The 57,671-nt window shown below is 63.4% G+C and carries 49 protein-coding genes (2 of these 49 running past the window's edge); 19 read left to right on the top strand and 30 right to left on the bottom strand.

Annotated elements, in window-relative coordinates; genetic code table 11:
- Positions 1-31: the 5' end (the start) of a glycosyltransferase gene (locus NO877_RS13585; protein WP_256396891.1), read on the bottom strand. 1,142 nt of this gene lie to the left of the window's left edge; the window shows 31 of its 1,173 coding nt (coding positions 1-31); the start codon lies at positions 29-31; its stop codon lies beyond the left edge, outside the window.
- Between the two features lie 228 nt (positions 32-259).
- Here NO877_RS13585 and NO877_RS13580 point away from each other — a divergent pair, with 228 nt between their 5' ends.
- Both NO877_RS13580 and NO877_RS13575 read left to right on the top strand, forming a co-directional pair.
- Positions 260-2,119 (top strand): hypothetical protein, encoded by a 1,860-nt coding sequence (locus NO877_RS13580; protein WP_256396890.1) that lies wholly within the window; start codon positions 260-262, stop codon positions 2,117-2,119.
- A gap of 186 nt (positions 2,120-2,305) precedes the next feature.
- Positions 2,306-3,301 carry an ATP-grasp domain-containing protein gene (locus NO877_RS13575; RefSeq protein WP_256396889.1) on the top strand — a complete coding sequence of 332 codons (996 nt, stop codon included), beginning with the start codon at positions 2,306-2,308 and terminating at the stop codon, positions 3,299-3,301.
- 53 nt (positions 3,302-3,354) lie between these two features.
- Here the strand turns inward: NO877_RS13575 and NO877_RS13570 are convergent, their stop codons facing one another.
- Positions 3,355-5,043: a carbohydrate-binding protein gene (locus tag NO877_RS13570; RefSeq protein WP_256396888.1), complete on the bottom strand. Its 1,689-nt coding sequence runs from the start codon at positions 5,041-5,043 to the stop codon at positions 3,355-3,357.
- Between the two features lie 523 nt (positions 5,044-5,566).
- Between NO877_RS13570 and NO877_RS13565 the strand changes: the two genes are divergently transcribed.
- Complete coding sequence (locus tag NO877_RS13565) at positions 5,567-6,505, top strand: NAD-dependent epimerase/dehydratase family protein (RefSeq protein WP_256396887.1); 939 nt, start codon at positions 5,567-5,569, stop codon at positions 6,503-6,505.
- Positions 6,506-6,527: 22 nt separating this feature from the next.
- On the opposite strand, the gene aglM is transcribed toward NO877_RS13565, so the two are convergent.
- From aglM to NO877_RS13535, 6 genes are all read right to left on the bottom strand, one after another.
- Positions 6,528-7,808, bottom strand: a complete 1,281-nt coding sequence (gene aglM / locus NO877_RS13560) for a UDP-glucose 6-dehydrogenase AglM (protein WP_256396886.1) — start codon at positions 7,806-7,808, stop codon at positions 6,528-6,530.
- Between the two features lie 170 nt (positions 7,809-7,978).
- Positions 7,979-8,608 carry an RNA 2'-phosphotransferase gene (locus tag NO877_RS13555; protein WP_256396885.1) on the bottom strand — a complete coding sequence of 210 codons (630 nt, stop codon included), beginning with the start codon at positions 8,606-8,608 and terminating at the stop codon, positions 7,979-7,981.
- A gap of 25 nt (positions 8,609-8,633) precedes the next feature.
- Positions 8,634-9,224 (bottom strand): DNA-3-methyladenine glycosylase family protein, encoded by a 591-nt coding sequence (locus tag NO877_RS13550; protein ID WP_256396884.1) that lies wholly within the window; start codon positions 9,222-9,224, stop codon positions 8,634-8,636.
- Positions 9,225-9,289: 65 nt separating this feature from the next.
- Entirely contained in the window at positions 9,290-12,340 is a 3,051-nt protein-coding gene (locus NO877_RS13545; protein WP_256396883.1) for an FAD-binding and (Fe-S)-binding domain-containing protein, read from the bottom strand.
- A 45-nt stretch (positions 12,341-12,385) separates the two neighbouring features.
- A complete protein-coding gene (locus tag NO877_RS13540) occupies positions 12,386-14,134 on the bottom strand; it encodes an L-lactate permease (RefSeq protein ID WP_256396882.1) in 1,749 nt (582 codons plus the stop codon).
- Positions 14,135-14,487: 353 nt separating this feature from the next.
- Positions 14,488-15,186 (bottom strand): SDR family NAD(P)-dependent oxidoreductase, encoded by a 699-nt coding sequence (locus NO877_RS13535; protein ID WP_256396881.1) that lies wholly within the window; start codon positions 15,184-15,186, stop codon positions 14,488-14,490.
- Between the two features lie 126 nt (positions 15,187-15,312).
- On the opposite strand from NO877_RS13535, the gene NO877_RS13530 reads away from it, so the two are divergent.
- Positions 15,313-16,449 (top strand): serine hydrolase domain-containing protein, encoded by a 1,137-nt coding sequence (locus NO877_RS13530; RefSeq protein WP_256396880.1) that lies wholly within the window; start codon positions 15,313-15,315, stop codon positions 16,447-16,449.
- Positions 16,450-16,480: 31 nt separating this feature from the next.
- Here the strand turns inward: NO877_RS13530 and NO877_RS13525 are convergent, their stop codons facing one another.
- Complete coding sequence (locus NO877_RS13525; RefSeq protein ID WP_256396879.1) at positions 16,481-17,224, bottom strand: SDR family oxidoreductase; 744 nt, start codon at positions 17,222-17,224, stop codon at positions 16,481-16,483.
- A 112-nt stretch (positions 17,225-17,336) separates the two neighbouring features.
- Between NO877_RS13525 and NO877_RS13520 the strand changes: the two genes are divergently transcribed.
- Positions 17,337-18,212, top strand: a complete 876-nt coding sequence (locus tag NO877_RS13520) for a DUF726 domain-containing protein (protein WP_256396878.1) — start codon at positions 17,337-17,339, stop codon at positions 18,210-18,212.
- An 80-nt stretch (positions 18,213-18,292) separates the two neighbouring features.
- Complete coding sequence (locus NO877_RS13515; protein WP_256396877.1) at positions 18,293-19,297, top strand: AI-2E family transporter; 1,005 nt, start codon at positions 18,293-18,295, stop codon at positions 19,295-19,297.
- Here the strand turns inward: NO877_RS13515 and NO877_RS13510 are convergent.
- Complete coding sequence (locus tag NO877_RS13510; RefSeq protein ID WP_256396876.1) at positions 19,294-20,037, bottom strand: DUF2797 domain-containing protein; 744 nt, start codon at positions 20,035-20,037, stop codon at positions 19,294-19,296. The two genes, NO877_RS13515 and NO877_RS13510, sit on opposite strands and share 4 nt — an antisense overlap.
- 160 nt (positions 20,038-20,197) lie before the next feature.
- On the opposite strand from NO877_RS13510, the gene NO877_RS13505 reads away from it, so the two are divergent.
- On the top strand, positions 20,198-21,739 hold the full coding sequence (locus NO877_RS13505) for a glutamate-cysteine ligase family protein (RefSeq protein WP_256396875.1): 1,542 nt from the start codon (positions 20,198-20,200) through the stop codon (positions 21,737-21,739).
- A gap of 48 nt (positions 21,740-21,787) precedes the next feature.
- On the opposite strand, the gene cmk is transcribed toward NO877_RS13505, so the two are convergent.
- Positions 21,788-22,423, bottom strand: a complete 636-nt coding sequence (gene cmk, locus NO877_RS13500) for a (d)CMP kinase (RefSeq protein ID WP_256396874.1) — start codon at positions 22,421-22,423, stop codon at positions 21,788-21,790.
- Positions 22,424-22,637: 214 nt separating this feature from the next.
- On the opposite strand from cmk, the gene trkA reads away from it, so the two are divergent.
- Positions 22,638-23,975: a Trk system potassium transporter TrkA gene (gene trkA / locus NO877_RS13495; protein WP_256396941.1), complete on the top strand. Its 1,338-nt coding sequence runs from the start codon at positions 22,638-22,640 to the stop codon at positions 23,973-23,975.
- A gap of 21 nt (positions 23,976-23,996) precedes the next feature.
- On the opposite strand, the gene NO877_RS13490 is transcribed toward trkA, so the two are convergent.
- The 5 genes from NO877_RS13490 to gatC all read right to left on the bottom strand — a co-directional run bounded on the left by NO877_RS13490 (position 23,997) and on the right by gatC (position 29,795).
- Positions 23,997-24,989: a ribonucleotide-diphosphate reductase subunit beta gene (locus tag NO877_RS13490; RefSeq protein WP_256396873.1), complete on the bottom strand. Its 993-nt coding sequence runs from the start codon at positions 24,987-24,989 to the stop codon at positions 23,997-23,999.
- Positions 24,990-25,038: 49 nt separating this feature from the next.
- A complete protein-coding gene (locus NO877_RS13485; RefSeq protein ID WP_256396872.1) occupies positions 25,039-27,471 on the bottom strand; it encodes a ribonucleoside-diphosphate reductase subunit alpha in 2,433 nt (810 codons plus the stop codon).
- On the bottom strand, positions 27,468-27,959 hold the full coding sequence (gene nrdR, locus NO877_RS13480; RefSeq protein WP_256396871.1) for a transcriptional regulator NrdR: 492 nt from the start codon (positions 27,957-27,959) through the stop codon (positions 27,468-27,470). Before nrdR ends, NO877_RS13485 begins: the two co-directional genes overlap by 4 nt.
- Before the next feature lie 235 nt (positions 27,960-28,194).
- On the bottom strand, positions 28,195-29,520 hold the full coding sequence (gene gatA, locus NO877_RS13475) for an Asp-tRNA(Asn)/Glu-tRNA(Gln) amidotransferase subunit GatA (protein ID WP_256396870.1): 1,326 nt from the start codon (positions 29,518-29,520) through the stop codon (positions 28,195-28,197).
- Positions 29,517-29,795, bottom strand: coding sequence for an Asp-tRNA(Asn)/Glu-tRNA(Gln) amidotransferase subunit GatC (gene gatC, locus NO877_RS13470; protein WP_256396869.1), 279 nt, complete (start codon positions 29,793-29,795; stop codon positions 29,517-29,519). The genes gatA and gatC overlap by 4 nt, the downstream gene beginning before the upstream one ends.
- Positions 29,796-30,140: 345 nt before the next feature.
- On the opposite strand from gatC, the gene NO877_RS13465 reads away from it, so the two are divergent.
- The gene (locus tag NO877_RS13465) at positions 30,141-31,127 is read left to right on the top strand and encodes a transcription initiation factor IIB (RefSeq protein ID WP_256396940.1); all 987 of its coding nucleotides are present in this window, start codon (positions 30,141-30,143) and stop codon (positions 31,125-31,127) included.
- Between the two features lie 182 nt (positions 31,128-31,309).
- Here the strand turns inward: NO877_RS13465 and NO877_RS13460 are convergent, their stop codons facing one another.
- From NO877_RS13460 to NO877_RS13450, 3 genes are all read right to left on the bottom strand, one after another.
- Entirely contained in the window at positions 31,310-32,431 is a 1,122-nt protein-coding gene (locus NO877_RS13460) for an AI-2E family transporter (protein ID WP_256396868.1), read from the bottom strand.
- 186 nt (positions 32,432-32,617) lie between these two features.
- A complete protein-coding gene (locus NO877_RS13455; protein ID WP_256396867.1) occupies positions 32,618-33,022 on the bottom strand; it encodes a DUF5518 domain-containing protein in 405 nt (134 codons plus the stop codon).
- Positions 33,023-33,096: 74 nt separating this feature from the next.
- Entirely contained in the window at positions 33,097-33,720 is a 624-nt protein-coding gene (locus NO877_RS13450) for a GAP family protein (RefSeq protein ID WP_379827243.1), read from the bottom strand.
- Positions 33,721-33,975: 255 nt separating this feature from the next.
- On the opposite strand from NO877_RS13450, the gene NO877_RS13445 reads away from it, so the two are divergent.
- The gene (locus NO877_RS13445) at positions 33,976-34,452 is read left to right on the top strand and encodes an NUDIX domain-containing protein (RefSeq protein WP_256396865.1); all 477 of its coding nucleotides are present in this window, start codon (positions 33,976-33,978) and stop codon (positions 34,450-34,452) included.
- Positions 34,453-34,468: 16 nt separating this feature from the next.
- Here the strand turns inward: NO877_RS13445 and NO877_RS13440 are convergent, their stop codons facing one another.
- From NO877_RS13440 to NO877_RS13415, 6 genes are all read right to left on the bottom strand, one after another.
- The gene (locus NO877_RS13440) at positions 34,469-34,861 is read right to left on the bottom strand and encodes a DUF8147 domain-containing protein (protein WP_256396864.1); all 393 of its coding nucleotides are present in this window, start codon (positions 34,859-34,861) and stop codon (positions 34,469-34,471) included.
- A gap of 220 nt (positions 34,862-35,081) precedes the next feature.
- On the bottom strand, positions 35,082-35,306 hold the full coding sequence (locus tag NO877_RS13435) for a DUF8106 domain-containing protein (RefSeq protein WP_256396863.1): 225 nt from the start codon (positions 35,304-35,306) through the stop codon (positions 35,082-35,084).
- Positions 35,307-35,429: 123 nt separating this feature from the next.
- Positions 35,430-35,789, bottom strand: a complete 360-nt coding sequence (locus NO877_RS13430; protein ID WP_256396862.1) for a DsrE family protein — start codon at positions 35,787-35,789, stop codon at positions 35,430-35,432.
- Positions 35,790-35,832: 43 nt separating this feature from the next.
- The gene (locus NO877_RS13425) at positions 35,833-36,984 is read right to left on the bottom strand and encodes an asparagine synthase C-terminal domain-containing protein (protein ID WP_256396861.1); all 1,152 of its coding nucleotides are present in this window, start codon (positions 36,982-36,984) and stop codon (positions 35,833-35,835) included.
- Positions 36,981-37,667: a PHP domain-containing protein gene (locus NO877_RS13420; protein WP_256396860.1), complete on the bottom strand. Its 687-nt coding sequence runs from the start codon at positions 37,665-37,667 to the stop codon at positions 36,981-36,983. Before NO877_RS13420 ends, NO877_RS13425 begins: the two co-directional genes overlap by 4 nt.
- Positions 37,668-37,702: 35 nt before the next feature.
- Positions 37,703-37,909 (bottom strand): hypothetical protein, encoded by a 207-nt coding sequence (locus tag NO877_RS13415; protein WP_256396859.1) that lies wholly within the window; start codon positions 37,907-37,909, stop codon positions 37,703-37,705.
- A 127-nt stretch (positions 37,910-38,036) separates the two neighbouring features.
- Here NO877_RS13415 and purL point away from each other — a divergent pair, with 127 nt between their 5' ends.
- The 5 genes from purL (at position 38,037) to NO877_RS13390 (ending at position 42,738) form a co-directional block, all read left to right on the top strand.
- Positions 38,037-40,226 carry a phosphoribosylformylglycinamidine synthase subunit PurL gene (gene purL / locus NO877_RS13410; protein WP_256396858.1) on the top strand — a complete coding sequence of 730 codons (2,190 nt, stop codon included), beginning with the start codon at positions 38,037-38,039 and terminating at the stop codon, positions 40,224-40,226.
- 139 nt (positions 40,227-40,365) lie between these two features.
- Positions 40,366-40,926, top strand: coding sequence for a helix-turn-helix domain-containing protein (locus NO877_RS13405; protein ID WP_256396857.1), 561 nt, complete (start codon positions 40,366-40,368; stop codon positions 40,924-40,926).
- A gap of 45 nt (positions 40,927-40,971) precedes the next feature.
- Positions 40,972-41,955 (top strand): AIR synthase family protein, encoded by a 984-nt coding sequence (locus NO877_RS13400; RefSeq protein WP_256396856.1) that lies wholly within the window; start codon positions 40,972-40,974, stop codon positions 41,953-41,955.
- A 73-nt stretch (positions 41,956-42,028) separates the two neighbouring features.
- Positions 42,029-42,409 (top strand): hypothetical protein, encoded by a 381-nt coding sequence (locus NO877_RS13395; RefSeq protein WP_256396855.1) that lies wholly within the window; start codon positions 42,029-42,031, stop codon positions 42,407-42,409.
- A 98-nt stretch (positions 42,410-42,507) separates the two neighbouring features.
- A complete protein-coding gene (locus NO877_RS13390; RefSeq protein ID WP_256396854.1) occupies positions 42,508-42,738 on the top strand; it encodes a hypothetical protein in 231 nt (76 codons plus the stop codon).
- A 4-nt stretch (positions 42,739-42,742) separates the two neighbouring features.
- Here NO877_RS13390 and NO877_RS13385 read toward each other — a convergent pair whose 3' ends face one another.
- Positions 42,743-47,536, bottom strand: coding sequence for a multicopper oxidase domain-containing protein (locus tag NO877_RS13385; protein ID WP_256396853.1), 4,794 nt, complete (start codon positions 47,534-47,536; stop codon positions 42,743-42,745).
- Between the two features lie 300 nt (positions 47,537-47,836).
- On the opposite strand from NO877_RS13385, the gene NO877_RS13380 reads away from it, so the two are divergent.
- Positions 47,837-48,361, top strand: coding sequence for an HAD family hydrolase (locus NO877_RS13380; protein ID WP_256396852.1), 525 nt, complete (start codon positions 47,837-47,839; stop codon positions 48,359-48,361).
- A 132-nt stretch (positions 48,362-48,493) separates the two neighbouring features.
- On the opposite strand, the gene NO877_RS13375 is transcribed toward NO877_RS13380, so the two are convergent.
- Positions 48,494-48,766: a DUF5822 domain-containing protein gene (locus tag NO877_RS13375; protein WP_379826969.1), complete on the bottom strand. Its 273-nt coding sequence runs from the start codon at positions 48,764-48,766 to the stop codon at positions 48,494-48,496.
- Between the two features lie 82 nt (positions 48,767-48,848).
- Here NO877_RS13375 and panB point away from each other — a divergent pair, with 82 nt between their 5' ends.
- Entirely contained in the window at positions 48,849-49,658 is an 810-nt protein-coding gene (gene panB / locus NO877_RS13370; protein ID WP_256396851.1) for a 3-methyl-2-oxobutanoate hydroxymethyltransferase, read from the top strand.
- A 32-nt stretch (positions 49,659-49,690) separates the two neighbouring features.
- Here the strand turns inward: panB and NO877_RS13365 are convergent, their stop codons facing one another.
- A complete protein-coding gene (locus NO877_RS13365) occupies positions 49,691-50,470 on the bottom strand; it encodes an alpha/beta fold hydrolase (RefSeq protein WP_256396850.1) in 780 nt (259 codons plus the stop codon).
- A gap of 203 nt (positions 50,471-50,673) precedes the next feature.
- Here NO877_RS13365 and NO877_RS13360 point away from each other — a divergent pair, with 203 nt between their 5' ends.
- Both NO877_RS13360 and NO877_RS13355 read left to right on the top strand, forming a co-directional pair.
- Positions 50,674-50,922: a DUF7127 family protein gene (locus tag NO877_RS13360; RefSeq protein ID WP_256396849.1), complete on the top strand. Its 249-nt coding sequence runs from the start codon at positions 50,674-50,676 to the stop codon at positions 50,920-50,922.
- Positions 50,919-53,189 (top strand): CDC48 family AAA ATPase, encoded by a 2,271-nt coding sequence (locus tag NO877_RS13355; protein WP_256396848.1) that lies wholly within the window; start codon positions 50,919-50,921, stop codon positions 53,187-53,189. Before NO877_RS13360 ends, NO877_RS13355 begins: the two co-directional genes overlap by 4 nt.
- A gap of 130 nt (positions 53,190-53,319) precedes the next feature.
- Here the strand turns inward: NO877_RS13355 and NO877_RS13350 are convergent, their stop codons facing one another.
- Both NO877_RS13350 and NO877_RS13345 read right to left on the bottom strand, forming a co-directional pair.
- On the bottom strand, positions 53,320-56,757 hold the full coding sequence (locus NO877_RS13350) for an ATP-dependent helicase (RefSeq protein WP_256396847.1): 3,438 nt from the start codon (positions 56,755-56,757) through the stop codon (positions 53,320-53,322).
- Positions 56,757-57,671 carry the 3' portion of a hypothetical protein gene (locus NO877_RS13345; protein ID WP_256396846.1) on the bottom strand. It continues 6 nt past the right edge of the window, so only the last 915 of its 921 coding nucleotides appear in the window; the start codon falls outside the window, past its right edge; its stop codon occupies positions 56,757-56,759. The genes NO877_RS13350 and NO877_RS13345 overlap by 1 nt, the downstream gene beginning before the upstream one ends.

The raw sequence follows: 57,671 nt of genomic DNA, 5'->3' as shown, positions 1-57,671 counted from the left end.
AACACACGTCGAGCGAATCGGACGTAGTCATTGGCTAGTCGGACGTCCCAACGGCTTTCGTTACCCGTTTCCTACTTGGCGTTGGCCGAGATCGCGACGTATCGGCCGTTTCCAGCCGCCTCCCCGGTATTTGTCACCCTTTCGTGCTCACACGCAGGTTCGTAGTCGACCTTTTCCCAGTTTATTACCGGACAATGGGTGGCTAACTTTGCTTGTGTATCCGATACTCCAGCGTAGCTAACCCTCTCGACTCACGACTATGACACAGCCCACATCACAATCGAGTCTGCGTAAGCAACTCACCGCCCTCTCTACGGGCAGCACCACCGCGTTTCGAACCCTGCTGTTGCTCGTCACCGGCGTCTGTAACGGTACCGTCGCCGTCTGGCTGGCCATCACCCCGCCCGCAACAGGTTACGAGGGGTCGATCTACGCGGCCTATCCGACCACGCTCTGGGCCGTATTCTTGCTCGGCCTCTCGGCTGCGATTCTGCTTGTGCTCCGCTCGGCGGTGGTGGGCGATCGCTCCTGGATCTACGGACTCGCATTCATCTGTTCGTTGTACGTGCTCTTTCATCTCCTCCCGTTGTTCCGCGGCTGGGCGATGTACGGCCGTGGCAGTGCCGACGCGTTGGCCCACCTCGGAACCGCCAAGCAGATTCTCGAAACGGGGGCGATTCCCGCCCACGACTGGTATCCCTCGGTCCACGTCCTGATCGCCGGACTCACCGCCTTCGGACTCCCGCTGCAGGCCTCGTCGTCGGTCCTGTCGGCGATTTTTACGCCACTGTATATCGTCTCGATGTACCTCCTCGGCCGGAGCATCTTGGGCGGACGGAAAGCCGGGCTCGCCGTGTTGGTCTGGAGTGTGCCGCTCGTCTTCCGAGAGTATCACCATTCGCTGCATCCGGCGATCTTTTCGTTCCTGCTGTTGCCCGTCTTTGCGGCGCTGCTCGTCGGTGCGTACAACAGCGACCGGCGGCGCTCACACGTCGCGTTCCTCGCCGTCCTCGGGCTGACACTGTTGTTCTTCCATCCGATTACGACCCTCTATTTGATCGGGATGCTGTTGGTGTCGCTCGTGGCCCGTGTCGTCTACAGTCGACTCACCGATCACGAGCTGCAGTACTCCTTGGAGCCGGTATTTGCGTTCGGGCTGGCCGCTGGCTGGGTCGCGTGGTTCTTCCAGTTCACACAGATCCAAGTGTTCGCCGGGCGCGTACTGAGCTCCAACAGTGACAGCGGCAGCGGCGGCGAGACCGACGGGACCGAGCCCGTTGCCTCCAGTCTTCTCGGTCGTCTCCAGGACGTGGGGGGCATCGAACAACTGGTAACGGGGTTCATCACGAACTACGGGACGCAGTTCGTCGTCTCGGCGCTTGCAGGAGTGGCCGTCCTCGGTGCAATAGGGTGGTATCTCTCGACACGAGAACTCAGGGGCGAGGATACGTGGCTCACCTTCCAGTTCGGGGCCGGGGTCGGGCTCACGTTCGTCGGCATCTTCTTTTATATTGTCGCGTCCAACCCGATCCGCAATGCACGGTATATGCTCCTGTTTGCGACGCTGCTCGCGGGGCTGCTCCTCTATCGATCGCTCACCGACCGGCTGTCGTGGTCGCCGGGAACGGGGAAAGCCGTGCAGGTCGTGCTCGTGGTCTTGCTGCTCTCGACGGCGGGGCTGTCGGTGATGACCTCCTACAACGACAACTACCATCTGACCCACGCCGAAGATCGGGGGACAGACTGGTACTTCGACTATCGCTCCGACGAGGCGGTGGGTGCTGCCGCCGACGTAAGCTACAAAATGCGGGAGTACAGCGTGGGTGGTGATTTCGGAACCTCGAAGTTCCGCGAGTTCGGCAGCGAGTCCGCGACGCTCGACAAGCGCTTCGGCTACGCGGACCATGAGTCGGTCGGGACGGCCGTCGACGGCTACGAGACGTATATCGCGACCAAACCGTATGATACGACGGTTCCGAAATTCCTCGACCCCTCGGTTCGAGAGAAACACACGGCCTACTACGAGGAAGACCTCCAGCGACTGGGTACCGACAGGGGTGCCGACAGGATCTATGCGAACGGCGGCTACACGGTCTGGTACGTCGACCCCGAGGAGTAAGCAACCCTCTCGCTCCCACAGAATAGTCGATCCGATCAACTATCGGCCTGTTTTCGATCCAGGACGTTCCGAATCGCACAGAGACTGTCGACCTCACATCCGGTTCGGCATCGGAAAACGCGAGAGCGGCCCAGTTCGCATGGTAGGCGGCGCACAACTTTACGATCCTATTTAAAACACCAGTATATGGTAACCGTTCTGCTCACCGGTGTTGGCGGTGCGGCTGGGATCGGCGCAATAGGATCGCTTCGTCGGACCACCGACCACGAACTGATCGGCGTCGACATGGACCCCGAGGCCGCCGGACTCTTCATGGCTGACGCTGCGGCGACAGTGCCTCCAGCCACCGCTGATGACTGGGTCGAGGCAATGGTACGGATCGCCACCCGGCACGATGTCGACGTTATCGTCCCGACGGTCGACGAGGAGATCCCTCGGCTCCCCGAACTCCGGTCGGCACTCCCGGAGGTCGGAATCGTGGCCCCACGGCAGGCGGTCGTCGCGGTCGCACGCGACAAATACCGCACCAGCCGCGTGCTTGAGGCCGCTGGCCACGCGGTTCCACGGACGTGGCTCGGGACAGCCGCCGAGGAGATCCCCGACGACGCCTATCCGCTGATCGGAAAGCCCCGAGCCGGTCGTGGGAGCCGGGGGATCGAACGGCTCGATTCGGCCGCCGAGCTTCCTGGATTCGTGGCCGAAGTTGATGATCCGGAACAGGTCGTCCTCCAGGAGCGAATCGACGGCACGGAGTACACGACGAGCGTTGTGGCGACCGGTGACAATCGCCTGCTCGGGACGGTCCCCAAGGAAGCCATCGAGAAGCAGGGCTCGACGGTCCGCGGTGTCACCCGTGCGGAGCCAGCCGTCCAGGAGTCGTGCCGTGCGATCTCCGAGACGCTCGCCCCGGCCGGACCGATCAACGTCCAACAGATCCTCGACGACGGGACGGCCTACACCATCGAAATCAACCCGCGGTTTTCCTCGACGGCGTGTCTGACCGTCGCTGCGGGCGTCGACGAACTCGATCTGCTGATCCGTGATGCCGTCGGTGAGACGGTCGACTCACGCGGTGAGTTCGATCCGGGTACGCATCTCATCCGGTATCTCGACCAGGTGATCGTCTCCGAGGAGACGCTCGAACACGCCACCGAGGAACCGCAGGCCGAACCGACGCAGTAGGTGGTAGGACTGTCCTACCGGCGAGTAGGAGCTGCTTACTCCGATCGAAGCCGCTACTGGACCCGCTCCAGTTCGAGGGCGTCGATGTTGCCGAAGTCCTCGCCGATGGCTTCGATGCGGAGCGTCGAACTCCCTTCGGGGAGGCTGATGCGTTCGGTGGTCGTCTCCCACGTTGTCCACGCACCGGTCGACTCGACAGTGATCTCGCGCTGAGCGCCGCCAGCAGTGAGCAGACCGGTCCGGTCGGCAGCGCCCAGGGCGTACCGGATCGTCAGATCGAACTCGCTGGCTGCGTCGGTGTCGACGTCCCACTGAACGTAGCTGTCCGATTCGCGGAAGTTGACGAAGCCGTCGCCGGTGTAGCCCGCATGTTCGGACTGATACAGCGCGTTGCCGAGATCGGCATCCTGCGGCAGCAGCCGCATCGAGGTCCACCCCTCGTCTGCGGTTTCCTCACGAGGAGTAAGCGTGACCGCATCGACGTTGCCGAAGTCCTCGCCGGTGGCTTCGATGCGGAGGGTCGAACTCCCTTCCGGGAGGGTGACTCGCTGGGTCGTAGTCTCCCAGTTCGTCCACCCATCAGTCGAGGGGACGGTCACCGCCTGCTGGCTGCCGCCAGCGGTGAGGCGGCCGGTTCGGTCGTCAGCGCCCAGCGCATATCGGAGTGTCAGGTCGTAGTCGGTGGTCGTCGCCGACTCGACGTCCCACTGGACGTAGCTGTCGGATGCGCGGAAGTTGACGAAGCCGTCGCCGGTGTAGCCCGCGTGTTCGGACTGATACAGCGCGTTGCCGATCTCGCCATCCCTCGGCAACAGCGTTTTGCTCGTCGGCGAGTCGGGTGTATCGTCGGGCGTTTCGTCGGTCGGTGAGTCGGTTGAAACCCGACTGAGAGCGACGCTATCGACGTTGCCGAAGTCCTCGCCGATGGCCTCGATCCTGATCGTCGAACCCCCCTCGGGAAGCGACACGCGCTCGGTGGTCGTCTCCCAGTTCGTCCACCCACCGGTCGACTCGACGGTGATTTCGCGGCGGGTCGCTCCGCCGGTGAGCAGGCCGGTCCGGTCGTCAGCGCCGAGCGCATACCGGATGGTGAGGTCGAACTCGGCGCTCGTCTCGGTCGTAACGTCCCACTGAACGTAACTGTCCGACTCGCGGAAGTTGACGAAGCCGTCGCCGGTGTAGCCCGCGTGTTCGGACTCGTAGGGTGCGTTGACGATGGTTCCATCCCGAGGCAACAGCGTCGACTCGTCGCCGAGACCGGCTGTGGCCGTTCGGGTCGTAAACTGTCGTTCGGTCCCGGTATCGTTGCGCCCGTTGGTATCGGTCGCGACGAGGCGGAACACGTAGGTCGTCCCCGGCGTCAGCTCGTCGATAGTTGCGGTAACGTCACCGGGCTCCGACACCTGCTGTCTGCTTGTTGTCCGTTGTTGGTCGGAGCTGACTGCCCCCCACTCGAAGACTACACCGACGCTGTCGGCTCCGCCGAGATCGGTGACTGTTCCCCCGAGCCTTGCACTCGTCTGTCCGATTTCGGTTGCACTGCCCGTGCTAACTGCGATCGAGCCGTCGACGCTCGGCGTCCCGTACGCACCGAGTCCGTAGCCGCCGAGCCCATAGCCGCTCGGTTCGACGTCCGTTGCTGCGCTCACGACGCCGGTCTGCGCTCCCGTTACGGCACCGCCGACCGACAGGCCAGCGAGTTTCAGATACGACCGTCTGTTGAATTCGTTTGTAGTAGGCATAGATTACTCTTGGTTGCTGATCGGGTCGCGACCCGACACGACAGTAGGTTTTACCAGCCATATTTAAAACTTCTAAAATTATTGGTATTATATAATTAAAAAACAGCAATTGAACAAGTAAGATAGAACAATCTTTATACTATATAACCCGATCTAGTACGCATCCGTATTTATATTGGTGAATCGGGATACTACCGCTGTTTGCAGCGGGTCTGAATCACGGACTGTGGTTAGTATGATCTCCTTACTTCGCTGGATACTCGATTACGATCACAGTAACGCGTACTATATTCGGTGGCATGGGCATGCTACCCCTCGTTGGTCTCGCCAGCTCCAGCCCGCGTGTGACCGCAGTTACACACCGAATAACCGATTGCGTGCCGTTGGTCGACCAGCAGTATATTGTTTTTAATTTCTGTCTAAAAAACACGAATTAAATACTGGACTGTTTCTATTCGACGTCTCTCCGCGGAGATCGGTTGCTGGTTCATTACATTATATCGTGGCCTGATCTGCTGTTCCAATGTCCGACTACGAACCCGACGGCAGGACGATTCTCGTCACGGGCGGTGCGGGATTTATTGGGAGCCACATCGTCGACGCTGTGGTGGATCGAAACGACGTGCGCGTCCTGGATTCGCTGTCGACCGGCTCACGGGAGAACCTCCACCCCGATGCCCGACTGATCGAGGGCGATATCCGTGATGAGGAGACGCTCGATGCGGCGATGGAGGGCGTCGACATCGTCTTCCACAAGGCCGCGATGGTGAGTGTGCCAGCCTCCGTCGAACAGCCGACAGCCTGCCACGACATCAATGGCACCGCGACGTTGAAGCTCCTGGAAGCCGCCAGAGCCAACGACAGCCGCGTCATCTTTGCTTCGAGTGCGGCGATCTACGGCCATCCCGACGAGCTACCGATCGCCGAAGCCGCCCCGAAACGGCCCGCCTCACCCTACGGGCTCGAAAAGCTCACTGCCGACTACTACACCCGGATCTACGCCGACCGATACGGGCTTGAGACGGTCAACCTCCGATATTTCAACGTCTACGGCCCCCGGCAGACCGGCGGTCAGTACAGCGGTGTCATCAGCACGTTCCTCGACCAGGCCCGCGCTGGTGAGCCTATTACGGTCGAGGGCGACGGCGAGCAGACCCGCGATTTCGTCCACGTCGAAGACGTCGTCCAGGCCAACCTCAGGGCGGCGACAGCCGACAGGACCGGGACCAGCTACAACATCGGCACCGGCTCCAACATCACGATTCGGGAGCTGGCAGAAACAGTCCAACGCGTCACCGACACCGAAAGTGAGATCGTCCACACCGATCCGCGGCCCGGGGACATCGACCGGAGCGAAGCCGACATCTCGAAGGCCCGTGAGGGGCTCGGCTACAGGCCGACGGTGACTGTCGAAGACGGGCTCTCGCAGCTCGTCTCCTCGCGGCAATCGTCCGACTCGTAGGGCGGTCGGTTCCCGGCTGTCGTCACCACGTGAGCCCCTCGTAAGTGAGTTCGTCGGTCGGCTCGACAATGCGGCGGCCGTCGACGACGATCGGCTCGGCCATCGCCTCGAACTCGGAATCAAGGCTCGCAAACTCCTCCCAGTCGGTGACGACGACGGCTCCCGCGGCACCGTCGAGGGCCTCGGCGGCGCTGTCGGCATACTCGATCTCCGGAATCCGCTCGCGCATACTCTCGGTGGCGACCGGATCGTAGCCGACGACACGTGCCCCCCGTTCAAGCAGGCCGGTGATGACCGGGATCGCCCGCGAGTTCCTGACGTCGTCGGTCCGGGGTTTGAAGCTCAGCCCGAGGACGGCGATGCGTTTGTCGGCGACATCGACGTGTTCGTCGAGCAGGTCGAGCAGTCGCTTGGGTTGGCGGTCGTTCACATCGACGGCGGCCTCCAGGATCCGTGGGGTGTACTTTTCGCCGCGCGCGGCGGCGATCAGTGCATCGACGTCCTTCGGGAAACACGACCCGCCCCAGCCGACACCCGACCGGAGGAACCGCTCGCTGATCCGATCGTCGAGCCCGATGGCGTCCATCACCTCGTAGGCATCGAGGCCGAACTCCTTGCAGATGTTCCCGAGATCGTTGACCAGCGAGATCTTCGTCGCCAGAAAGGCGTTGTTGGCGTATTTGATCATCATCGCCGTCTCGGGATCGGTCTCGATGGTCGGCACGTCGGCGGCGAGTGGCTCGTAGAGCTCCTGGAGCCTCTCGGTGGCCCACGCCGAGTCGGTGCCGAAGACGAGCTTGTCGGGCTGTTGGAAATCCGAAACGGCCGACCCCTCCCGGAGGAACTCGGGGTTGGTCGCTAGTTCGACCTCGCCGTCGCCGAGCCCCGCCTCCAACGCCGACCGAACCTCGGAGATCCCCGGTGGCGTGATCGTCGATTTGACGGCGATAAGCGGTCGGTCGTCGGCGTCGATCTCTGCAAGCGATTCGCCGAGTGCCTCCGCCGCGGAAGTAATTCCACCCAGATCGATACGGCCGTCGGCATACGACGGCGTGCCGATCGCAAGGAAGGTCACGTCGCTTTCCTCGACGGCCCCGTAGTCGGTCGTCGCGCGGAGCCGGTCGCCGCTGTGGGTCGCCACCAGCTCGTCGAGTCCCGGCTCGGAGACCGGCGAGCGGCCCCTGTTGATCGTCTCGACGATTTCCGTATCGATGTCGATGGCCGTCACTTCGTGGCCGAGGGCTGCAAGACACGCCGAGAGCGTCGTCCCGACGTAGCCGCTGCCGATTACTGTAATATGCACACCGGATACCCACCACGAACCTACAATATTATACTCTCCCTACCGATACCGTCGGCAGTCTGTGGTGTCCTGGATTCCTCGACCAAATTCGATAGGCGACGGCTACCACGTCCCTTCGGGCGGGCCTCGGGAGACACCATCCCAGTCGAGCGGTCGACCTCTGGGGCCGATCACTCGTGGCGACTGATGTACGTCGGCGGCACGTGGTCGGTCGTATAGACCTCCCGGCCGCGTTTGGTGATCTCGTTGCTGTCGGCCTCCAGTGCCGCGGCGTCGACCGCCAAAATCACCGGCTTGCTGGCGTGACGGCGTCCGACCTCGCGGGCGGCCGCAACCGAGCCGCTGAGATGGACGTGCTGTCGGGCCATCGGTTTGAGTCCCTCCTGGCGAATCGCCGGGAGCGCCTCGGGTGCGGTGCCGTGGTAAAGCACGTCGGGAACGGGCGTATCGCTGGACTCCAGCGAGACATCGACCGAGTGGCCGTAGGCCGCCCGAATCCGGTTGCCGTCGACCTCAAAGCGCCCTTTCGGATCGGTCCGGACGATCGCCTTGATCGCCGCCTCGTCGAGCCAGTCGTATTTGTCGAGGGTTCGCTGAACGACCCTCTCGAAGTCGGCCCAGCCTGCCGCATCGAGATCGAGGCCGACGTCGTCCGGGAAGTGGCGCAACGCGCCGCTGAGGAACTTCGAGGCACGGGTACGGTTCGCTGCCGAGACGACTTGGGTGCCCGCCGTCTCACAGACCGGACACCGTGCGCCTTCGAAGATTCCGTGGTCGTCGCAGGTTCGGATCTCGCTCATGGCTGGTCTTACTGTCGGCCCCCTATCAATCCGACTCGTAGTCGGCCCAAATGTATCGGGTGGCAACGCTCCGATACGGTCGCCACTGTTCGGCGATCGAACGCATCTCCGCGCGGGTTAACTCCTCGCCGTCGGCGTACAGCTGCTCGATCCCGCGCCGAACGGCGAGGTCGCCGAGCGGCAGGATGTCGGGCCGTCGAAGGACGAACAGCAGATACATCCGTGCAGTCCACTCGCCGATCCCCTTGATTTCCGTCAGCCGGTCTACGACCTCCGCGTTCGAACAGTCGGCCAACCCCGACCGCGTGTAATCGCCCGTTTGAAACGCCCGGCCAGCGTTTCGCAGATATTCGATCTTCTGTCCGGAGAGCCCGGCCGCCCGAAGGGCTTCGTCCTCGGCCTCCAGGATCGCCTCCGGTGTGAGTTCGCCGTCGACCAGCTCGAAGACGCGCTCGCGGATCGCGCTTGCACTCGCCGTCGAGAGCTGTTGGTTGATAATCGAGATACAGAGCCGCTCGTACTCGTCCCAGTCGGGCTCCGCATACGGGTCGTGTGTTTCGATCAGCCGGGCCATCACGGGGTCCTCGCGGAGCACGGGCAGTGCGTCGGAAATCATTCGTGCTGTATCGAGCTTCGTGCCGCGAGGAAAAAGGCATCTCGCTCGTTTTCTCACCTTCGACGCTACAGCGAGACCGCAGCCGCCAGCTTCTCGATCGGATGCGGCGGTTTCCCGTCGATGCCCTCGTAATCGTCGAGCTGTGAACGACACGACGTCCCGGGGGCGACGATCTCCTCGGCGGCCGAATCGTCGGCGGCGTCGAACAGCAGCCGACCGATCGCCTGGCTCATCGAGTAGTGTTCGGCCTCGTAGCCGAACGAACCCGCCATGCCACAGCAGGTCGTATCCAGGACATCGACTTCGTAGCCCGCCCGCCGGAGGACACCCACCGCGTGGTGGTCCCGGCTGGCGGCCGTCTGGTGGCAGTGGCCGTGGTACGAGAGCAGCCCCTCGCCCTCGGTGTTGAGTGCTTCGTCCAGCCGGAACGTATCGAGATACTCCATCACGCTGTAGCTGTTGGCGGCGACCGCCTCCACGTCCTCGCCTGCCAGTAGGTCGAGGTAGTCTTCCTGATACATTACCGCATCCGAGGGTTCGACGCTGACGACGTCCCAGCCCTCCTCGACCCGCGGCGCGAGCGCCTCGACGTTTGCCTCCGCGGTGGCTTTCGACTGGTCCAGGAGGCTCTTCGAGTGGGCCGGTCGGCCGCTGTCGGTCACATCCTCGGGAATCTCGACGTAGACACCGGCGGCCTCCAGCGTTCGGACGGCTGCCTTGCCGACCTCGGGCTGGGTGTAGTTCGTGTATGGGTCGGCGATCAGCAGCGCCTTCCGGTCGGCCTCGGCCTCGGAGAGCGCCGGAAGCCGCGTTTCGTCCCACTTCTGTAGGGTTTCCCGTTTAAATGTCGGGAGCTCGCGCTCACGGGCGATCCCCAGCGTTTTCTCCAGCAGGAGCCCGCTGCCGGGGAGTTTGGCTGCGAGGTTCGACACTGGCGCGAACGTGCTGCCGAGGCTATAGAGCGTCTCGACGTTGGCGAACAGCCGATCACGGAGCGGGATGCCCTCCCGATTGTGGTGTTCATGTTTGACCTCCGTTTTGAGCTTCGCCATGTCGACGCCGCTGGGACAGTCCCGCTTGCAGCCCTTGCAGCCGATACAGAGATCGAGCACCTCGGTGGTGAACTCCTCGCTGAACACGTCGTCCGGGAGGTCGCCGCTCATCGCCCGGCGGAGCATGTTCGCCCGGCCGCGCGTGGAGGTGATCTCCTCGTTTTCGGTCGCCCGGTAGGTCGGACACATGATCGAGCCGGTCGTTTCCTGATGGCCGGTACAGCCCGCACAGCCATGACAGAGTTCGGCCATCCCCTGGAAGCCGTTCTCGTTGGCCCACTGCAATTCCGGCTCGAACCCGGCGTCGAACTCGTAGTCGGCGTCGTACCGGAGGTTCTCTCGGGGGTCCGAATCGCCGCAGACGTTGCCCGGATTCAACAGGCCTTGGGGATCGAACGCGGTTTTGACCCGTTTAAACGCGTTCCAGATCTCCTCGCCGTACAGCTTCCGGTTCCACGTCGACCGCGCCCGGCCGTCGCCGTGTTCGCCGGAGACCGAGCCGCCGTATTCGATGACCAGATCGGTGACGGCATCGGAGATCTCGAACATCGTCTCGATGCCGTCCTCGGCCTTGAGGTTGATCAGCGGCCGAATGTGCAGGACGCCGGGCCCGGCGTGGGCGTAGTAGGAGGCGAAGGTGTCGTACTCGTCGAAGAGTTCCTGGATATCTTCAACGTACTCCGGGAGGTTTGCGGCCGGGACCGCCGTGTCCTCGACGAACGGCCAGTGTTTCTCGTCGCCAGTCCGCGACAGGAGAATCGGGAGTCCGGCCTTCCGCATCTTCCAGAACTTGGCCTGGCGGTCGTCGTCGTAGGCTTCCAGCGCATCGACGGCCTGCAGCTCGTCGGCAGTCGTCTCGCTTGCGCCCTCGCTGGGGTCGACAGCTGTTTTATAAGAGGGGAGCCGGTCGGCCAGCAGATCGGCGACCTTCTGTTTGCCCTCTGCGACCGAGTCGGCGTAGAACTCGACCAACAGCGTCGAATCGGTGTCGTCGGGGAGCGTCCCCACGGCCTCTTTGAACTCCGGCGTTTCGCGGGCCAAATCGAGCAGCACGTCGTCCATCACCTCGACGGCGGCCGGATCGTGTTCCAGGATCGGCGCGACGTCGTGCATCGCCGAGAGTACGTCGTCGTAGGTCAGCAGGACGACCGAGGTTTCGTTGGGGATCGGTTCCAACGAGACGGTCGCCTCGGTGACGATGCCGAGGGTCCCTTCACTCCCGGCCATCAGCCGACCGACGTTGACCTCGCCGCGTTCCTCGGCGTCCTCGAGGAGTTTGTCGAAGTTGTACCCCGAGACGTTTCGCATCAGATCCGGGTAGCGGTCTTTGATCTCCCCGCGTTGGTTGCGGAGTATGTCGGATACGACCGCGTACACCTGCTGTTCGATTCCCGGTTCGTCGACTGCCTCGGCTTCCTCGGCCCGCTCGTGGAGTTCGTCGACAGTCATCCAGTCGAAGGTGGTGACCGTGCCGTCCGCGAGGACGACTTCCACCGATTCGAGATAGCCGTCGGCCTTCTCGTATTTCAGCGAGTGGGCCCCCGTGGTGTTGTTGCCGATACAGCCGCCGAGGACGCTCTTGTCGCCCCACGCCGGATCGGGGGCGTATTTGAGGCCGTGTTCTTCGAGACGGCCGTTCAGCCGCGCGAGGGTGATCCCCGGCTCGGCGGTCACCGTCGCTGCCTCGGGGTCGACCGCGATGACATCGTTGAACTCCTTTTTGAAATCCAGGACGACCGCCTCGTTGACCGTCTGGCCCGCGAGGCTGGTGCCGCCGCCGCGCGGTAGCACCGGAATCTCCTCCTCGGCGCAGTACTGCATAACTGCCTGTACGTCGTCGGTCGAGGTAGGAACAACGACGCCCACCGGGAGCTGGTGGTAGGCGCTGGCGTCGGTCGCATACAGGTTGCGCGTGTAGCTGTCGAAGCGGACCTCGCCGTCGACCAGGGCTTCGAGATCGTCGACGAGGCCCGGCTCTTCGACGTCCGGGCTTCGGTAGTCGTAGTTGCTTCGTGCGTCGGTCGCTGGATCGACGGGCGTCGACCCCTGTGTTGGTTTGCTCATGGGTAGGATTGGAAGGTGATTGCCAAATAATACGGCACCGTCGTCTTAGAACACTGTCGGGAAGACGACGTAGACGCCGAGGGCCGTCAGGAGTCCACCCCCCACAATGTAATAGGCGACCGGGAGCAGATTCAGCCGAATCACCCGGCCGGTCGATCCCACCAGCCCGACGGTCGCCAGCGCCGCGATCACGTTGTGGATGGCGATCGTGTTGCCGACCGCCGCACCGATCGTCTGGGCCGCGAGCAGGACGGTCGTTGGCATCCCGAGTGCGGTGCCGATCTCGAACTGAAAAGCGCTGAAGGTGATGTTGCTGACCGTGATCGATCCGGCGACGAACGAGCCGATCAACCCGACCACGGGCGCGACAAGCGGGTAGGCCCCGCCGACCGCCGCGGCCGTTCCGTCGGCGAGGACGACGATCATGCTCCCGTCGACCGGCGCGCCCCCGTGGGCATTGGTCGACAGCATGACCTCGACCATGCCGATGACGAACACCAACACGACAGCTGGTGAGATGATCTTGCCGAAGGCCTCCCGCCACGCGCCCTTGACCTGCTGGCCCGACATCCCGAAGATCGGGATGGCGATGAGTGCGCTGACCAGGAGCCACGTGCCGGGGACGTAGGCCCAGCCGATCGCGCCCTCGATTCCCGTGCCGAAGATGTCCCACTGGATGGCCATCAGCGGGCCGTTCTGCAGGAACGTCGCAACGGGATCAATAACGCGTGTCCCGATCAGCAACACGACGAGGACGAGGTACGGCGACCACGCCCGGAGCAGCCCCATCGAGGGTGTCTCGACCGACGGGGCGGCCGTTTCGGTGCCGCCGTCGGCGGCCGTTCCCGCTCCTGTTCCAGCGGTCGACCCGACGTCGTCGCCGCCGGGTTCGATCTCGCCGACCCAGTGGTCGGGCCACTCCTCGCGCGGTGGGAAGTCCCAGTGGGTGTCGGGTTCGAACAGCCCCGCCTTGAGCAGCCCGACGACGATGCCTGCCCCGATCATCGAGGCGAACAGTGAGGGGAGCTCCGGGCCGATGAGGTAGGCCGCGCCCGCGTACGGAATCGCGAAGGCGAACCCGGCGACGATCGCCAGCGGAACGACCTCTCGGACGGGAGCCAGCGTCCGCTCCTCGCCGAAGAAGTAGACGACCATCGCCACCGCGATCAGCGGCATGAAGATCCCGAGTATGCCGTTGAAAAGCCCCGCGTAGATCGCCGCCTCCGCGGAGTACTGGGCGACGCTCATCCCGGTTCCGGCGGCGATCTCGCCTTCGACTGCGGCCAGTGGGGTCTCGAAGCCGACGATGATCGGCGTCCCGACCGCGCCGAAGACGGTGGCGATCGCGTGGCCGATGAGCGCGGCGACGACCGCCGCCAGCGCCGGAAAGCCCAAGGCAAGAAGGAGGGGCGCAACGACCGCGGCGGGCGTGCCGAATCCGGCGACGCCCTCGATGAACGTCGCCAGGAAGAAGCCCAAGAGGATCACCTGGACGCGGCGGTCGTCGCTGATCGTCGCGAAGCCAGCGTTGATCCGGTCGACCGCTCCCGAGCGCATCAGCGTATATAACAGCACGAGCGCGCCGAAGACGATCCAGAGGATCTCGACCGCCGCCATCACCCCGCTGAGACTGGCCGCCGCGACATACGAGGCTGGCATCTCCCAGACGGTGAAGGCGATCACTGCAGCCGCGGCCCACGCGACCGGCATGACGCGGACGGCGGGCCACAGCAATCCGACGAGCAGGACCGCCACGATCAAGAGCGGCACCACCGCAAGCAGTGTTTCAACCATCGGTCTCTCCCCTGGATCGTCGGCCACTGTCGGACGGAGTCGTTCGACTCCTCTCGGTTCGGTTGTCTCCCAGCACACTGACCGTATCGAGTGACGCCGTCCCATCGACACGCCGCCTCACGGCGGTAATCTCTCTGATGGACTGTTTTGTTTCACTCATACTATAACTCGACTCCATCCTTTCCTCACCATTTAGTATGCGGGTATTTGAGCAACGGTAACGATTCCCGAATGCGAAAAACTGTCGATAGATATATGTATAAGTTCAAACAATCGCTGCCGATCGTTCACGGTGGTCGTCTCGAAGGGCCCCCGAGTCAGGTGGCTCCGGTCGCCAAGACGACTGCACTGGCTCACCACTCTTTTCGGCTTGTATCCCGCCAGAACCCGCCGCTCGGCGAATCGGGCCGGAACCGGGCGAGCCAGACCGGGGTTTCGGCCCCCTTTTCAGGGGTCCGGGGCGCGCTGCCGTCGGTCATGTCGGTCCGGACGTATCCTGGACACACCGAGTTCGCCAACAACCACCTATCACTGTACTCGCCGTCAAGATAGCAAGTCAACCCGTTGAGCCCCGTTTTCGAGATTCGGTAGGCCGCCATCCCACCGGACTGCGGTTGGGTGATCGCGCCGAGACCCGAGGAGACGTTGACTACGCGACCGCCCCGCCGCTCCAACAGGAGGTCGAGTGCCTGCTTCGTCAGGTGGATTGGGCCACGGAGGTTGGTATCCAGCGTCCGGTCGACCGTCTCGGCGGCCATCTCGTCGAGCGGCCCGCGGCTGTCCATCACCCCGGCATTGTTGACGAGGATATCCAACCGTCCCGTCTCGTCGGCGATCCGGCCGACAGCGGCTGCACGCTGCTCAGGGCTGGTCATGTCGAGTTCGATCGCCCGCCAGTCGGCAGTTGTGATATCTGCGGTATCCCGAGCCCCCGCGTAGACGGTTGCGCCGAGGTCGACGAGGCCGTCGGCGATCCGTTTGCCGATTCCGCGTGTCGCGCCGGTCACCAGTGCGACCTGTCCGTCGAGGCTCTCGTACAGTGGACCGTCCATACCGTCTACAGGGGCGCGTCGACGATAGATGTGTCACAGATACACGCGTTACCAGTTTATACCAGTTTATTTCTATGTCGATAACTGAGCACCAAACGTTTTCCGTCTGCTTTGTGAGTACCACTCATGGAGTCGGTTACTAACACACATGGCACGGACGGTATCCGAGCACTGTTCGATCGACAATTGGCTGTCGGCCTCACTCACGGCGCACAACTGGTTGTCTACGACGGCACCGAGCGCGTCCTCGACCTCGCTGGTGGGACGACCGGCCCCGATGGAGACGAAACGACTCCCGAAACGAAACACCTCATCTGGTCGTGTACCAAACCCCTCGCGGGTACGTGTCTCCACCAGCTCGCCGAGGACGGCCAGGTTGCCTACGACGATCCGGTAGTCGACCACTGGCCGTCGTTCGCCCGCGGCGACGACCGCAAGGAATCGGTGACCGTTCGTCACGTCCTGAGCCACCAGACCGGAATGCCAACGAGCGAGTTGGACGGCGACCCCTCGCAGTGGGGTGACTGGGAGGGCATCGTCGAGACGATGGAAACCCAGTCGCTCGACGACGAGCCGGGGACCACCGCGGCCTACCACACCATGAGCTACGGCTGGCTCGTCGGCGAACTCGTCCGGCGGATCTCCGGCCAACCGATCGACGAGTATGCCGCCGAGAACGTCTTCGAACCGCTCGGATTGGACCAGACGAGTATCGGCGTCCGTGATGGCAACCCCGAGGCGGTCGCCGACGTGGCGGGCTTCGACGTGTTCGATCGGTGTGCGGACCCCGAAGAGGGGCTGGCCGACCTCACGCCGTCGGCGGCCGCCCAACTCGGCAACAGTCCAGGAGTCCTGCAGGCGGTCGTCCCCGCGGCGAACGGGATCAGTACAGCCCGCGATCTCGGGAAATTCGTCGCCGCGATGGCCAACGGCGGCGCGCTCGACGGCACGCGGCTCCTGGAGCCCGAGACGGTCGACGCGGCGACCGGCCTCCAGATCGAGACCGACGACGACGGCACGCTCTCTCGGCCGATGCGGTATGCGATGGGCTACTGGCGCGGCGGCGCGGTGTCGGATCTGTTCGGCACGCTCTCGTCGCCCGAAACCTTCGGCCACGTCGGTCTCGGCAGTATCGTCGCGTGGGCCGATCCGACGGCCGATCTCGCCTTCGCCTACGTCTGCAACGGGGTCCGTGAGGAGTCCTACGAACACGCCGCCCGCGTCAACCAGCTCGCCGACGCCGTCTATCAGGTCTACGGCTAACCTGCGATACCGGTGGCTGTGAATCGGCTACTCAGAAGTTGTCGGCGAACTTGTCGCGGCGGTTGATATCGATCTCGCTCAGGCTCGACTGCTCGCGCGTGGCCGCGAAAACAATAGCATCGGCGACTTCTTCGGGTTCGGTGGCCTCGCTTTCGTCGAAGACCTCGGCGAACGTCCGGCCGTCGGTGGCCTCGAACTCCGAGCGGACCTCCGAGGGATTGATGACCGTGACGCCGACCCCGTCGTCGCCGACCTGTGCGGCAACGCTTTTCGCGAACCCCCGGACCCACCACTTCGAGGCCGCATACACCGGATTGAACGACCGTGGGTACTGCCCGGCGAAGCTCCCGAGAAAGACCAGGTGGCCTTCGCGCTCGCGGATGTGCGGGATCGCCGCTCGCGTCAAATAAAAGACGCCGTCGACGTTGGTCTCCTGGATAGCCTCGTACTCCTCGGTCGACAACGTTTCGACATCGCTCCCCCGGGCGAGCCCAGCGTTGTTCACCAGGATATCGATACCGTCGAAAGCGTTGAGCGTCTCCGAAATCAGGGCATCGACGGCGTACTCCTTCCGGACGTCGGTGGGGACGGTCAGCGTCTCGACGCCGTAGTCGGACTCGATTCCGTCGGCGACCGCCGCCAGCTCCGCCTCGCGTCGAGCCGCGAGCACGACGTTCGCCCCCGCCGCCGCGAGCTGCCGACAGGTCGCTGCGCCGATTCCCGCGCTCGCACCGGTGACGATCGCCGTCTGTCCATCGAGTGAGTCACTGAACATACAGGACCCGTCGTCACCCGGTGTTTAAAAATGGTCGGCAGCAACCCGTGAGGGAACCCCGAGTGGTGTGACTGGCCGAAACAGTGGATATTTATCAGATTCGACTGTATGGGTGTCTATCACAGACTCTTCAGGCGAGAGCGGCCGGTCGCGGCTAACGCGTCGGCGGCTGCTGATCGGTGCAGGTGGCATAGTCGGCGGTCTCGGCGCTGGCGGGCTGTACGTCGCCAGCGAGCTCCAGGGCGATTTCGGCAACTACACCGCGGCCGATTCGGCTCCGGCGGTCACCACCCGCGGGCGAGTCGACCCCGAATCCGAGGAAACGGCGAGCGCCGAAGTCGACGGCGAGTGGGCCTTCGAGGAGGCCGACGATCTGTTCCTGTTCGTCCACGGCTTCGAAACCGACGACACCACCGCCCGCGACCAGGCCGCCGCGATGGAGACCGGCCTCGAATCGCTCCGGCTCACGCCGGTGGTCCCCTTCAGCTGGGACTCCGATCTCGAGTGGGGACCCGCTAAAGAGATGGCCGACGCCAACGCCGAGCCGCTGGCCGACTGGCTGGTAGACTGGGCCGACTCCGATGGCCGCCCGGTCCACGTCGTGGGCTACTCGCTGGGGGCTCGTGTCACCTGCGGGGCGCTGTTCGCCCTGGCCATGCGTGGCCGCGGCGACGCCGTCGCGTCGGTGTCGCTGCTCGGTGGAGCGATCCCGAACGACAGCGTCGGGCGCGACACGCAGTACGGCGAGGCGATCCACACGCTTGATATCCCCGTAACGAACTTCCACAACGCCGACGACCGCGTGCTCGGCTGGATCTACCGGCTCTCGGATCGCACCCAGGCAGTCGGCCAGACGGGACTCGCCGACTCGGCTGACGCGCCGGAGGGCTACGAGGACGTCAACGTAACTGAGCAGGTGCCGGATCACTACTCGTACTTCCAGCCCGAGGAGGGCTGTCTCCCGCGGGTCGTCGACCGACTGCCCTGACCGGTTATATATCGCTCCCGTTTGGTCCGTAGGCGTGGCTATTCGTGGCTTTATGCAATGACCCACCGACTAGCCACTCCATGAACGCCCAACGCGGCGTCCTGCTGCTGTTGATCGCTGCCCTGTTGTTCCTCTCGTTTCAACTGGTACAGCCGTATCTCTCCTTTGTCATCGGGGCCGTGTTGCTCGCCTACGTGCTCGCCCCGCTGCAGACGCGGCTCGAAGCCCGAGTCCGGTCGACGACTGCTGCCGCCCTCCTGGTGGTCGCGGTGACGCTGGCGCTCTTGGTCCCGTTCGTCGGGCTCTCCGTTCGGGTCGCCGGTGAGGCGGTAACGATCGCGCGGGAGCTCGCCGCCGACGACGTGGCCGCCGGACTCCAAGCGCCGGAGGCGTGGCTCAACGAGCGGCTCGCTCGGGACATCGACCTCTCGGCGGAGATCGCCGCCCGACTGGAGGGCCTCGGCGAGACGGTCCTCGGCACCGCACCGGATCTGGTCGCCTCGCTGACCCACCTCACGATCGGCCTCGGACTTTCGGTGTTTCTGTTGTTCTATCTGCTCCGGGACGGCAACCGGCTGGTCGAGTGGCTCCAGGCGATCACCCCGCTGCCCCAGTCGGTCCAGGAGACCCTCTATGCCCGGCTCGACAGCATGACGCGGGCGGTCCTGCTGGGCCACGTGCTCGTCGCCATCATTCAGGGCGGGATCGCGGGGCTCGGGCTGCTGGTCGTCGGCATCTCCAACGTCCTGTTCTGGACAGTCATCATGATCCTCCTGGCGCTGCTGCCGTTCATCGGGGCATTCTTAGTCTGGGGTCCGGCCGCCGTTTGGCTCGTCTCGACCGGTCAGACCCTCGCTGGCGTATTTTTGTTCATTTACGGCACGATCGTCGTCGGCGTCTCCGACGAATATCTCCGGCCGGTGATCGTCGACCGGTATGCGAACATCAGCCCGGCGGTGATCGTCATCGGCGTCATCGGTGGCCTCTCGGCGTTCGGTGTGATGGGGCTGTTCATCGGCCCGATCATCGTCGGCGCGCTCAAAGCCTCCCTTGAGGTGTTCGACGAACAGTACGACCGTCTTTAAAAAGAGCCGAGGCTGGACTGGAGTTCGCGCCGCTGTCGGTCCTCGGTGACCTCGTAGCCGACCAGTTCCCGCAGATCGACCGCGTACGTCGAGCCGCCGCGATCCAACACCAACAGCCGCCCCTTCGTTCCCCGAACGGTCCCGGTCGCCATCGTCTCGTCGACCGGCTGGCTGTCGAGAGCGAGCCCGTAGTCGAAACTGAACGTCTCGAGTGGTTCAAATTCATCCAGGAGGGCCTCCCATGCGTCAGTGTCGACCGACTGGCCGAGTCCCGATAGCTTGGTCGGCACGCGTACCCGATCCGGAATTTCCTCGGCGATCTCGGCCTCCAGGCGGCGGGCGATCCGCCCGTCGTCGACGGTTCGGATGTGGGCGGCTCGATCCGCGCCCTGTTCGCGGAGCCGGGTGTCAAGCCGCCATTCCTTGGTGACGCCGACTTTGAACTGATCGGGCGCGAAGGCGGCGAGATAAACCGCGTGATCGTCGAAACAGTCCATCTCGTCTTTGAGACAGGTTCCGGTACACCGGGCACAGACCCACGTATGCTGGTGGTCCGGGCAGTAGGGCGCAGTCGGGTTCTCGCAGACGATGTGGGTGTCGTCGTGGATCGTTCCCGCGCAGTGCCGCCTGCCGAGAGTGTATTCGAGTTCGCTCCCCGATTCGAGGTCGCGGTAGCTGAGCCCCTCGCTGTCGCTCAGCAGTAGCCCGCCCTCTGCCGAATCGTAGCCCACGATCTGCACACGTCTCCTACACGGCGGGCGAATAAATCCGTGTCCATCCGGTGGTAGCCGTCGCCTACACTCGCTTCGCGGCTCCGTAGGCGGTGACTACCCGGCCCGACGAACTCATCGACTGCCGCCCCCGACAGGTCTATCTAACTGGATTGCGACCGTCAGGGAAATGACGCAATCGACGTTTCTCGATCTCGTGCGGAAATCGCTGTCGGCGGAGACGGCCGCCGAGTTCGAACGGCGGGTCGACGAGCAGGCCGAGCGGTTGCGTGCGGCGATCACCGACGGCGATCTCGATTCGCCCGATTTCGGGATCGGCATGGAACTCGAAGTGTACGCCACCGACGAGGAGGGAACCCTCACTCGGCTCCCGAAATCCGTCTTCGAGGCCGACTGCGAGAAGGAACTCGGGCTCCACAACGCCGAACTCAACACCTCACCCGACCGCCTGACGGAGGCCGGGATCGAATCGCAGGCCGAGCAACTCCGGGCGAGCGTCGCGTCGACGCGGGAGGCTGCCCGCGAGGAGAACTGCGAGATCGTCCTGGATGCGATGTGGTCGGTGCCGCCCGCCGAGGGGACCCACGCGTACTTCGACGACATCGACCGCGAAGACGGCGTTCTCATTGCGAACAACATGGCCCACTCCCCGCGCTACAGCGCGATCGACACCGAAATCTTAGAGGAGTGCGGCGGCAGCGTCTCGCTGTCGGTTCCTGGAGCCGAGGTGTCGGTCCCGACGATCCTCGTCGAATCGCTCACGAGTTCGATCCAGCCCCACCTCCAGGTTCCCGACACGGCGACGTTCCCGGAGGCCTACAACGCTGCCATTGCCACCCTCGGACCGGTGCTCGCGCTGTCGACCAACTCACCGCTGCTGCCGGTCGACTGCTACGACGTCGACGACCCCGAGGCGCTCCTCGACGAAACGCACCACGAGCTCCGGATCGACGTCTTCGAGCAGTCGATTAATGGGGCCTGGGAGAAGGTCCGGTTCCCCGACAAGCTCGGTGAACCGACCGATGTCGTCGACTTCCTCGTGGACGATCCGACCGTCGCACCGTTCCTCCGGGAGTGGCTGGCCGACGGGCCACGGGAGACGTTCGCCGACGACTACTGGGAACTCGACCACAAACGGGGGACCTACTGGCGGTGGCTTCGGGCGGTGACCGGCGGCCAGCCGGTCGGCGACGGCGACGAACGGTCGCTCCGCATCGAGTACCGCCCGATCCCGACCCAGCCGACCGTCGACGACATCGTCGGCCTCCAGTGTCTCGTGACGGGGCTCGTCCGTGGCCTCCTCGTGACCGATCACCCTGCCAAAACGCTCGATCAGTCGACCGCCGAAACGGCCTTTTATAACGCCGTGAGGGAGGGAATCGACGCGGAGTTGGCGTGGATCACTGCCGACGGCGAGGAGACGACCGATTCGGCGACGATTTATAAAGAAGTCTTCGAGTATGCCCGCCGCGGACTCCGCGAACAGGGAGTCAGTGAGTCGGTGATCGAGCGGTATCTCGGCCCGATTGAGGCGCGATGGGGCCAGCGACGGACGCCCAGCGGGTGGAAACTCGATCAGGTTCGGTCCTCGATTGCGGGCGGGGCGTCGTTCCCCGAGGCCGTCCGCGAGATGCAGCAGACTTACGCCGCGTTGTCGGCGACGGGGACACCGTTCGCCGAGTGGGACGAGGCGACCGTTCGGTCGCGGTAGTCGGCGGCTACTGCGACCGCTCACTCTGTGAGACCAGTAGTCGGTGCTTTAGACGTCGACCGGGGGCGTATCGAAGGCCCCTTCGTCGGTCTCGCGGTCGTAGGTTTCGATCGCGGCCCGGACGAGCTGGAAGACGCCCTCCTTGTCCCAGCGGGCGGTGTTGATCTGGAGATCGTAGAACTCCCGGTCGTCGACGTCGATATCGTAGTACGACTGGTAGCGACCGGCCTCACTGACCTCCCGGACCCGCATTTCGGCTTCGGTCTCGATCCGGCCGTCGATCCGTTCGAGCCGGACCGATTCGGGCGCATCGAGCCAGAGCCGAAGATCGGCGTGTTCTCCGGCGAGCCAGCCCGCTAAGCGCGATTCGAGAATGAACGGTTTGTCGGCTTGGCCCCACTTTTCGGCGATCGACTGGAGCCGCTCGTCGAGGGCGCGGTCGATCGAATCCGACGTATCGGCCTCGGCGATCTGTTGGTTGAGGCTGAACCCCTTTTCGTCGGCGAGTTCCCGGAAGATATCGCCGCCCGACACGTAGGGGCAGTCCAGCGCCGCGGCGAGCCGATTACACAGTGTCGTCGCCCCACAGCCCGGCGGCCCCGAGACCGTGATCAGCAGGTCGGTGTCGATCCTCGTTTCGGCCACATCGCTCGCAGTGAGGTGGGATGTATCATTATTGGTCATGTGAGTTGGCTCTCAGGTTCGTGTGAACGACTGTTATGTTCATCGGTTCGGGCCGGTCGTGCCGGTGTCTCCGACTGGTCGTTCAGAGATGGTTCGCTCCCACAAATCAGAAAGAGCGACTCGCGTTTCCTCCCCATCTGGACACCGCCCCATGAGCGATGCGAAACAATATACCGGACGGGAAGCAATGCGGCCCTATGAGAGGGATGGTGTTGTGAGAGTCCTCATCGTGGGCGCAGGGCAGGTCGGCGAGAGTATTGCCGCGGATCTGGCCGGGAGCCACGACGTAACCGTCGTCGACGCGCGGCAGGACCGCGCCGAAGAGCTCGCGTTTTCCTACGACGTGCTGACAGTCGCCGGTGACGGCACCGAAACGAGCGTGCTCGAAGAGGCCGGGATCGAAGACGCAGACATGGTGATCGCCAGCACCGACGACGACGAGACCAACATCGTCGTCTGTTCGACCGCCGCCGCACTCGGCGATGCGTTCACCATCGCCCGGATCAAACAGACCAAATATCTCGACACCTGGGAGCGATCCGAACGGGCCTTCGGCGTCGACTACATGGTCTGTACGAACCTGCTGACTGCCCAGTCGATCGTCCGCGTAGTCGGGCTGCCCGCCGCGGTGGACGTCGACCCCTTCGCCGGAGGGCGGGTCCAGATGGCCGAATTCGAGATCAGCGAGGCGTGTCCGGTCGCCGACCAGACGATCCAGGAGGCCGACCGTTACGACTCGCTGACGTTCGCGGCGCTGATCCGCGACGACGACGTTGTCGTCCCCGATGGGACAACTGTTATCGAGGCTGGCGACCGGGTGGTCGTCATCGGGAGCCCCCAGAGCGTCCACAACTTCGCCGATGCGCTGGCCCCGAACCATTCGACAGGCAGCGACGAGGAGGTCGCCATCATCGGCGGCAGCGAGATCGGCTACCACGTCGCCCGCCTGCTGGGCGAGCGTGGCTTCCGCCCGCGGCTGATCGAACAGGACCCCAGCCGGGCCCGCGAACTCGCCGAAGAACTCCCGAAAACGACCGTCATGGAATCGGATGCGACCGACATCGAGTTCCTAGAACGCGAACACATCGGCGATGCGGATATCGTCGTCGCCGCACTCGAAAGCGATGAGAAGAACCTCCTGGTGTCGCTTCTGGCCCAGCGGCTCGGCACCGACCGGACTGTCGCCATTATCGACACCCCATCCTACGTCGAACTGTTCGAAACGGTCGGCATCGACGTGGCGATCAATCCGCGTGTGGTCGTCGCCGAGGAGATCACCCGACTGACACAGTCCAGCAAGGCCGAAAACGTCGCCCTCATCGAGACCGACAAGGCCGAAGTCATCGAGGTCGAGATCGACGACGACAGCGTCCTGGCTGGCCGACCGATCCGTGAGTCGGCGGCTGACCTCCCCGATGGGGTCGTCATCGGCGCAATCACGCGGAAAAACAGGTTCGTGACGCCCCGCGGAGATACGGAGATCCACCCCGGCGATCACGTCGTCGTCTTCGTCGACGCCGAGGCCATCGAGGAAACGACCGCAAAACTCTGAGAGCAGCGATGGCTGCCGAGGCTACCAGTCGAGACTCCCGCCGCTTTGGTACTCGGTGACCTGCGTCTCGAAGAAGTTCTTCTCCTTGTTGAGGTCGACCTGTTCGGAGAGCCACGGGAATGGGTTCTCGCGGCCGTACTGTTCGGGCAGCTCAAGCTGGCCGAGTCGGCGGTCGGCGATGTGTTCGACGTACTCGGCGAACTGTTCGGGGTTCATCCCGAGAATATCGTCGGGACAGGCCTCGTAGGCATAGACCTTCTCCAGTTCCACAGCCTCGGTGATCAGGTCGATGACTTCCTGGCCGAACTCGTCGGTCCAGACACCCGGCTGTTCGGTTCGGATCTGGTTGATGAGATCGACGCCGAAGCCGACGTGGAGCGATTCGTCCCGCATGATGTACTCGAACTGCTGGCCAATGCCGACCATCTTCTGTTGGCGTTTCAGCGCGAGCATCATCGCGAAGCCCGCATAGAAGAAGATTCCCTCCATAATCACGTAGAAACCGACGAGATCGCGGAGCAACGCCCGCACGTCGTCGCCCGTGTCGATAGTGAAGTCGGGGCGGTTGATCGCCCGCGTGAGATCGACGACGAACTCGTCTTTCTCCTCGATGGACGGCACGCGGTCGTACATCCCATAGAGGTAGTCGGGGTCGAAGCCGAGGGAATCACAGCAGTAGATGAACGTATCCGTGTGGATCGCCTCCTCGTAGGCCTGTCGCAGGAGGTACTGCCGACACTCCGGGGCGGTGACGTACTCGTAGAGTGCCAACACGATGTTGTTGGCCGTCAGCGACTCAGCGGTCGAAAAGAACCCGAGGTTCCACTCGATGAGCTGGCGTTCGGCCGCCGAGAGCGCCTCGCCCTCCCACTGGCTGATGTCGTCCTGCATGGGGATCTCCTCGGGTACCCAGTTGTTGTTGACGCCCGCCGTGTAGTACTCGCGGGCCCAGTCGTAGTCGATCGGGAGGATCTTGTTCGGGTCGTGTTCGGCGTCGGTGTTGAGAATTGGCATGGATCTGGTGGTTGCTGTGATGATGTGATTTCGGTCGTGGTCGACAGCGTTACTGGCAGGCCTCGCAGGTCGGATCGTCGACGCGACAGAGTTCGTCGTCGGCGACGCCACCGTCTGCGGCGGCCTCGCCCGACTGGTCGTCGTCTCGATGCTGGGTCTTGCCGTATTCGGCCATATCCAGCGTCGATTTCTCGATCTGTGAGGCTCCGAGCGTCCGCAGGTAGTAGGTCGTCTTCAGGCCGAGTCGCCACGCCGTTGTATAGACGTCGTCCAGGAGCGATCCGTCGGTCGAGGGGAAAAAGACGTTATGCGAGACCGACTGGTCGATCCACGTCTGTCGGTGGGCGGTCAGCCGCAGTTGGTGGCGCGGGTCGATCTCGAAGGCCCCGCGGTACAGCCGCTTGATTTCGTCGGGGATCTCGTCGATCTCCTGGATCGAGCCGTCGTGGTACTTGATCCGGTCGACCAGCTCGTCGTCCCAGAGGTCGAGGTCCTGGAGGGCTTCGACCAGCTGGTCGTTGATGATCGTGAACTCGCCGGACATGTTGGATTTGACATAGAGGTTCGAGTAGATCGGCTCGATGGAGGGTGTCGTCCCGTTGATCGTCGAGATCGTTGCGGTCGGCGCGATAGCCATCGTATTCGAGTTCCGCATGCCGTGCTCGGCGATCTGCTCGCGGACGACGTACCAATCGAGGGTTTCCTCGCGGTCGGTCGGGATCTCGCGGTCGCGTTCGGCTTCGAGCCGGTCGACCGTGTCCTGTGGGAGCAGTCCGCGATCCCACTTCGATCCCTCGTAGGAGGGGTAGGCACCCCGCTCGGCGGCGAGTTTCGAGGAGTTGAGGATCGCGTGGTAGGAGACGAACTCCTGCCATCGGTTGGCCTTTTCAATGGCTTGCTCGGAGTCCATCGGGACACCCTGCTGCATAAGCGCGTCGTGGAAGCCCATGACACCGAGCCCGATCGGCCGGTGTTGGCGGTTCGAGGCTTCGGCCTCGTCGGTCGGATAGAAACAGAGGTCGACGACGTTGTCGAGCATCCGCATCGCCGTTTCGATCGTCTCGGCGAGGTGGTCCCGATTCAGCTGGCCGTCCTCGGTGTGGGTCGCGAGATTGACGCTGCCGAGGTTGCAGACGGCGTGTTCGTCCTGACTCGTGTTGAGCGTGATCTCCGTACAGAGGTTCGAGGAGTGGACCGTCCCGACGTGGTCCTGTGGTGACCGGATGTTGCAGGGGTCTTTGAACGTCAGCCATGGGTGGCCCGTCTCGAAGAGCCGTGTCAACATCTGCCGCCAGAGATCGGCAGCATCGACGCGTTCGTACTGCCGCAGGTCGCCGTTGTCGGCCTGTCGCTCGTACTCGCAGTACTGCTCCTCGAAGGCCGATCCCGACAGCTCGTGGAGTTCGGGGACCTCGTCGGGACTAAACAGCGTCCACTCCTCGCCCGCCTCGACGCGCTTCATAAAGAGATCCGGAATCCAGGAGGCGATGTTCATATCCGGGGTTCGGCGGCGCTCATCGCCCGTGTTGCGCTTGAGATCGATAAACGCCGGGTAGTCGAGATGCCAGCAGGCGAGATACGCACACGCCGCCCCACGACGCTTCCCCGAGCGGTTGATCGCGGCAGTCACGTCGTTGCTGATCCGGAGGAACGGAACCACCCCGGTGGACTCGACGCCGGTCGACTCGATCAGCGCGCCGGAGGCCCGGAGGTTCGTCCAGTCGTTACCGAGGCCACCGCTCCACTTCGAGAGCTGGGCGTGGTGTTTGTACGAGTCGAAGATGTCTTCGAGGTCGTCTTGAGCGGTCGTCAGGTAACACGACGACAGCTGTGGGTGGGTCGATCCGCTGTGGAACAGCGTGGGCGTCGAGGGCGTAAACTCCAGTTTCGAGAGCACGTCGTAGAACTCTTTGGCGCGCCGCTGGGGGTCGTCCTCGTTCAGCGCGAGGCCCATCGCCACGCGCATCCAGAAGGCCTGCGGGAGTTCGAGATGCTCGCCGTTTTCCTCGGTTTTGAGGAAGTACCGCTGATAGAGCGTCTCCATCGCCATATACTCGAATTTTTCGTCCCGGTCCGGTTCGAGGTAGTCGGCGAGGGCACCGAGGTCGAACTGATCGAGGAGGCGCTCGTCGAGCAGCTCCAGGTCGACCGCTCGTTCGAGGTTGTCGACGAACGTCTCCCTGTAGCGGCGGTCCAACTCGTAGCCGGTCAGTTCCTCGCCGAACAGTTCGTACTGGTAGCGCTGGCGGAAGACCGCCGCGGCCAGTCGTTTGAAGCCGGGGTCGCGTTCGACGCGGGCGGTGAGTGCCTGGATGACCGCCTGATAGGTCTCGTCGGCTGTCGCGCCGTCGTAGAGCGTGCGGTTGATTTCGGTCGTAAGCGTTTCGCGCTCCTCGTCGGAGACGAGCGGGTCGGTGTCTGTACAGGCGCGGTCGAGAATCGACCGCACGGCCGGGGCTGTCGTCGTAGCGTTCTGAGTCATGATGTGTTCGTCTCGGGTCCACCGTGATCGTCGAGTTCGGCATCGAGCACCGCGTCCAGTTCGCGGCGAAACTCCTCGGGCTCCGAGAACGCCTTATAAACGGATACGAACCGGATGTAGGCGACGCCGTCGACCGCTCTGAGTCGCTCGGAGACGAGATCGCCGATCAGCTCGGAGGCGACGATCTGTGTGTTTCGCTCCTGGAGTTCGGCTTCGGTCGCGTCGACGATCTCGGAGACGGCCGACTCGTCGACGGGGCGTTTTTCGACTGCTCGCTCGATCCCGCCGCGGAGCTTCTCGCGGCTGAACGGCTCGATGCTGCCGTCGCGTTTCTTGACCTGGAGGGCGTCCCACATGGGGCGTTCGTACGTCGTAAATCGGAATGAACACCGTTGGCACTCGCGTCGCCGCCGAACAGACAGGTCGGATTCGTGCGGTTCGGTGTCGATGACGTGCGTGTGCTCGTGACCACAGTCGGGGCAGTGCATAGATGTCACTCGTCGACCCTCCAGCTTGTCACCCCTGTATATGGGGGCTTGGGTAGTGGAACCCAATATGTGGTGTTCAGGATTCCCTAATAAAGCTTACCCAATTAGGTTGGACTAATTCAATTATACTTGATTTAGGCGGCGGTACTGAAACCACTGTGGGATTAGGGCGAGCACTGCTGTTGGAGCAGTGGGATCGAGAAAAGCAGCCGACTGCGTGAACGAATGCTATCTGTTACTGTTCTGCTGCACTCGCCGCGCGGATGATCGTCTCCTCGCCGAATTTGGGGCCGATGAGCTGCAGGCCGACCGGCAGTCCGTCGACCTCGCCCGCCGGGACCGAGATCGCGGGCAGATTGGCGAGGTTGACCGGCACCGTGTTGGCGTCCATCAGGTAGAGCTGCAAGGGGTCGTCGAGACTCTCACCGAGGGTTGGCGGTGTGACGGGCATCGTTGGCGACGCGAGAACGTCGACATCCTCGAAGGCCTCGTCGAAGTCCTGTTTGACCCACGCTCGGGCGTCCTGGGCCTTTTTATAGTATTTGTCGTGGTAGCCTGCCGAGAGCGCGTAGGTGCCGAGGAGGATGCGGCGTTTGACTTCGGGGCCGAAGCCTTCCTCACGGACCGCCGCAAAGGCGTCGTTCCAGTTGCCCTCGTGGTCGCCCTCGGGACCGTAGCGAACGCCGTCGAACCGCGCGAGGTTCGAGGAGGCTTCCGACATGGCGATCACGTAGTAGGCCTGAACGGCGTGTTCCAGCGAGTCCAGCGAAACTTCGGTGATCTCCGCGCCTTGGGCTTCGAGTTCGTCGAGTGACGCCTCGAAGGTCTCGACGACATCGTCGTCGGCTCCCTCGATGAGGTCGGTGATGATGCCGACAGTGAGCCCGTCGACATCGCCGTGGGCGGCCGCGGCGTAGTCTGAATCCGCGCCGCCGTCGTTAGTCGTCGCATCGCGGTCGTCGGGGCCCGAAATCACATCGAGCAGCAGGGCGGCGTCTTCGACCGTCGTTGCCAGCGGGCCGACCTGCTCTAAGCTGTTGGCGTAGGCGACGATCCCGTACCGTGAGACCAGCCCGTAGGTCGGTTTGATGCCGACGACGCCGCAGAACGCCGCGGGGTTGCGGACCGAGCCACCCGTATCCGTCCCGAGTGCGAGGTCGGCCTCACCAGCGGCGACGGCGGCGGCCGAGCCACCCGAGGACCCACCGGGAACGTGGTCGGTATCGACCGGGTTCTCGACGGGGCCGAACGCCGAGGTTTCGGTGGTGCCGCCCATCCCGAACTCGTCCATATTGGTCTTGCCGTTGAGGGTGCCGCCCGCCTCCAGGACCCGGTCGACCACGGTCGCGTTGTACGGCGGGACGTAGTCGGCGAGCATCGCCGAGCCGCAGGTCGTCCGGACACCGTCGGTCGAGATGTTGTCCTTGATGGCGACCGTCTTGCCCGCGAGGGGCCCCTCGCCGTCTCCCTCGACGCTGGCGTCGGTGATGAAAGCGTTGTGGGTGTCGTCGCTAGGGCCGTCGTGCGCGTCGTCGGTGGGACTGCTGTGGTCGCTGCTCATGAGACGGTCGGTCCTTTGAAGAACCCGTCCTCGGTTTCGGGGGCGTTTCGAAGGGCCTCCTCCTGTGTGAGCCCGTCGTGGACCTCGTCGGGCCGCATCACGTTGACGAGTTCGGGCTCGGAGTCTATTTCGGGCACCTCGTCGAGGGCCTCGAAGTAGTCCAGGATGTCGGCGAACTGCTCGCTGAACTCCGCCAGTTCCGCATCGTCGAGGTCGACCCGAGCGAGGTCGGCGACGTGCCGTACCTCCTCGGGGTCGACGGGCGAATCGCTCATATTTACCCCGAACCGCGGCCCGTGAGTAAGGGTTTCGGTCCCTCTCGCGACAGCCGACGACTCTCGCTTACTGGTCGGATCGAGAGTGTATTGACGGAGAATATGTGCGCTGGTACCACCCCGATCGGCTGGGCGCAACAATCAAACCAAGACGCCGGTAGCCGAACGTAAAACCGCCCGCAGCAATCGGGGGTATTGTTAATGATCTATACCCCGGCGCTGTCGTGCTATTTTCGCAATCTTTGGAGGTGGTTTTTTAAGGTAGTTTTAAGTTATTTCAGTGCGTGAATATTGATGCAGAACGACCTGTGGGGGAGACCCATCTGTCCCACGATCAATCAAATCATGACTGATAACGTCCGTACGTTTACCGACGAGCACACCCGACAGCGCGACCGATCGACCGAACGGTCGGCCGACTCCGAGGAGACGCTTCGCTGTCCGGAATGTGAGGGCCACCTCACGACCGACACCGAACACGGTGAGACGGTGTGTGCAGACTGTGGGCTCGTCGTCGAGGAGGACGAGATAGATCACGGCCCCGAGTGGCGTGCCTTCGATAGCAACGAGAAGGACCAGAAGTCCCGTGTCGGCGCGCCGACGACCAACATGATGCACGACAAGGGCCTGAGTACGAACATCGGCTGGCAGGATCGGGATGCCTACGGCAAATCCCTGTCGTCGCGGCAGCGACAGAAGATGCAGCGGCTCCGCACCTGGAACGAGCGGTTCCGCACCCGCGACTCGAAAGAGCGCAATCTCAAGCAGGCCCTCGGCGAGATCGACCGGATGGCAAGCGCCCTTGGACTCCCGGACAACGTCCGGGAGACCGCCTCCGTAATCTATCGTCGGGCACTCGACGAGGATTTACTGCCGGGTCGCTCCATCGAGGGCGTCTCGACGGCATCGCTGTACGCGGCGGCCCGGCAGGCAGGCACCCCGCGAAGTCTCGACGAAGTAACGAGTGTCTCGCGGGTCGACAAAGACGAGATCGCCCGCACCTACCGGTATATCGCCCGCGAGCTCTCCCTCGAAATCAAGCCAGCCGACCCCGAGCAGTACGTCCCGCGGTTCGCCTCGGATCTCGAACTGAGCGACGAGGCCGAGCGTCGCGCTCGCGAACTGCTGTCGACCGCCAAAGCCCAGGGCGTCCACAGCGGGAAGTCGCCGGTCGGCCTCGCCGCCGCCGGGGTGTATGCGGCCTCACTGTTGACCAACCAGAAGGTCACCCAGAGTCAGGTCAGCGAGGTCGCCAACATCTCCGAGGTCACGATCCGCAACCGCTACCACGAACTGCTCGAAGCCGATCAGGGGACGCAGTCGGTCGCCTAACGCGGTTTTTCGTTTCTGCGAGTCCGCCAGTAATCCTGTGGCAGTGACGACCACCCCGATCTCCTCGAACAGCACCTCGTCGACTCTCTGTTCGGGCGATTCGAGGACACTCCGTGTTCCGTGATTGATCTCCCTGCTACTGGCTTGCGGTTGTACGCGCTGGCTACGTCGTAGCCATGCGATCACGGCTCCGGATCGCTGTGGGTGGCTCCAGGATCACCGTCGTCGACATCAACGTCGACAGCGGGGGGTTGTGAGCTACCGTTCTCGTCTCGGGGCTCGTCGGCCGCAGGTGTCTCGGAGGACTCCCGGACCAACATCTCGACGAGGAGTTTGGTCACGCCGAGGACGATCGGGCCGACAAAGAGGCCGACGAACCCGAACAGCGCGATCCCGCCGAAGATACCGAGGATCGTCAAGACGGGACTGAGTTGGGCCCCACGTCGCATGACCATCGGTCGGAGGATGTTGTCGACCGTGCTGATGACGACCGCGCCGAAGACCAACAGCGCGACGGCGGCCACGAGCCGATCGACGATGAGGAAATAGACCACGGCCGGAAGCCAGATGATCGAGGCCCCGACGAGCGGCAGCAGGGCCGCGACGAACGTCACGACCGTCCAGAAGACGACGTTCTGAATCCCGAGGAGGACGAACACGATCCCGAGGAGGATCGCCTGCACCCCGGCGACCGCCACCGTCCCGACCAGCGAGTTGTAGAGCAGTAGGTTGATTTCGTCAAATAACTCCTCTCTGATTTCGGGGGTAAGCGGGAGTACGGTGCGGAGCCACGCCACCGTCCGGTCGCCGTCCTTGAGCAGATAGTAGACGACGAAAAACATCACCGTGATCCCGATGAAGAGTTCCGGAAGCCCACCGACAATACTGAAGACGTTGCCGACGACGCCCTGCGCACCCGACGAAATCGCTCCCGACAGCGTCTCCTGGAGGTCCGTTACGTCGACCATCAGGCCAAAGCGGTCGGCGATCAGGTCGTCGATCCGGAAGACGATCTGCGGGTCGAACCCGGCAATGAGTCGGCGCGTCTGGTTGGCGGCGACACCGAGGACCACGAGCACCGGAAGCACGATCGCGAACAGGCCGATAGTGATCGAAATCCCCGCCGAGAAGCTGGGCGGGAGTCGCCGAGAGAGTCGCCGATCCAGCGGCGCGAGCACATAGGCGAGGACCACAGCGACGAGAATCCAGTTGAGAAATGGGAGGACGATCAGCGCAGAGACTGCTCCGGCGAGCAGTCCGACGACGAGCAGAAACCGACGCGAACGCCTCGCATCAGTGCTCATCGTGTGGTGAGACTCCGCTCAGTGAGTCCCAAGCAATGCGCCGAGGGTCGACTCCGTACTATCATCGGGACGACATTGGGCGTGGAGCGGCAAGGGGGTAGTTGGCGACTGTGTCGACAGTCTGCCGATAGAATAAGGGACGGAACTGATTGTGATGGAACAACAGACGGTACGACAACGGTGGATCTACGCCCGCGTGCCCACAGATTCGGGGGCAGTCCGTCGGTCCTTCAGCCACGAGCCGAGCGCACCACCGAGTGCGCCGGGGATGGCGTGGAAGGCGACCATGAGGACGCCGAAGCCGAGCACGCCGAGCGACAGCACCACGCCGCCGAACAGCAGGGTCGTGACCGTAGCGACCGCGAGCAGGACGACCGATCCCAAGACGGTTGCGAGCCCGCCGTGGATCGCGCCCGATCCGATCTTCCCACCAACGATGTATCCGGCAGCGAGGCCGCCGAGAATCCCGATCACACCCCAGTAGCTGAGCGCGCCAGTGGCCGCCGATCCCGTGTACAGGAGACCGCTGATGAACCCGAGGGCGAGCGTTACAACGAAGCCGATGAGGACGGCCGACCAGTTAATCTTCATAATCAATTAGGTAGTACGCTGTCAGCGGTATTAACCGTCTCTTCACAGCCGACGGAGTATCCGGGTGACTGGAGTCACCCCAGCAGATTGCTGAGTACCAGCCCGATAAAGAAGACGATCACGACTTCGTTGACGACCCACGCGTTCGTCGTCATCCAGTTGCGGACCTCCGGAAGGAACGCCTCGGCGCGCTCACCGAAGGCTACGAGGACGAGCGCGGGGAGTGCCAAGACAAGGAGCGTGAGGAAGACGAACGGCAGGGCGTCGACCCACGGTGCACCGGTGGCGGCGAGATAGGAGCCGACAGCAACCGATGTGAGCAGATTGGTTGGAAAAAAGCCCAACAAGAGAAACCCGAGGCGGACGGAAAACCGCGGGCTAGCAGTTCCCAATTTGCCCATCCACTCGGGCGGTTCGGCTTCATGTCTGGTCCGGTAGGTGTCGACCATCGCAACCAGCAACACGACGAGGATGATCGCGTTGAGTGTCGTGTTCGACGCACCCAGTCCAATGGCCTCAATGCCGAGGACGTAGGCGATCGTAACCACAAGCGCGATTGAGAGCCCGGCCCCGGCGACGAACGCCGCGGAGTTGCGCCGCCAGTCCTCGCCGGTCGACAGAAAGATCGCACTCAGGATCTGGGGCCCGGCGACCATGACGACCACCAGCGGCAGGACATCGAACAGGCTCGGAGCGATAGGGATAAACTACGCGTAGAGCGGCCTAAATCTTTGTCAGGGCTACGATCCGGTTTGGACAGAACACCCCGACAGACAATCGGAGAGGTCAAAAATCAGTTCGCAGTGCTCGCCGAGGACAGCGATGGCGGACGCCGCCGACGAACTACCTGCCTGACTACGACGATATCGCAGCCGCTACTCTTTTTTAAGGCTCCCGTGACCGTGTGATAGCCGAATAGGTAGCTTTGAATGAGCCGTCCCGCTACGGCTCGTATGGAGACGACCCGCCATTTCACGTCGACGGTGTATATCGTCAACAGGGGTGCGACTGCGCTCCACCACCACGATCGGCTCGGCATTCGGGTTCCGCCCGGCGGCCACGTCGACCGCGACGAACTCCCACACGAGGCTGGCATCCGCGAGGTCCAGGAGGAAACCGGCCTCGAACCGAGCCTCCTGCGGGAGACCGCAGCCATCGACGCCCCGGCTGGCGAGGTGCTGCCGCAGCCCGCCCACATGATGCTGTACGATATCAATATTCACACTGACGGGACCGTGGGCCACCAGCACATCGACCACGTCTATTTTGCGGCAGTCGACAGTCGCGCCATCGACCCCGCCGACGGCGAAGCAGCGGCGGCTGTCTGGGAGTGGTATACCGCCGACGAACTGCGGGCGAGTGAGATCGATTCGGATACGGTTGAGATCGGCTGTGAGGCGATTGCGGCGGTCGTTGAGGCGGATTTGTAACCTGTCGACCGGCCCATCAGTTGATTTCGGATGTGGCCGTAGTGGGGTCGAGCGTGGTCGGTCCACGGAGGTACCCCACGACCGCGGCCACGAGACCGACGACCACGGCGACGCCCATGCTGAGGACGACGCCGACGCCGAGAGCCCCAAGGCCGATGACGGCGAGGAGGAAGCCGACTCCGAAGCCAGCCAGCCCGCTGGCGATGTGACGCAGTCGCCGGTCGGCTCCCCCGCTCAGTCCGAACGTCACCGCTGCCGCGGCGGCCGTACCGGCGACGATCCCCGCGGGGAGACCGACGAACAGCGAGAACTCGATCCACGCGCTGGCGAGTTCGGTGACAGCCACGCCGACGGCGAGGAAGACTGCGAGACCGGCTGCAAGCGCGTAAACGAGTGGTTTGAGTGTCATTGCTTCTCTGCTGTAGTATTGTCTGCTAACGAGATATAGACAGCGTCCGTTTCTCATGTCGAGAGAACCCGACTCCCGAGCCCGCTGTCTGTACGGAGTCGCCCGCGAAGTTAGTTGGACACGGCTCTTGCTCAAAATACGCATATACGGCTTGCTGGAGCGTTCCGTGGCGTCGTTGCTGTCGGTCGGCTCGGCGTAGCCGTCCCACAAACACCAACGCTCAGTCAGCATTGCTGAACTGTAGTCCCCCCTCGTGTCGGGTCGTTAGCTCCGAGCCATCCCGCCGTGAGTCGATGATCGTCTCACAGTTCGGACACTCGTAGTCGACCGAACTCGCGTTGAGATGGATGACCCACTCGCCGTTGATCCGGCTGGCAAATCCGCAGTTGGGACAGTAGAGCATCGCCTTCGGGGACCGCTGAGAGAAGACTGTCGTAGCACTCATTCTCCCTTTTTAAGTGCCGGATAGGGATAAGGGTGTGTCTCCCTGTCGGTATCTAAACTACGCCGTCTCCTGGAACCCCCAGAATGATCAGCGAACGCCGACCAAGCGGGCAGCCACTCGGCGTTAGGGAAGCTTGAGGTAGTCGGTGCCGCCCTGTTGGACCCGGACGACCTCGGCGACGCCGGAGTGGACGATACTGACGCCGTCGACGACCGCCTCGGGATCGTGGCCGAACCGTGACAGCGAGTTCGAGCAGGCGGCGACGGTGACACCCGCCTCGACCATCTTTCGGATCTTGTAGGCCTCCGGCGAGGACTCCAGGAGGAACTGGACGCCCGGCCCCGTGATGACGACTTCGAGTGCCTCCGGCGGGGTCGGCACCGACTCGTCGCCGACGAGGTTCTGGAGGTTCCGCAGTGCCATCTGCCATTTGCTTACTTCGTCGGTCGAGATGTGGACAACGGTCCCCTGCTGTGTACTCATAGGTCCACCTCTCCCTCCGGTCGAAAATATCCTGTGACTGACGTTACGACGACAAGAGCAGCGACCGGATATACTGGCCGACGTGGTCGTCCATCCGTCGTTTATATCCCGCCTGCCGGGCCAGCCGGTCGAGTTCGCGGCTGACGTAGCTGCCGTACTGGACGGCCTTCTTGTCGGTCGAGGCCACTAACTCGGGCAATACGCCCTCCCGTCGTGCGAACGCCCGCAGCGCGATTTTGCGCTCCTCGCCGCTCGCCAGTCGTTCGCCGGGCAGTCGCAAGGCGGCATCGACGACGCGGTCCTGGAGGAACGGCGTCACCGGCTCGACGCCCACGGCCTGCAATCCACAGACGTCGCGTTCGAGTTGATCGGGGAGGCTGGTGATCGTCTCCCGAACCGCCCCGCGGACCGTCTCGGCCTCGACGCGGTGGTCGTCGCTCGGGTCGACGACCTTTGAATAGCCCCCAAAGAGTTCGTCCGCACCCTGTCCGAGCGCAAGTCGGTCGTAGCCGTCCTCGACGGCACGTTCGGCCACAAGCAGGAGCGGCAGCGCGATCGAGACGTCCATCGGGTTCGTCCGATTGATGGCGTCGGCAACACGTGGCACCGCCTCCTGGAGCCTCGCGTGGTCGAGTTCGATCACGTGGAGGTCCGCTGTGCGACCCATCGCGTCGGCTGCCTCGCGTGCGGCGGCGATGTCGTGGCTCCCCTCGAAGCCGATGACGTACAACGGCGCATCGGGGAGTCCGGCAGCAACGAGTGCGGAGTCGATGCCGCCTGAAAAGGCGACTGCGGTGTCGGTCGGCCGGTCGGCTCCGTCGAGTCCCAGTGCGTCGGTGAGTGCCTCGGAGACAGCCGCCTGAGCCGTCTCGGGACTATCGGCAGGCGGCTCTGGGAGTTCGAGCCGCTGGCTGTCGCCCTCGACTGTCCGCACGGCACCCGGTGGAACCACTGCTGGCGTCTCCAGTTCGGTCGGTGCGAACGCCCACGCACCCTCGGCGACCGGATCGACAGCATCCGCGTCGGTATAAATCGGCTGTCGACCCAACACGTCGCGGACGATTTGTCCGTCGACCACGCCGCCGAAGCCGCCCATATCACCGGGGCCACGGCCGCTGGCACCCGGGAGCGGATCGGCGTCGGCGAGTGTGGCCCGAACCACCGACAGACTCCCACCGCGGAGCGTCTCAGTCATTTAAAAAACTCCGAGAGGGCGCGTTGGATGCGTCGTTTCGCGCCGCCGCCGAACTGTCGGAGGCTGACGCGCCAGGGGGTTCGTTGGCCGATCACGCTGGTCCGGCCGTGACGGATCGCCTCCAGGATCGCCTCGGGGGTGCGGTCGTCGGCTCCGACCTCGGTGATCGCTTGGCCGACCAGCTCCGAGATGTGGGCGTCGCTCCCGGCGGTCATCGGCAGCCCGCGCTCGATGGCGAACCGTTCGGCCTGTCGGTTCGACCGCCCCGTGAACAGCCGGGAGTTGTACACTTCGATGGCGTCGGCGCTCGCCAGCTGGTCCTCGGTCACGTGGGGGGCGACACCGTGGCGCGACTTCTGGAAGGGATGGGGAATCACGGCGATCCCGCCCTGATCGTGGATGCGTTCGAGCGTTTCGTCGTAGGAGAGTCCGGGTGGAATCAGCTCTTCGATGCCGAAGGCAAGAATGTGGCCCGCGGCACTGGAGACCTCCATCCCGACGATGCCGATCAGGCCGTGGTCGGCGGCGACCTCGGCGGCCTCGATGGAGGCGTCAATCTCGTCGTGGTCGGTGACTGCGAGGGCGTCGAGTCCCACCGCCGCCGCCTGCTCGACGAGCAGCTCGACCGGATCGCGGCCGTCATGCGAGAGCGCCGAATGGGAATGGAGCTCGACCGTTAACACGGTCGACTCCTACGAGAGGTGAGTAATAAAGGCTCTCAGTCGTGGCTGGGGTCGGGCGACTCTCGGAAGCTCGGCGCGACAATGAGGATCGTCACGAGCGCGGCGAAGACGACCGCTCCACCGTAGATGACCGGCAGCGGGTCGCCAGCGGAAAGGCCGTGTTGGATCTCGGATGCGATAGCGACGACACCGACAAGCGCGAGGGCGATGCCCGCGCCACCCCACTTGATATACTCGTTCATATCCGAACGTATACGGGGTGTGTTCCAAAGAGCTATCGGATCTCACCCGGTTTGTTCAGCCCGATAGCTGATGCACGTTTCTGCACATGGAAAGAGATTAAGCCGGTGATTCTGAACAGGGAACTGAATGAGTCTCCCGGAGTCCGACCACCAGCTCATCGTTTCGGAGCTGGGCCGTGAACCCACCCCTGCAGAGTCGACGCTGTTCGAAAACCTCTGGAGCGAGCACTGTGCGTACCGATCATCCCGTCCCCTGCTGTCGGCGTTCGACAGCGAGGGCCAGCAGGTCGTCATCGGGCCGGGTGACGACGCGGCGGTCGTCGCCGTCCCCGAACCCGACGCGGCCAACACCCCCGCAGACGACCGCGAGGCCGACGACTACTCGGATACCTACATCACCCTCGGCATCGAGAGCCACAACCACCCGAGCTACGTCGACCCCTACGACGGTGCGGCCACCGGCGTCGGCGGTATCGTCCGGGATACGATGTCGATGGGTGCCTACCCTATCGCCCTCGCAGATAGCCTCTATTTCGGCTCCTTCGACCGCGAACACTCCCAGTATCTCTTTGAAGGCGTCGTCGAAGGCATTTCGAACTACGGCAACTCCATCGGCGTCCCCACCGTCACGGGCAGTGTCGACTTCCACGAGAACTACGTCGGCAATCCCCTCGTGAACGTCGCCTGCATGGGCCTCACGAACGAGGAGCGACTCGTCACGGCCGAAGCCCAGAAAGCGGGCAACAAACTCGTCCTCGTGGGCAACGGCACCGGCCGCGACGGCCTCGGTGGCGCATCGTTTGCCAGCGAGGATCTGGCCGAGGATGCCGAAACCGAGGACCGACCCGCCGTGCAGGTCGGCGACCCATACACGGAAAAACTGCTGATCGAGGCCAACGAGACGCTGGTCGACGAGAACCTCATCCAGTCGGCCCGTGACCTCGGCGCAGCAGGCCTCGGTGGCGCGTCCTCCGAGTTGGTTGCCAAGGGTGGCTTCGGCGCTGAGATCGACCTCAACAGGGTTCACCAGCGTGAACCCAACATGAACGCCCTGGAAATCCTGCTGGCCGAATCCCAAGAGCGCATGTGTTACGAGGTGGCTCCCGAGGACGTAGAGCGCGTCGCCGAGATCGCCGAGCGGTTTGACCTCGGCTGCTCGGTGATCGGCGAGGTCCGCGAAGGGAACTACGTCTGTACGTTCGACGGCGAGGTCGTCGTCGACGTCGACCCCGAGTTCCTCGCGGAGGGCGCGCCGATGAACGATCTCGATTCGATCGAGCCAACCGAGGCCGACCGCGACCTGCCCGCGGTCGACCTCGAAGACGCGATCAACGCGGTCGTTGCCAGTCCGAACACGGCCTCGAAACGCTGGGTCTACCGCCAGTACGACCACGAGGTCGGCGTCCGCACGGCCCTCAAACCGGGCGACGACGCCGCGATCATGGCGATCAGAGAGACCAGCGGCGACGCCACCGACACGACCGGCGCGGGGACCGGCCTCGCCTTTTCGTCAGGAGCCAACCCCAACTGGACGACCGCCGACCCGTATAAGGGAGCCCAGGCGGTCGCCCTCGAAAACGCGACCAACATCGCGGCGAAGGGTGCGCTGCCACTCACGGCGGTCGACTGTCTCAACGGCGGTAACCCCGAGAAGCCCGAGGTCTACGGCGGCTTCAAGGCCATTGTCGACGGCCTCGCGGAGATGTGTTCGGATCTGTCGACGCCGGTGGTCGGCGGCAACGTCTCCTTGTACAACGACTCGAACACGGGCCCGATTCCGCCGACACCGACGCTGGCGATGGTCGGCTCGAAGGCGGGGTACGACGCGCCACTCGCGGCACTCTCCGGCGAGGGCGAACTGCTCGTCGTCGGTGCGGCTGGCGACGCACTCGGGGGCTCGGAGCTACTCACACAGGAAGGCGGCAGCGATGCCTTCCCCGACCTGCCCGACAACGCCAGCAAAGTCGTCGAGACGATCGCGGCAGTTGCCAACCAGGAGTCGACGCTAGCGAGCCACGACGTGAGCCACGGTGGGCTGGCGGTCACCCTTGCTGAACTGATTACCAGCGAGGTGGGAGCCGACGTGGCGGTCGACAGCGTGGTCGACCTCTTCGACGAGACGCCCGGCCGAGTCGTCGTCGAGACCACCGACCCCGAGGCAGTTCGGGAGGCCTTCGACGGCGTCGCGCCAGTCGACTCGCTCGGCTTGGCGACCGACGACGGTGTGCTGTCTCTCAGTGTTGCCGGTGAAACGGTCGAATACGACGCCGAAACGGTGGCTGAGCTTCGGGAGATTATCACGTCGACGCTCGACTGACCTTTTTGCCCGCTGTCGAGCAGTTGTCCGATGTCGGTGGCGTTCGTTTTGCTGTCGGTGGCGTTCGTTTTGCTGTCGGTGGCGCTGTTCCACCCACAGACGAGCCAATCTTAAACACCCCTCGCCCCAAGAGACCGGTATGGCGAAATACTCGACCGGGGGCGGCGGCGGTGGTGGCGACGGCGATGCCTGTGAACTCTGTGGCAAAGCCAGCAGCAGGCTCAGCAAGGCCAACGTCGCCGGGGCAAAACTACTGGTGTGTCCCGACTGCTCGCCCCATGACGACAGCCGACGCGACTCCGGCGGCCACGGCGGGCAGGGTGGCCAAAGTCAGGGCAGCGGCGGCAGCGGTAGCGGCAGCAGCAGCGGCAGCGACAGTTCGGTCGACCGGAAGAAGCGAGCCGCCCAAAAGCAGGCCGAGATCTACGATGCCCAGAAGGGCGATTCCTCCCACTGGGAGAAAGAGGGGACAAACTACGAGCGGGACCGGCTGCCGTATCTCGTCTCCGACTACGACGAGCGCGTCGAGGCCGCTAGACAGGACGCCGGACTCACCATCGAGGAGCTGGCCGCCGAGCTCGACATCGACGACGAGGCGTATCTCGCGGTCGAACAGGGCCGGGCAGCCCGCGCAGGCGTCGGGGGATCGCTGATCCGCGATATCGAGTCCGAACTGGACGTCACGTTGGTCGACGAGTAGCCGACTCGGCAGGTACAAAAGTGACCGCTCCCGACTCCTGGATAGATGATCGGTAAGCTGGACCCCGAGGCGCTGCAAACCATTCTCGACCAGACCGGGGCCTCGGACCCGGCGCTGTTGACCGGCGCGGCCTACGGCGAGGACGCCGCGGCGATCGACCTCGGCGACGGCGAAACGCTGGTCGTCAGCTCCGATCCGGTCTCGCTGGCGGCGGAAGCCGCCGGAACGATCGGTGTCCACGTCGCCTGCAACGATATCGCTGCGGCGGGAGCCGACCCCGAGTTCCTGACGAATGTCATCTTTCTTCCCGACGACGATGCCGAGGTCATCGAGACACTGACGAGCCAACTCGACGAGGCGGCCGCCGATCTCGGCGTCACGATCGTCGGCGGCCACACGGAGTACGTACCGGTGCTCTCCCGCCCGCTGCTGAGCCTGACTGCCTTCGGCCGAACCGACCACCACATCCCGACCAGCGGTGCTGAATCGGGCGACAGGGTGCTTCTCACGAAGGGTGCGGCCATCGAGGCCACCGGCATCATCGCGACGGATTTCGCCGACGATCTCCGGGACGCAGGCGTCGACGAGTCGACCATCGACCGCGCCGCCGGATTCTTCGAGGAGATCAGTATCCTCGACGACTCGCGGGCGCTCCGGGAGTCCGCCACCGCGCTCCACGATCCGACCGAGGGCGGCGTCCGGACGGGACTCGTCGAGATGGCCGCCGCAGCCGACGTCGACCTCGTCGTCGACCGCGAATCGGTCCCGGTTCGCCCCGAGACCGAGACAGTCTGTGCGGCGATGGGGATCGATCCGTTGGGGGTATTCGGCTCCGGAGCCCTGCTTGCGACGCTCCCGCCCGCCGCGGTCGAGTCGGCCCGCTCCCGGCTCGCTGAGGCGGGGATCGAGGCCGCCGTCATCGGCGAGGTCGAAGCGAAAGCCGAAGCCGCCGACTCGGGGGCACTCCTCCTGGATGGCGAGCGAATCACCGACGGCGGAACCGACGAGCTGTATCCCTTCTGGGAGTGACGGTCGGGTTATCTGGTGGGTCAGCCATCCGGAATTTGCGGAGTTTTAGGACTGATGAAGACGGTATCCGTGTGTGGACCTCCAGTACAGCGACCGCGATGTCGGCCATCTCCTCGGCGTCTGGCTCGTCATCGTCGGCCTGCTGGCACTCTCGACCACACGGCCGAGCTACACTCCCGTCGTCGGTCCCCTCGCCGACCCGGCGGTCTTCTGTAGCCTGCTCGGCCTCCTGGTGGTTGGAGCCGCCAGGAGTCGCTACTGTGATCTCGCACTCGGGGCCCCGATGAGCGTCTGCGGCGGGCTGGTCGTCTGGTCTGCCTGCCAACAGTTCCTAGTCGAGACGCTCCCGCTCACCGGTCGAAGACTCCTCATCGCCCTCGGGCTCGTCGTCTTCGGTGGTCTGTTCGTCCGTGAAGGGGTGGTGATCGCACGGGGGCGACGCCATCGCGTGTAATCGTCTCACTTTCTGCCGGGTTCGTCGGGCTGCTCGTCCTCAACGTGTTGCCGGGTGAGCCGATCCGTATCGGTCTCGGACTACTCACGCTGGGTTTCATGGCGAGCCAACAGCGGTCGGTTCCGCTGTCGAGGCTGGGAGCCAGTGGGCCGACGCTCGATGGTCGACCGACGATGATCGTCATCGGCGTCGCCGTTGGGATTCGACTTCGGAATCGCGTAAGCAGCCGACTCCGGCGCTGGATGGTACGGTTTGCTGACGATCATCGACTCCTGCTCGGCGGGCTTGCAGTCGTCCAACAGAGTTGGGGTCGGCCTGTTACTCGGTGAGTGATTACTCCTCGAAGAGGGTGTCGTACTCGGTCACCGTGAGCGTCGACCCGTCTTCCCACGTGAGTTTCAGCGAATCGTCATCGACGTCGACGCTGTCGACCGATATTCTGATTTCCCCGGATTTCTCATCTCCATTACTCGTCAGTTTCAGTTCGGTAAGTTGAGCCAACTCATCGAAATCGACCGTGCACTCCTCGGGTGTGCCGACGACCGAAAGCTCCGCGTTCCGGAACAGTTTCCGGAGCCGTTTTGCCGTGGAGACTGCATTCGAATCCATATTCACGATGAGTTTGTCGTCGTCGTACTCCATGAGTGCGCTGTGGTCGGCCCCGGCGAGGTCGGTCACGTCTTCCCTCGAATCGAGGTCTTCGAACAGGTAGAACCCGCTCGAATCGCCAGCAGACCGAACGCTGTCGGGGACGATTACGACGAGATCTGTTTTTTTGCCGTCGGTCAGATCTCCCGCCATCGTGATCCAGTTCGGTCGGTGTTCGATCGGGATCGTCTTCGAGCGATCCGGTAGCGGATGGATCTCGCTGGGGAACTTCTTGCGGTCGTCTTCGACCCGGAAGATCCCCCACGATCCGCCTTCGAGTTTCCGGCGCTGGCGTGTCTCTTGGTAGATGAAGTCGCCAGTGCTTTCGGCGATGCCGCCCGCCCCGTCGACGGGTTCGACTCGGTCGGTTTTGCTGACGCTGATCTGGTCGTCTACGCCGACGAGTTTGGAGTCGTCGTCGCCTCGAAGCCGGTCCCACTGGTGGTCGGCGAGGTGGAACGCGAGCCCATCGGCTTTGTCAGCACAGAGATGGATTCGGAACGTCACCGGATCGCCGAGCAGCGCACGGAGCACCGGCGTGTTCGGATCATCGTGAATATCCGAGTCGTACACGTTCGCCGGATCGTCATCCTCCCGTTCGAATCGGCGGATAAACGGCTCCGAACTGTAGTTGATCGCCGGATAGCCGTGGTCTTCGGGATCACCCAACTGATTGCAGGGGTCGTCGGGGTCTTCGATATCCGGTCCCGGCGGCACCACACAGTTGTCCGGATCGTCCTCGTTGATGATGAACTGCCCGTCGGCAAACGCCAGCGAGAAATCCCGGATGTCGTCGCCCTTGGGCCGCTTTTTCATCACCGAGTGTGCCCGCCCCTTCGGCGCTGGCTCACAGGTGAGCGGATCGAGGAACTCCACGCCGTCTTCCTCGACGACGAGTCGACCATAGGCTCCGTGGTGGCGGTTGCTTCTGATGTCCGCGAAATCGTGGAGCACCGAGGAGACCGAGACCTCGTTGACGTACCAGCGGTAGGTAATCTCCTCGCCCGGCCCGATCGTCTGGTCCCAGTTGAAGCCGACGGTCGTTCCGTCGGAGCCGAGGACGTTGTATCTGACCTGTTTGGGATGCAGCGAGATCCGCTTCGAGCGATCCCAGTCCTCGTCGGGCCCCTGCATCTCGGGATGTGGGTGGTCGTTGTCGAGATCATCGAAGTCGATATCGTTCGTCAGCGTGAGATCGATGCAGTCGTTCTGTGTTGCGCGCAACAGCAGCGGTTCGAGCGGCGCGTCGCCGTCGCGGATCGCTTCGACGTCGTCGTCCATCGCATACGCGATGCCGTAGGGGTCGACGTCGCCGTAGTCGTTGTACTCGATCTCGGTATCGAACGCCGTCACATCCAACTCGAGGCGGTCTACGTCCTTCGGACACGGCCTGCCGGGCGACGGTGCGAGCTCCGGTGGGTCGCCGGTGATGGCATCGTTCTGTCGGGCGTCTTTGTCCGGTGGGAACTCCCGGTCGTCACCCTTTTTATATAGGAGCCGGGCGAGCTGCCCCCGCTCGCTCCACTCGAACTCGCTGAACGGGGCCGGGTGGCCCATCTTTTCGAGTTCTTTCCGGGTGATTCTTTCCTTCGGTGCCTTCCGGTCCGGTAAGGGTTCGAGATGATCTACACGACCGCCGAACTCCCGGAACAGCCCCCACATCCCGTTCCAGAGATCGTCGACGACCATCGAACCGTAGAGATAGTCCTTGATCGGGAGGCCAGCGGGGTTCTCGTCGAGTTCCTCGATGAACGTCCCCTTGCCGATCGAGTCCGGTTCCTCCAGGAGATCCAGCGTGAACGCTTCCGAGGTGCCGATGATCTGCGTGACGGCGTCCTCGGGATCCTGTCCTTCCGGATCGAACCGTCGACCGTTGATCGTGAAGTTGTGCTGTTCCTCGTAGGTCGCATGCCAGAGCCGGAACCGAACCGGGTCGTCCTCGTAGGCCTCGAAGGTCGGCGTCGAGGGATCGCCGTGGACGAACGACGAATGAACGTAAGCGGGATCGGCGTCGTCGCGGATGTAGTAGGGCGTGTTCCGGTAGTTGATCGCCATCACCCCCGAGTTCTCGTTGTGTTCGGATTCGTTTCGGTTGACCAATTCTCCGTCGCGGTCGACGAGCTGTGTGAAATCCTGATAGGCCAGACAGAACTCCCGGTAGTCCTCGCCGTCGGGGACCTCGATGATCGCCTGGGTGCCGCTGTCGATCTCGTCGCCGCTGTAGGGATCAAGCCACCGTGACTCCGGCGGCTCGACGACCAGCGAGGCGAACGAGCCGTGCATCACGTCCTCGATGCCGGTGATGTGATCGTGGAAGAAGATGGTTCCCTCTTCGTCGGCAAACCACCGATAAAAGGCTTCCTCGCCGGGTTGGGCGTCCTGACGGTAGTTGAAGCCTGTAGCGAGTGAATCCGAACCCAACAGGTCGTACGAAACGAAGTGGATATGATTGGACTTCCCGCCTGCTTCGATGGGAACGCTCTCGGGCTTGCCGTCGTCGTCACCCTCCGGGAACCGGTCACCCGGCAGCGCCGCGATGTTCTCCTCGGTGACCTCGTTTTTCAATGTGATGTCGACGCAGTCGCCGACGTTGGCACGGATGACCAGCGGCTCGGGGTTGAGTTTCCCCTCTTTGACTAGCTCGGCGTTCTCTTCGAGGACGAACACGATCCCGTTGGGATCGTGATGGCCGACGTCGTTGTAGACGACATCGGCGGGGAGGGCGACGATGGTGTACTCGCGTTTTTCGCCCTCGATTTCGGCTTCAACGTCGGGATCACAGGGGTCTGTGTACGGTGCACCGGGGAGGATGTCATCGCCGAGAGCGGCCTGTTCGTCGTCGGTCGGATCGCGGAACCCCTCCTTTCCGGCCGCGCCGTACGGTGGGAACGGCGCTGTCTCACCGAACTCACCCGGGATGAACTCGGGAAAGCCGGGCACATCCGAATCGATGGGAATCGGCGGCTCGTTGGTCGGCAGCGGTTGGAGCCCCTTGCGCTCCTTGTCGAGGACGCGCATGATTCCCCACATTCCCTCGCCGTAATGGGGAAACAGGTGGCAGTGGAACAGTACGTCGCCGGTCGACCGGTGTGCACCGCCCGCCCCGACCGCAAAGGAGTCCTCGAACTCCAGATCCGGACGCACGGTAGTGAAATCGTTGATACCTTCTGTCGAGATACTTGAGGCGATTACGAGCGGGCTCTCGTAGACCGCGCCGAGGCCGACCGTCTGGGAGTCGACGGTGCCCGAAGAAACGTCCGGCGGCGTCTCTTTCCAGCGGTGGCCATGCAAGTGATGGACGTGGTTTTCTTCGACCGACGCACCCATCGGCAGCACGTTTACCGGATCGCCGACGTACATCGGATACACGTTGTCGCCGCCGCCGGGATCGCCGTTGAGCCACGAGTTATAAAACGACTCCGCGATTTCCGGGTCACTCCCGTCGGGCACCCGATTCCCGGTCGGGTCCGCACGGTAGTTGATCGCGTGAGTCGTCTGATCTTCGTCGCTGTCGGGGAAGGTCAACTTATCGCCGTCGGCCGTTCGCATTCCTTCGGGGGTATGGTAATAGATGACGAACTGCCGGTAGCTGAGTCCGGGCACATTGCCCGCTCGGAAGGCCTCGTCGCCGAGATCATCGGGCAGGTGGATGTCCGCCTGAACCCGGCCCTGTACCTCCTCGCCGGTGAAGGGGTCGGTCCACTCGGATCCTTGCGGGTGAACGATGACCGAGCCGAAGAGGCCGCGAGACAGTAAGTTGGCCTCCTGTGGCGGGTCTTCGGCGCTGTCGTAGGCCTGATTCGCCCCATCGAGGAAGAAGTGACCGCCCAACGTCGAGGCGTACCACCGGTAGGTGATCGACTCGCCGGGGTCGACTGTCGTGTCGAGGTTCTCGCCGACGTGCATTCCGTCGCTGTCGTCGACCTCGTACGGCAGCGAAGTCATGTGCATCGAGGCCGCTCGGTCGAGGTCGTTGTGGAACTCGATCTCGATGATATCGCCCTGCTCGGCACGAAGTGTGAGCGGCTGAATGACTCGCGTGTCACCGTCGGCCCGTTCGTCCTCGGGAATATCATCGCAGAAGAACTCGTCGTCCTCGTCGTCGTCCTCGAAGACGACCGTGTTTCTACAGGGTCGTTTTCCGGAGAGCTCTTTGATCTTTTTCCTGTCTTCTTCGAGCGCGTACATGACGCCGACCGGCTGGTGGAGGCCGTATCGGTTGTAGACGATGTCGACGTCGATGGCGTGGACATCGAAGTGCCGAACGCGCCCACCCTCGTCCGGCTCTTCGGGAACCTCCTTGGCCTCGACCTCCTCGGTGGCCGCAGCCCCGGCTGTGAGTGCCGACCCCGCGGCGAGTGTACCGCTCATCGACAGGAAATCCCGTCGAGAGGGCTCGCGTGGATCGAACGCGGTGTGGTCTTCGATCACCGCGTCGGGAGACGCTGCGTCACTGTCTTCATCGTGGTCTTTTGACATTCTGCCCGAGATTTCAGGTATTGATACTATTGTAATAAACCGCTTAGCAACATCAGCACATTATTTAGTTACCATATAGTTCCGTAAATCAAGCATAATTTTGATTAGCGACATAATACGGAATAGTAGTCAGTAAATAACTGCTTATAGCGTAGTTCGTAGCAGTATATTATTATTTAATAGACATAATACATAATTAATAGTAATTAATCGTGATTGGCTCTGTGTCGACACATCGGTGTCTTCCCCAGTTTCGGTAGCGGTCGACACCGATTTCACTGCGCCGCCCCACGAATCAGTATGGCTACGAGCGAGTACGAGGCGGTCGTCTACGATCTCGACGGGACGCTGGTCGGTCTCGCCGTCGACTGGGCGACCGTCGCCACCGACGTGATCGAGGTCTACGACGAAGCGGGCATCGACGCCACCGGCGCGGATCTCTGGGACCTCATGGTGCGGGCCGAGCGCCACGGAATCAGTGAGGCAGTGGAGTCGACGATCAGCCGCCATGAACACGCTGGCGCACGCAACTCGCGCCGCCTCGCGCTGGCCGACGAACTGCTCGACCGCTCGGTTCCGGTCGGCGTCTGCTCGCTCAACTGCGAACGCGCCTGCCATCTCGCCCTCGATACGCACGGTCTCGCGTCGGCTGTCGACGCGGTGGTCGGTCGGGACTCGGTTGAGACACACAAACCCGACCCGGAACCGCTGCTGGCGACGCTCTCTGAACTCGGCGTCGATCCCAGCGAGGCGGTCTTCGTCGGTGACTCGCCGCGTGACGGGACGACCGCCGAGCGTGCAGGTGTCGACTTCAGATTTGTTTAAAAGGAGACTCTCACATCTTTAAAAATCAAATCCTCCGCTCATCTAAAAGACAGACGTTCCCTGTGAATTGGGATTGATTCTTGCTGATACGTAGACAGCGGCTACTGGTATTCAAACCGGCGTCGGAACCGGCTACTCCGGTTGTGTCGAGACTTCTTGCTCGTCGTCCTCGGTATCATGTCTGTATTTTGCATATGAAAAGACCGAGACGGCAGTGAGGAACCAGATCGGTGCGCCAACACGGATTGCGAAGCTCACGCGTGCACCCCACGTTGGGAGCTCGACCGGTACCGATAGGACGGCGACGATTGGCGCGCCGACGATGATGGTGACGACAAAGGTGACTTGCATCACCCAGCCGAAATCGACGCCATCCGGATCGGTTGTCTCGACGAGATCTGCCACAGGCGCACCTCACGCTAGGACTACTACTGTGTGACGGTTCCGGATCGAACTATTTTATCGCCCCCGAACCATACGCCAGTGTATGACTACGACCCGTGGGCTCCGCAATCGCGAGAAACCCATTACGATGCTGACGGCCTACGATGCGCTGACCGCGCGGCTCGTCGACGCCGCCGAGATCGATCTCATCCTCGTCGGCGACAGCATGGCCACGACGGTCCTCGGCTACGACGACACCTTACCGGTTACACTCGACGAGGCCGTCAGCCACACCGCGGCGGTCGTCCGCGGCACCGACGACGCCTTGGTCGTCGCCGATATGCCGTTCCTCTCGGTCGGCGTCGACGACAGCGAAACCGTCCGGAACGCGGGCCGGATGCTCCAGGAGGCCGGAGCCGACGCCGTCAAGCTCGAAAGCGGCCCCCACACCGTCGAGATCACCGACCGACTCACCCAACTCGGGATTCCTGTCATGGCGCATCTCGGCTTGACCCCACAGCACGTCAACCAACTCGGCGGCTACACCCGCCAGGGGACCACGACCGAAGCCGCCGAGGAAATCCTCTCGCTCGCACGCGATCACGAGGAGGCCGGAGCCTTCGCGCTCGTGCTCGAACACGTCCCGGCGAACGTCGCCGCCGAGATCACCGACGCGCTCGAGATTCCGACTATCGGGATCGGAGCCGGGCCGGATTGCGACGGCCAAGTTCTGGTGAGTTCCGATGTGATGGGGCTCACCGAGGACCAGCCGCCGTTCGCCGAGCAGTTCGGCGACGTGGCCGCGGCGATGTCCGAATCGATCGACTCCTACCGGGAGGCCGTCGAATCCGGCGCCTTCCCCGCCGACGAGCACAGCCACGTCGAGGAGAGCGTCGACGATTTGACCGACTAACCGCCGAGTAGTCGCTGCATACGCCCGTTTAGTCACCGCATAATCCGGTCGAGAAACACCGACAGCGCCGCGTTGAACGCCTGGGGCTGTTCGAGCATGGCGAGATGGGCGGCCTCCTGGATCCGGAGCACCGAGCAGTCCGACAGCTCTTCGCCGAAGTGTTGGTGGTATCGCAGCGGTGTCAGTTGGTCATACTCGCCGACGACTGCGGCCGCCGGGAGTTCGATCTCGTCGAGTCGACCGATTACGTTGAACCGATTGGCCGTCCGGAAGTCGCGTACTGTTACCGCCTGCCCAGTCTTCCGCAGGCGGTTGATCGACGCCTCGCGGCGTTCTGGGGTGGGGTCGTGAAACAGCCGGTCGGGTTCGTGGAGGAACTCGACGGCCTCCTCGAAATCGTCTGCGAGCCATTCGAGTAGGTCCGACAACACCGGCAGTCTGGGCCCCGCACCAGTCAACACGAGCCCCGCTAGGTCGAGATCGCGTTCGAGAGCCGCCCAGAGGGCGACTGCTGCGCCCAGCGAGTGGCCGACCAGCACCGAGCAGTCGGTGGCCTCGACGACTGCTTCTAGGTCATCAGTGTAGGCCGACAGCGTCTCGTAGCCCGCGTCGGCGTCGATATCGTCGCTCTCGCCGTGGCCGCTGAGATCGAGCGCCGCCACCGGAGTCCGGCTCGCTAGTTGAAACTGGCCGTTCCAGACGGCGTGTGAGCCACCACTACCGTGAATACAGCAGCACCCCGGGCCGCTCCCGTTGCTCCGGTCGCTGTAGCTGTAGGCTGTCGACCGGCCGTGGTGGCGCACCGTCTCCATACTCCCCTTCGGGCAGAGTCGGGCATAAATCGCCGGACCGTCCCACGAGCGAACATATCCGCCTTTCGGCATACTGATTCGGGCTACAACAGACTCCAATTGGTGTGGACCGCAATACTACCCTATATTTTCACCCCGACGCTGTACCGCGATTAGTCAGGACAAAGTTTATATACTTGCATAGCTAACTACGAGTTAGTTATATGACCCAATCACAGACAGCCGATCATGACGACCGCTTCGTGCGGCGCTACGAGTATGACGACCACTCATTGCTCGCGGTCGACCTCCCGGTCGGCGACGAGCAGGTAGACGTGGATGTCGTCGGCTCGACAGCGATCCTCGTCATCGATCACGGCGACCGTCTGAGCGAGATGGAATTTGAACTCCCTGGAACGGACCCAGAGGTTACAACGAATAACGGCGTACTCACGGTTACGGTGGACAAATGAAACTCACAGTCAAACCACTCAAACAGAAAGACGCTGGCCGACGCCTCGCGGCAGTCGACCGCATCGCAGCCGACGAACTCGACCTCAGCGGCGGGGATTTCGTCCGGCTCGACAGCGACGACGGCACCGCGATCGCCCGCGTCTGGCCCGGCTACCCCGAAGACGACGGGACCGGGATCGTCCGGATCGACGGTCGGCTTCGCCAGGAGGCGGGGGTCGGCATCGACGATCGCGTCACAATCGAAAAGGCGGAGGTCAACCCGGCCGAGTCGATCACGATCGCCTTACCCCAGCGGCTCGGCATCCGCGGGAATATCGACTCGCTGATCCGGCGTGAGCTGGGCGGCCAGCCCGTCACCGCGGGTCAGAACGTCCAGCTGCCGCTGGGCTTCGGCTTCATGGGCGGCCAATCGCAGGCCGTCCCGCTGAAAATCGCCTCAACGTCGCCATCGGGGACGGTCGTCGTCACTGACTCGACGCAGGTCGAGATCTCGGAGAAACCCGCCGAGCAGATCCGCGAAGCCTCGGAAGCAACCGCTCCAGGACCCTCGGGCGGCGCACCCGATATCGCCTACGAGGACATCGGTGGGCTCGACGACGAACTCGAACAGGTCCGCGAAATGATCGAACTCCCGATGCGACATCCCGAGCTGTTCAAGCGGCTCGGCATCGAGCCGCCGAAGGGTGTCCTGCTCCACGGGCCACCGGGGACCGGCAAGACGCTGATCGCCAAGGCCGTCGCCAACGAGATCGACGCCTCGTTCCACACGGTCTCCGGCCCGGAGATCATGTCGAAGTACTACGGCGAGAGCGAAGAGCAGCTCCGTGATATCTTCGAGGAGGCCTCCGAGGAGGCCCCCGCGATCATCTTCATGGACGAACTCGACTCCATCGCGCCCAAACGCGAGGAGGCCGGTGGCGACGTCGAACGCCGCGTGGTCGCCCAACTCCTGAGCCTGATGGACGGGCTCGAAGAGCGCGGCGAGGTCGTCGTGATCGGCGCGACCAACCGCGTCGACGCCATCGACCCCGCCCTGCGCCGCGGTGGCCGCTTCGATCGGGAGATCGAGATCGGCGTCCCCGACCGGGATGGCCGCAAAGAGATCCTGCAGGTCCACACGCGCAACATGCCGCTGGCCGAGGGGATCGATCTCGACGTCTACGCCGAGAACACCCACGGCTTCGTCGGGGCGGACCTCGAAAGCCTCGCCAAAGAGGCCGCGATGCACGCCCTGCGACGGATCCGCCCGCGGCTCGACCTCGAAAGCGACGAGATCGACGCCGAGGTCCTCGAATCGATCGAGGTCCTGGAAAGCGACCTCAAAGCAGCCTTAAAAGGAATCGAACCCTCGGCGCTGCGCGAGGTCTTCGTCGAGGTGCCCGATGTCACGTGGGAGGACGTCGGTGGTCTCGAAGATACCAAAGAACGGCTCCGCGAGACGATCCAGTGGCCGCTCGAATACCCCGAGGTCTTCGAGGAGCTCGACATGGCCGCCGCAAAGGGTGTCATGCTGTACGGGCCGCCGGGGACCGGCAAGACCCTCTTGGCAAAGGCGGTCGCCAACGAGGCCGAGTCGAACTTCATCTCGATCAAGGGCCCCGAACTCCTCAACAAGTTCGTCGGCGAGTCGGAGAAAGGCATCCGCGAGGTCTTCAGCAAGGCCCGAGAGAACGCCCCGACGGTGGTGTTCTTCGACGAGATCGACTCGATCGCCGCCGAACGGGGCTCTCAGAGCACCGATTCGGGCGTCGGCGAACGGATGGTCAGCCAGCTGCTGACCGAGCTCGACGGCCTCGAATCACTGGAGGACGTCGTGGTGATCGCCACCTCGAACCGCCCCGACCTGATCGATTCGGCGCTGCTGCGGCCCGGACGCTTGGACCGTCACGTCCACGTGCCGGTGCCTGACGAGGACGCCCGCCGGAAGATCTTCGAGGTCCACACCGGCGAGAAACCGCTGGCCGACGATGTCGACCTCGACAAACTGGCCCGCCGGACCGAGGGCTACGTCGGTGCGGACATCGAGGCCGTCTGCCGCGAGGCGTCGATGGCCGCCAGTCGGGAGTTCATCGGCAGCGTCAGCCGCGAGGAGGTCGCCGAATCGGTCGGCAACGTCCGGGTTACGATGGGCCACTTCGAGGACGCCCTCGATCAGGTCCAAGCCAGCGTGACTCCCGAGACCCGCGAGCGCTACGACGAGATCGAACGCAAGTTCGGCCAAAGCGACATCGAGTCGGACGACGATCTCGGCACCGCCTTCCAGTAAGCGGTCCTGGAGACGGCCAGCGTCTTCGATTTTTTATTCCTGCTGAAACAGCTGCCAGGTCGGGTTTTCATTCAGTACCAGGGACCGTGGAGTCTCCAGGAGTCGCTCTCGATCACCGGTCGAATCGAACTCAGTCGAGCCGGAGGTCGTCGGTGTACTCGAACGGTGGCTCCGCACAGCCGAGCGATCGGTGCTCACAGAACTCACAGTGGGGCCCGGCCTCGACGTCGTCGAACGTCGAGGCGTCGGCCGCCAGGAGATCCGCGTGGAGGTCGTCCCACTGCCGTTCGATCTCCTCGACTTCGAACAGCTGGACGGCGGGTCCTGGATCGCCGACGTACACGTATCCCGCGTGCGTAATCTCCTCCTCGAATCGATCGGCACAACCCCGGACGTACAACAGGAGCTGGTAGCTCTCGGCGAGCGTCTTTTTCGACTGGGAGGTTTTGTAGTCGATCACCGCCAGCCCGCCGTCGGGATACTCACAGACCGCATCGACGTAGCCGGTGACCGTGCCGGTGAGACCGTCGATCTCGTCGAGTTCGATCGGGACCTCCGCGCCGACGGCCGTCCACTCGGGGACCGGCGTCTCGAAGTAGCTCTCGATACAGTCGATGGCTGCCTCGACACAGTCGCTGCCGTCGTACCGCTGGCCGATCCACCGGCAGGCGGTTATCCACTCCTCGACGGTAGTGTAGCCGCGCCAGTAGGCCAGCTCGGCGACGTCGTGGAACAGCGTCCCGATGTCGGCCTGGGTCACTCCCCGCTGGCCGTCACGCTCCGAAACGGGGTCGGGGAAGGCGTCCACGACGTAGTCAAGCACGTGACGGCGGCCACAGTCCCTGACGGCCTCCAGGGCCGAGTGGCTGTGCTGGCGTGCCAGTTGGATCTCCTGGTCGACGCCGAGGGGGACGTCTGCGTACCGCCTGCCATCGACAGTATCCGTGTTGGTATCGAGCGTCCGCTCGACCATCCCATCGGCGAACTCCAACACCTGCTCGATGGCGTCGGCCGTCGAGAGCGGCTGCTGGTAGTAGGTGATCGTGCCGGGGTCCTCGCCGACGCCGCGGGTGATCGGCTCGGTGATATCACGGACCTCGTTGGGTGCGGTTTCGGCGATGGCATCGTAGCTGTCGGTCAGGGCGCTCCAGATCGGCAGTCGCGGGCCCGACGCCGACCAGTCGATCGGTGTGTCGCTTTCGCTCCCCGGCAACTGTTGGTCGACGAGGGGAACGTCGCCGATCCCCTCGGGGAGATCGGTGCCGAACAGGAACAGCTGGTTTTTGGCTCGGGTCAGTGCGACGTGGAGAATGCGCCACTCCTCGGCGATCTGGGCCTCGCTGATGTCACTCCGGAGCGGATCGTCCAGCGTTCCCTCAATGCCGTCGACCAGCATATCGTAGCTGTAGATATGTGTCTGGTAGTTCGAGAGGGTAGCGAATTCGTCTTCGGCTAGATACGGGAGCAACACGGTGTCGAAATCCAGCCCCTTGACCTGGTGGACAGTCATGATGTCGATTGCACCCTCGGATTTGGTGCCCTGACTGGTCGCAGTTTCTTCGCTGGCGGTCAACAGATCCGCCTGTCGTTCGAGATACGAGAGGAACTTGGGGGTGAGCCGCAGCTGGACCGGGCTATCGCTGAACGACGAGATCAGCTGTTCGATCGACTGCAGCCGATCGCGGTCGGCATCCCGGAGGAACCACTCCAGTTTCGTCTCACGTTTCATGTGGGAGTAGAGCTCCGAGACGGAATGGGTCGCCGAGATCTTTTGAAGGGTCTCGTACTCCGATAGTGCCTCCTGGAGCCGCTCCGGACGGTCGAGAGCCGACGGCGAGACTGCCTCGAACCCCTCGGGAACCGTCTCGCCAGCCGCCAGCAGCCGATCGATATCGGCCTCGGGAACCCGGTAGAGCAACAGCAACACGCGCTGCCAGCTCACGTCGTCGCCGGGCTCGACCAGGATACGAAGATACGACAATACGGTTTGAAACCCGTGGCTGACCGCCTCGTCGGAGCCCGCCGAGAGCGTGTACGGAATCGATTCCTGATCTAGCTGATCGGCGATCTGCTTGGCGTGGCGGTTCTTTCGGACTAACACTGCGATGTCCGACAGCCTGTGGCCCTCCAACTCCGCAATACGGTCGGCCAGCAGCTGGGAGATGGTCGTCGAAACCTGCTGTTCGGTCTCGGCTCCCTCGCTGTTGATTTTGAATACGCTCGGCGGGTCGGCCGACCGCTTCGAGTGGATCTGCTGGGTGTCCCGGCCGAGGTTGTTCGTTATGTCCAGGATTGCCTGCCGGGAGCGGAAGTTGTCCGGGAGGGTGATCTCCTCGAAGGAGTCCGGAAGGTTCGACATATTGTCCGGGTCCTGTCCCCGCCACTCGTAGATCGCTTGGTCACTATCCCCAATTACCATGATCTCCATTTCGCTCCGGAGCTCGTCTACCAGGTTGAGTTGGGAGGAATCCGTGTCCTGGAACTCATCGCAGAACACCACATCCCACTGCGAGAGGATGTCCTCGCGGACCTCGGAATCGTTCATGAGTTCGACGGCCTTGTGAATGAGTTCGTCGTAGTCCAGCGCGCCGCGGTCGTCCAACTCCTCGGTGTAGGCCTCGTAGGCCGAGATATAGGCCCGCACCCGCCGGAGCATGGTGACGTATTCCGAAAACCGACCCATCGGCGTCTGTTTGATCCCCTCGAAGGGCCCCCGGGTGTCTTCGAAGAGAATCTCGGGGAGTCGGTACTCCTTCCAGGAGAGGTTCGTCTCAGTCCGAAGATAGCCCGCAACCGAGTCCGCACACTCGGTCATCGCGTCGAGATGGGCTCCGACCGACCGGCTCAGATCGGTGTCCTGGTCGTACCCCGTGGCCTTAAACCGGTAGACGCGGGCGAGCTGCTCGCAGTTGTCGGCTATCGTTTCGGCGTCCCACATGATGTCGTTGGCATCGACGTTGATCAGATCGTGGGCGGCCCCCTCCAGACGCTGCTGGAGGTCGATCAGCTCTGTCAGCGTTTCGTCGTCCGGGAGATACTCGCGGATCGCCGCCGGGTCGATGGCCTCCCGGCGCATCGACCCAATGAAGTCGGTGAGCTCGCCGACGCTTGCTTGATCGGGGCCGCTGGCGGCTGGTGAGCTGGGGGGTGCGAACTCGAAATCAACACTAGTGTACACCGATTCGATTAACTGCGGTCGTTGGTCTTCCGTGATCAGTTCGAAGTCCGGTGAGAGTCCGCTATGATACGCGTACTCCTGGAGCAGTTGATAACAAAACGAGTGGTAGTTGTACACGTCAACATCGAACGAATCACTCGCACCGAGTTCCTCTCTGAGTTTTTCTTGAACGTTATGAGTCGCCTCTTTTGCGAACGTCAGTACGAGTATCCGGTTGGGCGGTGTCTCGCGTGTGTGGATTTCGTCGCGGATTCGCCAGACCATCGTCGTGGTCTTCCCCGAGCCCGCGACGGCCTCGATTTTGATCTCGTCGCCGGTCGCCGCGAGGACGGCTGGCTGGTTCCCCTGTGGCTGCAGTGGTGTGTCGTCCATTGGTTCGTGGTCGTCCATCAGTTACCGTCCTCCTGGACCGCTCGATCCCCAAACGCAACATCCGACCGGATGTACGCCGGGCACGCGTCCTGGTAGGGACAGAATTCACAGCAGTTGTCGGCGATCAGCGAACGGTCCGCGTCCGGAATCGCGTACTCGCCGTCGATGATCTTCGGCCCCATGTCTCGGAGCAGTGTCCGAATCTCGCCGCGTTCGGACTCGAAGAGCTCCTGGAAGTGTCGCATCGTCACCGAGGCGGTCGGGTCGCTTCCCGCCCCGTAGCTGATCCGTACGTCGTCGAACAGCGAGACGTAGGTGAACTCCACGTCCGCGTCCATCCCGTGGGCCGACAGCAGGCCACGCAGTGCGGTCCACGCCCGGAGGAGGTGGCCGATCTGCCGCGGATAGAACTCGGATCGAGAGAGATACGCCTCGACGAGCCCCTCGTCCTTCCAGGCCGGATGGACCCCGTAGAGATTCGGCAGGAACCGGATCGCCCGGTGTCCGCTCTCGGTTTCGACGAGGGCATCGACCTCGGTTTCGTATCTGATCCCGTCGAAACTGCTGCCGAGAACCGGATTGGTCTCGACGAGTCCCTCGGCATGCTCCGCGCCGAACCGCTCGAAGTAGTTCGAAATCGCGGCCTCCAGGAGCTCGCTGTCGAACTGCTGTTGCTCGTCGTTTACATACGAGTCGACCGTTGTGGGCCACTGGCCGACGATCCGCTCGGTAGCGATGCGGGCCCGGGCCGCAGGCGAACCGACATCGGCGGTGAGCCCGGCCAGCAGACCGTCGGCCAGCAGCTCCCGGCGGCGGTCGAAGGTCACATCCGAGTGATCGGTTCGCGGCGAGATCGGCCGCACGTGTTCGAACTCGTACTGTGTGGGACAGACAACGTAGCTCGCCAGCTCGTCGGCGGTGATGACGGGATC

The organism is Halohasta litorea (assembly GCF_024494645.1).
Classification (GTDB): Archaea; Halobacteriota; Halobacteria; order Halobacteriales; family Haloferacaceae; genus Halohasta; species Halohasta litorea.
Note: the sequence above shows the minus strand (reverse complement) of the source record. Positions and strands in the feature narration are given on the sequence as shown.

What these genes read in the sequence shown, in the direction of transcription:
- NO877_RS13580 (WP_256396890.1), top strand. Translation starts at nt 260, where the DNA reads ATGACACAGCCCACATCACAATCGAGTCTGCGTAAGCAACTCACCGCC.
- NO877_RS13575 (WP_256396889.1), top strand. Translation starts at nt 2,306, where the DNA reads ATGGTAACCGTTCTGCTCACCGGTGTTGGCGGTGCGGCTGGGATCGGC.
- NO877_RS13570 (WP_256396888.1), bottom strand. Translation starts at nt 5,043, where the DNA reads ATGCCTACTACAAACGAATTCAACAGACGGTCGTATCTGAAACTCGCT.
- NO877_RS13565 (WP_256396887.1), top strand. Translation starts at nt 5,567, where the DNA reads ATGTCCGACTACGAACCCGACGGCAGGACGATTCTCGTCACGGGCGGT.
- NO877_RS13555 (WP_256396885.1), bottom strand. Translation starts at nt 8,608, where the DNA reads ATGAGCGAGATCCGAACCTGCGACGACCACGGAATCTTCGAAGGCGCA.
- NO877_RS13550 (WP_256396884.1), bottom strand. Translation starts at nt 9,224, where the DNA reads ATGATTTCCGACGCACTGCCCGTGCTCCGCGAGGACCCCGTGATGGCC.
- NO877_RS13545 (WP_256396883.1), bottom strand. Translation starts at nt 12,340, where the DNA reads ATGAGCAAACCAACACAGGGGTCGACGCCCGTCGATCCAGCGACCGAC.
- NO877_RS13540 (WP_256396882.1), bottom strand. Translation starts at nt 14,134, where the DNA reads ATGGTTGAAACACTGCTTGCGGTGGTGCCGCTCTTGATCGTGGCGGTC.
- NO877_RS13535 (WP_256396881.1), bottom strand. Translation starts at nt 15,186, where the DNA reads ATGGACGGTCCACTGTACGAGAGCCTCGACGGACAGGTCGCACTGGTG.
- NO877_RS13530 (WP_256396880.1), top strand. Translation starts at nt 15,313, where the DNA reads ATGGAGTCGGTTACTAACACACATGGCACGGACGGTATCCGAGCACTG.
- NO877_RS13525 (WP_256396879.1), bottom strand. Translation starts at nt 17,224, where the DNA reads ATGTTCAGTGACTCACTCGATGGACAGACGGCGATCGTCACCGGTGCG.
- NO877_RS13515 (WP_256396877.1), top strand. Translation starts at nt 18,293, where the DNA reads ATGAACGCCCAACGCGGCGTCCTGCTGCTGTTGATCGCTGCCCTGTTG.
- NO877_RS13505 (WP_256396875.1), top strand. Translation starts at nt 20,198, where the DNA reads ATGACGCAATCGACGTTTCTCGATCTCGTGCGGAAATCGCTGTCGGCG.
- cmk (WP_256396874.1), bottom strand. Translation starts at nt 22,423, where the DNA reads ATGACCAATAATGATACATCCCACCTCACTGCGAGCGATGTGGCCGAA.
- NO877_RS13490 (WP_256396873.1), bottom strand. Translation starts at nt 24,989, where the DNA reads ATGCCAATTCTCAACACCGACGCCGAACACGACCCGAACAAGATCCTC.
- NO877_RS13485 (WP_256396872.1), bottom strand. Translation starts at nt 27,471, where the DNA reads ATGACTCAGAACGCTACGACGACAGCCCCGGCCGTGCGGTCGATTCTC.
- nrdR (WP_256396871.1), bottom strand. Translation starts at nt 27,959, where the DNA reads ATGCACTGCCCCGACTGTGGTCACGAGCACACGCACGTCATCGACACC.
- gatA (WP_256396870.1), bottom strand. Translation starts at nt 29,520, where the DNA reads ATGAGCAGCGACCACAGCAGTCCCACCGACGACGCGCACGACGGCCCT.
- gatC (WP_256396869.1), bottom strand. Translation starts at nt 29,795, where the DNA reads ATGAGCGATTCGCCCGTCGACCCCGAGGAGGTACGGCACGTCGCCGAC.
- NO877_RS13465 (WP_256396940.1), top strand. Translation starts at nt 30,141, where the DNA reads ATGACTGATAACGTCCGTACGTTTACCGACGAGCACACCCGACAGCGC.
- NO877_RS13460 (WP_256396868.1), bottom strand. Translation starts at nt 32,431, where the DNA reads ATGAGCACTGATGCGAGGCGTTCGCGTCGGTTTCTGCTCGTCGTCGGA.
- NO877_RS13455 (WP_256396867.1), bottom strand. Translation starts at nt 33,022, where the DNA reads ATGAAGATTAACTGGTCGGCCGTCCTCATCGGCTTCGTTGTAACGCTC.
- NO877_RS13445 (WP_256396865.1), top strand. Translation starts at nt 33,976, where the DNA reads ATGGAGACGACCCGCCATTTCACGTCGACGGTGTATATCGTCAACAGG.
- NO877_RS13440 (WP_256396864.1), bottom strand. Translation starts at nt 34,861, where the DNA reads ATGACACTCAAACCACTCGTTTACGCGCTTGCAGCCGGTCTCGCAGTC.
- NO877_RS13435 (WP_256396863.1), bottom strand. Translation starts at nt 35,306, where the DNA reads ATGAGTGCTACGACAGTCTTCTCTCAGCGGTCCCCGAAGGCGATGCTC.
- NO877_RS13430 (WP_256396862.1), bottom strand. Translation starts at nt 35,789, where the DNA reads ATGAGTACACAGCAGGGGACCGTTGTCCACATCTCGACCGACGAAGTA.
- NO877_RS13425 (WP_256396861.1), bottom strand. Translation starts at nt 36,984, where the DNA reads ATGACTGAGACGCTCCGCGGTGGGAGTCTGTCGGTGGTTCGGGCCACA.
- NO877_RS13415 (WP_256396859.1), bottom strand. Translation starts at nt 37,909, where the DNA reads ATGAACGAGTATATCAAGTGGGGTGGCGCGGGCATCGCCCTCGCGCTT.
- purL (WP_256396858.1), top strand. Translation starts at nt 38,037, where the DNA reads ATGAGTCTCCCGGAGTCCGACCACCAGCTCATCGTTTCGGAGCTGGGC.
- NO877_RS13405 (WP_256396857.1), top strand. Translation starts at nt 40,366, where the DNA reads ATGGCGAAATACTCGACCGGGGGCGGCGGCGGTGGTGGCGACGGCGAT.
- NO877_RS13400 (WP_256396856.1), top strand. Translation starts at nt 40,972, where the DNA reads ATGATCGGTAAGCTGGACCCCGAGGCGCTGCAAACCATTCTCGACCAG.
- NO877_RS13390 (WP_256396854.1), top strand. Translation starts at nt 42,508, where the DNA reads ATGGCGAGCCAACAGCGGTCGGTTCCGCTGTCGAGGCTGGGAGCCAGT.
- NO877_RS13385 (WP_256396853.1), bottom strand. Translation starts at nt 47,536, where the DNA reads ATGTCAAAAGACCACGATGAAGACAGTGACGCAGCGTCTCCCGACGCG.
- NO877_RS13380 (WP_256396852.1), top strand. Translation starts at nt 47,837, where the DNA reads ATGGCTACGAGCGAGTACGAGGCGGTCGTCTACGATCTCGACGGGACG.
- panB (WP_256396851.1), top strand. Translation starts at nt 48,849, where the DNA reads ATGACTACGACCCGTGGGCTCCGCAATCGCGAGAAACCCATTACGATG.
- NO877_RS13365 (WP_256396850.1), bottom strand. Translation starts at nt 50,470, where the DNA reads ATGGAGACGGTGCGCCACCACGGCCGGTCGACAGCCTACAGCTACAGC.
- NO877_RS13360 (WP_256396849.1), top strand. Translation starts at nt 50,674, where the DNA reads ATGACCCAATCACAGACAGCCGATCATGACGACCGCTTCGTGCGGCGC.
- NO877_RS13355 (WP_256396848.1), top strand. Translation starts at nt 50,919, where the DNA reads ATGAAACTCACAGTCAAACCACTCAAACAGAAAGACGCTGGCCGACGC.
- NO877_RS13350 (WP_256396847.1), bottom strand. Translation starts at nt 56,757, where the DNA reads ATGGACGACCACGAACCAATGGACGACACACCACTGCAGCCACAGGGG.